This window comes from Hyphomonas sp. GM-8P, assembly GCF_003263315.1.
Taxonomy (GTDB): domain Bacteria; phylum Pseudomonadota; class Alphaproteobacteria; order Caulobacterales; family Hyphomonadaceae; genus Hyphomonas.
Window position 1 is genome coordinate 1 of record NZ_AWFE01000070.1, and the last position, 51,211, is coordinate 51,211.

A 51,211-nucleotide genomic window follows, 5' to 3' on the forward strand; every position below is an offset into this window, starting at 1 on the left:
AGGCAGCCAAGGCCGGCCTCGACCCGGGCCGTCGGCATCCCGCAGGCGCGCGGCGGCGGGCCGTCGAACATGGAGGCGTCGAGCTCCCGCGGGTCGCGATTGAGGTCGGCGACCGAGCGGCCGTACCGCGCAGCCAGCAGGCTCGCCCCTGCATCCGGCGCAGACCCGAACAATTCTTCGATGAAGGCATCTTCGGTGCGGCGCAGATCCATCACCGGAACCCTCAGCACTTCCAGCATGCTTTCAGGATATAGAGAGCCGGAATGCGGGGAGGCGAACAGGAAAGGCGCCTGCGGTCCGGCCGGCCGGGTCAGCGTGTAGGGCGGCTCGAAACTCTCCGCCCCAAACGGGCCGGTCCTGACCGGTAAAGGGGAAAGGGGCGGGGTCGGGCGCATCGCACCTATCGTTTGCCTGTTCGTGGCAAGGTCAAGCCCCTCACGGCGTCTTGGGCAGCGGCAAGGTAAAAAAGACAGGCCAAATTTCGCAAAATTCACCCATGATTTACCCGGATCACTGTTTATGCTTAGGCTTGTAGGACGGACGAAGGGGGCCCCGGGTGACCAAGATCCTGTTGGCTGAAGATGATGATTCCATGCGCGCCTTCCTGGCCGCGGCGCTGCGCCGTGCCAGCCATGAGGTGCAGGACTATGCGGACGGCGAAACGGCGCTGGCCGCGCTGGAGCGTGAAGTCTTCGACCTTTTGCTGACCGACATTGTGATGCCGGGCCTCGATGGCATTGAACTCGCCCGCCGCGGCGCGGAGCTCGACCCGGCCATGAAGATCGTCTTCATCACAGGTTTTGCCGCTGTGGCACTGTCGTCCGGCTCGCCAACGCCGGCGGGGGCAAAAGTGCTGTCGAAGCCGTTCCACCTCCGCGAAATCGTCGAGGAAGTCGACAAGGTGATGGCCGCCTGAGGGCCGGCGTTTCCGGAAATCGGCCCTGAAAACGACTTGGCCCGGTCTTGAAACCGGGCATTTTCATACCCATCGTTACAATATTGGTGAGGCCAATATCGTAACGCATGGAGAAAATGCCCCATGGCCGAGACTATCCCCACACCCCGCCGCGGGCGCCCTCGCAGTTTCGATGCGCACGAAGTGCTGCAGCAGGTTCAGGACGCCTTCTGGAAAGGCGGCTTCGAGGGCACGTCCATCGACGACCTGACCGGCGCGACGGGCCTCAACCGACCGAGCCTCTATGGCGCCTTCGGCGACAAGCATGCGCTCTACCTTCAGGCCCTGCGGCAATACCGTGAGTCCACGCTGGACGCAGGCCGGCAGATCCTGGAAGACGCGCCGACCCTGCGCACCGCGCTGGAGGATATCTACCGCGCCGCCATCCGTATTTACATGGGAGATGATGACGGCCGTGGCTGTTTCGTTTCCAGCACGGCGCCGCCTGAAGCGGTGCACGATACGTCCGTCCGGCGGGAACTCTCTGCCATGAATGACGGCTTGGATGGCCATTTCGAAGCCCGCATTGCCCGCGCCCAGGCGGAAGGGGAGGTGTGCACCGCCCTGCCGCCGGACGAGGCGGCACGCATCGCGTCTGCCGTGCTGCATTCCCTGTCTGTCCGTGCGCGGGCAGGGGCCTCGAAACGGGCACTGCACGCGCTTGCGCAAAGCGCCGTGGACCTGCTGGCGAAGGCGCCGGAAACAGGGAGTGAATCCGGGAGCGAACCCGGCAACAGCACAGGTGGCTGAAGACGCTTGACGCAGGCGCGCCGATTGTCCATTACCCACGCTTCCTGACGGGGCAAACAGCTCCCGGACGGGCGGTTAGCTCAGTGGTAGAGCACTACGTTGACATCGTAGGGGTCACAAGTTCGAACCTTGTACCGCCCACCATTCTCTCTGAAAATCTGGTTTGATAGCCCGGCAGGGGCTGCATCCGTATTTCGCGTTGACGCCCTGGCGATCAGCGCTTCTGCAATTCCCAGATCCCGGACAATAAAAAACCCTGCCGAAGCAGGGTTTGGTGCAGAAGAGGACTCGAACCTCCACGCCTTGCGGCACACGGACCTGAACCGTGCGCGTCTACCAATTCCGCCATCTGGGCACAGGATTGGAAGGCGCGGATGTATAAGCCCGCGGCGCTGTCGTCAACGGGGAATCCCAGCCTTCATCAGCTTTGTTTCCGTCATGGGGCTTGTCGCGGGGCCGTTGCCCGCGGGGGCGGGGTAACCGCACGTCTTCGGCCTGACTCTATTATATGGTGCAGGACCTTCCGGGGTGCGGCGCCGGGCGAAGGCGTGACCCGCATGGAAAGCGGCGCAATGGCTGTCATATTTATGGGCGAAGCAGCTTTTCGGTCAAGAATCCGCCATGTGGAGGTTGGGTCCGGGGCCGGAGCGGCCTAAATGAGACTCAACAGGAAAGAACCGATGACAAGCGCCAACGCAGACACATCGGCCAAGCCTTCCGGGCGTCTGGTCGCCATATCCAACCGCACGGCTGCGGGCAGCGAGAGCAAGGCAGGCGGGCTCGCCGTAGCCCTCTGGGAAACTCTGGTTGAGACCAAGGGGCTGTGGATCGGCTGGTCGGGCCGGGTGCTGGATTTTGAAACCGCGCGGGTCAACTATGTCGAGGAGGAGGGGGTCCAGTTCGCGCTGAGCGACCTCTCACGCCGGCAGTATGACGGGTTCTATCTGGCCTATGCGAACTCGGTGTTGTGGCCGGTCATGCACAACCGGATCGACCTGGCGGTGTTCGAAGCAGACACGTATCGCAGCTACCGGTCCGTCAATGAGAAGTTTGCCCGGATCACGGTTCAGGAAGCCCGGCCGGAAGATTTCGTCTGGGTACATGATTATCATTTCTTCCTGCTCGGCCGGATGATGCGCCAGCGCGGCTGGCAGGGGCGCCTTGGCTGGTTCCTTCACATTCCATTCCCCGCGCCGGAGGCCTTCCGGGCCATCCCGCAGCACAGGGAACTGGGCGAGGCCATGTGCGCCTATGATGTGGTGGGTGTGCAGACCGGCAAGGACTTCTACAATCTGGCACGTTATCTCGAAGAGGAGTTCGGTGCAGAGGAATTGCCCGATGGCCGTTTCCAGGTCGGCGAACGAACCGTCCGCCTGCTGCATTGTCCGATCGGGATTGATGTCGATGCCTTTGTCGAAGCGTCGACATGCGAAGACGCGCAGCTCGCTGCGTCAAAGCTCGACAGGTTCCTGGGCAACCGGCAGCTGGTGCTCGGCGTTGACCGGATGGATTATTCCAAGGGCCTGATCCAGCGCTTCGAAGGCATGGCGGAACTGTTTGACCGGCATCCGGATGTACACGGGCATATTTCCTTCACCCAGATTGCGCCACCTTCGCGCTCGGTTGTCGAAGGTTACCAGCAATTGCGCCAGCAGCTGGATGAATTGTCAGGCCGGATCAATGGCGATTATGGCGACCTCGACTGGATTCCCATTCGCTATCTCGCGCGGGGCTATGACCGCGATGAGATCGCAGGGCTTTATCGGGCGGCGAAAGTGTGCCTCGTCACGCCGCTGCAGGACGGCATGAACCTGGTAGCCAAGGAATTCATCGCGGCGCAGGACCCAGAGGATCCCGGTGTGCTGGTCCTGTCCCAGTTTGCCGGCGCGGCCGAGCAGATGGGGGAAGCCCTGATCGTCAATCCCTATGATTCCGGTGCGATTGCTGAAGCCGTCTACAAGGCCATCCATATGCCGCTGGAGGAGCGTCAGGCCCGCTGGCGGACCCTGATGGATGGCATCCAGGCGCAGGATCTGATCTGGTGGCGGGAGCGGTTCCTGAACGCTGTTCCGGCCGATGCTGAGGTGCCGGTACTTTCATGACAGAACAGATCATCGCGCCGCCGCCGCTGACCGCGGGCGATGCGCTATTTCTAGATTTTGACGGAACGCTGGCCGGGCTACAGGACGATCCCGATACGGTGTTTCTGGCGGCCGGCATGGATAACGTCCTGGAGGCGATTGGCCGCCGGCTGGAAGGGGCGTTGGCGATCCTGTCCGGCCGTGATGCAGGTGACCTCGCGCGCCGGGTGCCGGGCGGGCTGTGGCGGATCGGCAATCATGGCCTGATCCCGCTGGCGCCGAATGCAGACCCGCCGGAAGACCGCGTTGCAGCGCCGGATGCGGTGCGCGGCGTGATCGAAAAGATCAGCGCGATGTTTCATGGCACACGTGTCGAGACCAAAGGCCCGGTGCTGGCCCTGCATTACCGGCAGGCGCCGGGAGCGGTGGACGACCTTGGCAATGCGCTGGCCGAGGCCGGCCTGTCAGGCGCGGGATACCGGATCCAGCATGGCAAGTTCGTCTTCGAGGCAAAGCCTGAAGATGCCAACAAGGGCCGCGCTCTGGCCCGAATGATGCAGGAAGTGCCCTTTTCCGGGCGGCGCCCGGTCATGATTGGTGACGACACGACCGACGAAGATGCTTTCCGGGCTGCGAACAGCCTGGGCGGGTTGACGGTCAAGGTCGGCGCGGGCGACACCGTCGCCAGGTACCGGCTGAAAGATGTCGATGCCGTGCATGCGTATCTGAAGGAGCTGGCTGGGACATGAGCGGACTGGACCTTGGCATTGTGGGCAATGGCACGATTGCCGCCCTGATCAATTCACGTGGCGATTATCAATGGTCCTGCCTGCCGCGGTTCGATGGCCAGCCGGTGTTCAACCAGCTTCTGGGCGGCGGCGGTGCCTTTTCCGTCTGGATGGAAGACCTCGTCTCGCGCACCCAGGCCTACGACCACAACAGCGCCATCCTGCGGACGCGCCTCGAATCCCGTGATGGCGCCATCGTGGAAATCGTCGATTTTGCCCCGCGGTTCGAGAATCAGGGGCGGATGTTCCGACCGGCGGCGCTGGTGCGCCGGTTCCGGGTTCTGGCGGGCACGCCGCGGATGCGGATCACGCTGATCCCGGAAACCGACTGGGGCGGGCGCAAGCTGAAGCCGGTCAGGGGCGTCAACCATGTCCGCTTCGTGGATGAGGAACTTGCCTTCCGCGTCACCACGGATGCGCCGGTCTCCTATATCCTGTCGGGGACCAGCTTCATTCTGGACCGGGAGGCCGCTTTCATTCTGGGAGCGGACGAATCCCTGTCCGATCATCCGGAGGTCATTGCGCGCGACTGGGAAGAGAGGACCCGCCTCTACTGGAAGCGTTGGGCCCGCAGCCTGGCAGTGCCGTTTGAATGGCAGCAGGCCGTGATCCGTGCCGCGATTACGCTGAAGCTCTGCGTCTACGAGGAAACCGGCGGCATCGTCGCGGCCCTCACGACCTCCGTCCCGGAACATGAAGGCTCGGAGCGGAACTGGGACTACCGCTATTGCTGGATCCGGGACGCGTATTTCACGGTCACCGCGCTGAACCGGCTGTCCGGCATGGGGACGCTGGAGCACTATATGCGCTGGGTACGGAACATCGTGGCTCAGTCGAAAGGCGGCCATATCCAGCCGGTTTACGGGATTGGGCTGGAAGCGGACCTGACAGAGGATTTTGCCAGGGAGCTTCCCGGCTATCGCGGCATGGGGCCAGTCCGTGTCGGCAACCAGGCGGCTGAGCACGTCCAGCATGATGTCTATGGTCAGGTTGTCCTGGGCGTTGCGCAGAGTTTCTTCGATACGCGCCTCATGAAACGGCCCGGCCTGAGGGAATTCGAGCAGCTGGAGCCGGTAGGCGAGCGCGCCTTCGCCGTGCATGACACGCCGGATGCCGGCATCTGGGAATTCCGTACGATTGCTCATGTGCACACGTCTTCCGCGATCATGTGCTGGGCGGCCTGTGACCGGCTGGCGAAGATCGCCGCGCATCTGGGGCTGCCCGCGCGGGCGGATTACTGGCGCGAGCGGGCCGACATCATTCACGGGACCATCCTGGAGAAGGCCTGGAATGAGGACATTGGTGCGTTCACCGCGGCCTTTGGCGGGGAAGACCTTGATGCGTCTGTCCTGCTGATGGCGGAGATCGGTTTCATCGCGGCAGACGACCCGCGCTATGTGTCTACCGTGCAGGTGATCAACCGGGACCTGCGCGAAGGCGACCATGTCTATCGCTACAAGGTGACCGACGATTTCGGGAAGCCGAAAACCGCCTTTACCGCCTGTACTTTCTGGCTGGTGGATGCCCTGCACCGGATCGGCGAGACCGAGGAAGCGCGGCGCGTCTTCGAAGCGCTGCTGGCGGCCCGCAACCATCTGGGCCTCTTGTCAGAGGATGTCGATACCGACACCGGAGAGCTGTGGGGGAACTTCCCGCAGACCTATTGCATGGTCGGCATCATCAATTCGGCAGCCTTGCTTTCACGGCCCTGGAGCCAGGCGATGTAGGCCGTCTGCCCAATTTTTGGGCAGCGCTGGTGCGGCTTTCTTCAATGCGGGGCGACCTCAGCAGGGCACAGCTATGCCTGATAGCACGCCTTGACCGGGCACAGCCTTGCGTGCGTTGTTGTGATTATGGGAGAGGCACCTCAATTCTTTGATGAAATGGACGGGTTCGACGGAATCGTGCGCGAACCTTATTCGGCATATTCGGACTGGCTGCAGGAGATGAGCCGTCCGGCCCTTCTCAAGAAGTCCGCTGAAGCGCAGGCCTTCTTCCGGCGTACCGGCATCACGTTCAATGTCTATGGCGAAGCCGAAGCGGACGAGCGCCTGATCCCGTTTGACCTGATCCCGCGCATCATCGGAGCGGGGGAGTGGGCGAACCTGGTTCGCGGGATCGAGCAGCGGGTGAAGGCCATCAATGCCTTCCTGCACGACATCTATCACCGGCAGGAGATTATCCGCGCGGGCCGGGTGCCCGAACGCCTGATCCGTGAGAACGACGCCTTCCTGCCGCGCATGATCGGCATGGACCCGCCTGGCGGCATCTACACACACATTGTGGGAGTGGATCTGGTGCGGACCGGGCCGAACGAATTCTTCGTGCTGGAGGACAATGCCCGCACGCCGAGCGGTGTTTCCTACATGCTGGAAAACCGCGAGACGATGCTGAAGATGTTCCCGGAACTCTTCTCGCACATCCGGGTGCAGCCGGTTCAGCAATACCCGACCATGTTGCGCCGGTCCCTGGAGCGGTGCGGGCCGCCTGCGGCAGATGGCAACCGGCCGACTGTGGCTGTGCTGACGCCGGGCATCCATAACTCGGCCTATTTCGAACACGCCTTCCTCGCAGACCAGATGGGGGTCGAACTGGTGGAAGGGCACGACCTGCGGGTCACCGATGGGCGTATCGCGATGCGGACGACCCGGGGGTATGAACCTGTGGACGTCATCTATCGCCGGATCGATGATGACTTCCTCGACCCATTGAATTTCCGCTCGGACTCCTTGCTGGGAGTCGCGGGCATCTTCGATATTTACCGTTCAGGCGGGATCACGATCGCCAATGCTCCGGGCACGGGCATCGCCGACGACAAGGCGATTTACTCCTACATGCCGGAGATCGTCGAATTCTACACGGGCCAGAAGCCGATCCTGCAGAACGTGCCGACCTGGCGATGTGCAGAAAAGGATGCGCTGGCTTACGTTCTGGACAATCTGGAAGAACTGGTCGTGAAGGAAGTCCACGGGTCAGGCGGATATGGCATGCTGGTCGGTCCCGCAGCCAGCAAGGCGGAGCTCAGGGCCTTCCGCGCCAAGCTGACCGCGAAGCCGGAAAACTATATCGCCCAGCCGACGCTGGCCCTGTCAACCGTCCCTGTGCTGACAAAATCAGGTCTTGCCCCGCGTCACGTTGATCTGCGCCCATTCGTGCTCGTCTCCCCGGAAGGAGTGGAGGTGACGCCCGGCGGGCTGACGCGCGTGGCCATGAAGAAAGGCTCCCTGGTGGTGAACTCCAGCCAGGGGGGCGGAACCAAGGACACCTGGGTCCTGAAGGGGGATTAGAGGTGATGCTGGGTCGCACAGCCGCTGGCCTCTTCTGGCTGGCCCGTTATCTGGAGAGGGCGGAGAATACCTCGCGCCTGGCCGAGGCAGGGTTTCGCCTCGCGCTCACCCGGGCCGAGTCCGATACGGAAGAATGGCGGTCCGTCATTACGACGGCTGGTTGCCAGCAGAGCTATCTGGAAAAGCACGAGACGATCCGGTCGGACAAGATTTTGGACTTCATCCTGCGCGACAAGGAAAATCCCAACAGCGTGTTGTGTGCCTTCCATACCGCGCGCGAGAATGCGCGGATGACACGGACAGCGCTGACGCGGGAAGTGTGGGAAGCGATCAATGATGCCTGGATGAGCGTACGCGATGCCCTGCGCCGTCCGATCCCGGAACGCGACTTGCCGGAAATCCTGTCACTGGTGCGCCGGCAGGGGGCACAGGTCCGCGGCGCGATCACCGGCACGATGCTGCGCAATGATATCTACAATTTCATCCAGATCGGCACATTGGTGGAGCGGGCTGACAACACGTCCCGTATTCTGGATACGAAGTATTATGTGCTGTTGCCGTCCAGCGCATCGATCGGGTCCTCGCTCGACAATGTGCAGTGGGAAATGATCCTCCGCTCAGCCTCCGCAGAGCGCAGCTTCTACTGGCTGCATGGTGGAACCGTCAGCCCGCCAGCCATCGCAGATTTTCTGATCTTTGATGCGCGTCTGCCGCGGTCTCTGGCATTCTGCTATGATATGATCACGGAATATCTCGGCAGGCTTGCCGAGGAGTATGGCGAAAGCACGCCGGCACATGAGTTGGCGATTCGGCAGGAAAACCGGCTGACAGCCTTGAACATTGCGCGGGTCTTTGAGGAGGGGCTCCACGAATTCCTTACCAGCTTCATGGCGCAGAATGCGGCGTTCTCCGCCCAGATCGAAACCGATTACAGGTTCAATGAATAGGCCATGAGACTCCGCATCGATCATACTACCGTCTACAATTACGAGACAGCGTCGAGCTACGCGCTGCAGCAGGTGCGCAAACGTCCTCATGATACGGATGCGCAGACGGTCATTTCCTGGGATCTCGTCCTGGAAGGGGCCAAGAGCGAGGCGAGATATATGGACCATCATGGCAACCATGTCGAACTCGTCTCCATGGAACCGGGAGCAAAGCGCGTCTCGATCTCCTGCCAGGGTGAAGTGGAAACACGGGACACGGCGGGCATACTGACTAGCAACCGGATGGTGCCGCCCCTCTGGCTCTATCGCCGGTTCACCCCGTTGACAAAGGTGGGGAAGGGCGTGCGTGGACTCGTTGCCGAACTTGGCAAGGATCCGGAACTCAATCTCGAAACCCTACATGCCCTGATGAACCTGATCGCAGACTCGGTCGTCTATGACATTGAACCGACAGGGCCGAACACTTCAGCCGAGGAAGCCCTCGAACTTGGTCATGGCGTTTGCCAGGACCATGCGCACATTTTTGCGGCAGCTGCGCGGCTGATGGGTTTCCCGGCCCGGTATGTCGGCGGATACATGATGATGCTGGACCGAGTGGATCAGGAAGCAGGCCATGCCTGGGCGGAAGCCTGGGTCGAGGGGCTCGGCTGGGTCGGATTTGATGCAGCCAACAGGGTTTGTCCCGACGAACGGTACATTCAGGTTGCAACCGGCCTCGACTACCGCGAAGCTGGCCCACTGACAGGGGTGATGTATGGCGGCGAGCAGGAGGTGCTGTCCGTCAATGTCCAGGTCCAACAACAATAAACGGGTCCGAAGAGGTTCGAAGTGACATATTGCGTGGCGATGCGGCTCAACGCGGGGCTCATCTTCATGTCAGACACGCGCACGAATGCGGGTGTCGACAACATTTCCAGGTTCCGGAAGATGTTCACCTGGGAGGAGCCGGGCGAGCGGGTGATTACCGTTCTGACAGCCGGGAACCTTGCGACATCCCAGGCTGTGATCAGTCTTCTCGACGAGCGGACCAAGGCGCCGCATGAACGCCGGCCCAGCCTGCTGGAAGCGCCGACCATGTTCCAGGTCGCCAACATCATCGGTGACACGCTCAAGGAAGTGATCAAGACCCAGAAGATGACCGGCCCGGAATCGGAGGCCGACTATGGCGCAACGATGATCGTGGGCGGGCAGATCACCGGCATCGAGCCGCGCCTGTTCATGATCTATCCGGAAGGCAATTTTATCGAGGCGAGCGAGGAGACACCCTTCTTCCAGATTGGTGAAACCAAATATGGCCGGCCAATCCTGCTGCGCGCCTATGACGCCGGCATGAGTTTCGAGGAAGCGATCAAGCTTCTGTACGTCTCCTTCGACTCGACCCTGAAGGCGAACCTGTCGGTCGGTATGCCGCTTGACCTTCAGGTCGTGGAGCAGGGCGCCCTGAAGGTGACGCATCGCCGCCGTATCGAAGAGGATGATCCTTACTTCCAGACCGTTTCGAACAGCTGGGGAGACGCGCTGAAGCTGGCCTTCAAGTCTTTGCCGGATTTCTCGTTTACAGACTGACGGATCAGACCAGCACGTGGTCCGGTACGTGCTCCCGGTAGAGCTTCTTGCCGAGCTCGACGCGCTGTTCTGCATTGAGCCCTTCGGTGTCGGCCTTCATGCAGGCCTCGATGAGCGGACGCACACCCATTCTGTTTGCCACCTGAATGGCGAGGCCGGGACGGGCGTTCAGCTCCAGGAGCATCGGGCCCTTTCCCTTGTCGAGCACAATGTCGGCACCGAGATAACCAAGGCCGGTCACGTCATAGGCTTTGGCGGCCATCAGCAGCATCTCATCCCAATGCGGCACTGAGATATTGCTGAGCGGGTTGGCCGTATCCGGATGGATGTCGGTCGTCTTGCCTTTTTGCATGCCATAGAGGGTCCGGCCGGTGACGAGGTCCAGGCCGACGCCGACTCCACCCTTGTGAAGGTTTGCCTTGCCGTCCGACTCCGCTGTCGGCAGCCGTACCATTGCGACAAAGGGAATGCCACGCAGCACGATGATGCGAATGTCCGGCACCCCACCGAAACTGATCGGGTCGAACACATCGTCGAACTTCACCCGGTATTCGATCATGGCGATGTCGGGCTGGCCCGACAGGGAATACATGCCTGACAGGATATTGTTGACGTGGAATTTCAGGTCTTCGAGCAATGCACGCTGGCCATTGGAGCGCCGCCAGCCACCGCGCATCGGCCCGAGGATCACCTGGATGCCATTGCCCTGCGACCCATTGGCCGGCTTGATGACGCAGCCGTCTGGATGATTGAGCAGGGTTTCGAGTTTGCGCATTTCCGCCGGGCTGCGGATGAGGCCGTAGAGTTCGGGCGTCTGGATGCCGGCGGCATTGGCCAGGCGCTTGGTTTCCGTCTTGTCGTCGACCAGGCGCATCAGGCGCCGCGGATTATAGTCGTTGATGAGACGGAGGTTCCGCTCATTGATGCCGAGCACGCCGGCCCGGCGAAGGCCAAGCCACGTCTTGATCATTTCGGTTCGGCTTCCTTGGCGAGCTCCCGGAAGCGCCGGATCTCACTCAGCCTCAGGCCGGTATACTTGCCCATCAGCAGGCAGGCCGCCATCAGGACGAGAAGAAGTTCAGGGAAATTGAACAGCAGGAACTCAATATGCTTGTTCGTCATCACCAGGTAGGAGAGCGAGGCCACAAGCATCGAGCCTGCGCCGGCCTTGATGGCATCTTCCGGTGAATACTCTTCCCACATGATCGACATGCGTTCGATCGTCATGGTCAGGATGACCATCGGGAACAGCGAGATCGAAAGTCCCATCCGCATGTTGGCGCTGTTGAACATCTGCGCGATCACCGCCATGCAGATCACAATGAAGATCAGCACCACAGCCAGCCTCGGAACAAGCAATAATCGGAGCTTCTCAAGATAGAAGCGCATGGCCAGGCCAAGCGCGACGAGCAGGGTGAACAGGATCAGGCCGTTCAGCAGGGCTGTCTCACGGAACGCGATGCCGATCAGGATCGGCATGAAGGTTCCGAGCGTTTCGATGCCGATGAACTGGCGCATGAAGACGAGCAGCACGATGCCGGCCGGAATGGTGATCAGCACCTGATAGACGAGCTGTGTGGTGACGGGCAGCCGGTCGAAGCTGAACAGTTCGACCGGTGTGCGGTCAGCCCGCGCCGCCTTGCGCATAACGTCAGAGGCCGAGGAGTCGATCGGCTGGATCGAGACCTGCGGTTCGAAGTCGAACACACCGTCGGCGCGGATCATTTCCTCGGTGCCATACCAGATGGTGAAGAACTCTTTCGGATCGGAACCGATGAAGTAGCGCTTGTCGCGCCCGTCGACATGGTACTCCAGCCAGTGCTGCACTTCCGTGCGGCGACGGGCTTCGTCGAGGTAAACGCCATTGGCGACCCGCGCGCGGATCCCCTGGCTCTGAAGCGCCTCTGCGGCAAGTGTCAGACGGTCGAGCGGCGGCGGCAGGACGGGCAGAAGCGCCTCGATCTCGTCGGCGTCCTTCTGGACGAAGATTTCCTGCAGGATCAGCTCAGCGAGCGAGTCATCATCGGCAGAGCGGCGGCGCATGTCGGAAGACCAGACGAGAAAGGCCTGCCGCTCGAGGTCATTGAGGGATTCCGGTGGGGCGCGGTCAGCCGGTCGGTGCATTTCAGCGGGCAGGGGAGAGCGCTGGGTTTCCCCTTCGAGACGCGCGCGGTAGCGCAGCACCTTGCGGTCGTTGGGATAGCGATAGGTCCAGATCGCCTTGCGGCCATTGTCGTCGTCGGTTTCCAGGCGCAGCCCGAAGGCGCCGTTGTAATACTGTTCCTGCGAAACCCTGCGCGTATCGCTGTTGGACGGGACAAAGGTCTCGATCCGCACCGGCTGGTTGGCGGTATCAAAGTCGAGATAGATTTCGAAATCCCAGGTTGTCGTCTGGGTGCCCGGCGTGAGCGGGTAGTTGTACTGGAACACCTTGATGCCGAAGATCGTCAGCGCGATCGCGGTCAGCACAAAGGCCAGAAGACGGGTGTGAAAAGTGCTAGTCACGCTCAGGTACGTTACATTCGTCGTCGGCAATGAAAGTCGATGCGGAATCGACAAGAACGCGGGACGCGAGGAATTCGCGGCCGATCAGGATGTCGTATTCAAAGTCCTCCCGGTCGGCAAGATTGACTTCAGCCAGACCGCGAACGCCGCCCACACAGATGGGAAGGTGAATCACGGGCCGCCGGATGGTGCCGCCTGTCTTCAGTTTGATCAGGGCGAAACGGCGGACGTCCTGATCGTAGCGAACGGTGCGGCCGTTCTTGCCGCGCAGCCGGAAAGTCACCCAGTCATCCTTACCGGATTTCTTGTACACCTTCACATCGCGACCATAGACCGAGGAGGAGTCAGCGCCGGTATCAAGTTTCCCTTTCATTTCAAGGCCTAACTTGCCGACGTGAACGTCTTCGACATAGCCCAGAACTGTCATGTCATCGCGCCCTTCGCGTTCGGCCATGGCAGGTGCAGGCACCAGCGCCATAACGAGTGCGGCACAGATTGGCAGTCTCAACAGTTTCACGGGGGACCCCCTCCTTCCTGAGCTGTCGCGCGGCAGTCGGCTTAGCATGTGGATGCGTGGTGCGATAGACACTCCACTCGGCGCGCAGGGGCGGCACAAACACCAGATTCGTGGCGAAAAATGGACGAGGGAAGATGATCAGCAGTCCGCTGCGCCTGCCGTTCCGCTTCTCGCGCGACAAAGAGGCTCTGCAGGCCTTATCCGCGCTCAGGCGGAAACGGGGAAAACCGGCCAGGTGTCGAGGATCGCGCCGTCTTCATAGACGGCAATGTCTCCGAATTGCAGGAAGACCGCTTCGCTCTGTTGCGGGCGGAGGAAAACGAACTCGTCCGTCTGGATGGACAGTTCAGGCCCGCCATTCAGCATTTCCTGGTTCGAGGAACGTCCGAACGTCTTGTTGTACTCCAAACCGGGCGGATCGACCGGGTCGGCAAGCCAATGACCGCCATGGATGAAGACGGTCTTCTTCGAATTGGGATTCCACGCAGAGGCAGTTCCGCTCGCAAACTCAAGGCCCGGCAGGCGGGTCTTGTCGAACGATTTGATGACCGGTGTCGCGATAAAGCTGGCTGGTTGGTGCGGTTCCAGAAGTTCCGTGTCGAAATGCGTCGGTTTCACCAGGCAGGACCCTGCGGACACCTCATTCGCGATATCGGTGGACTGGTAGTAGCGATAGGTCGGGCTACCGGCTGCGTTCCGGGTCAGGCCCGCCATTTGGTCACCGCCGATCAGCGTGGCCGCCTGTTCCAGGGCGGAGGTGTAGGTGTTCCACGCGCCTTTCAGCGCCTTGTCCCGCCAGCCAAGCGCGGTCGGCAGGGAAGGGATGTGCGGCTCATAGCCCATGAAACCCTTGAATTCGAGATTTGGGTCCGCCTTGATCGCTTCGATGGTGGCACCAAGGGCAGGCCCCGGCTCAAAGCCGCCGCGGTGCAGGCCGACGTCGAGCTCGAGGACAATCTTCAGGGGCCGGCCGATGTCCGACGCGAGCGCGGCATATTGCTGAAGCCGCTCCGGCGTATCGATCAGCCATTCGATATTGTCCGCTGCTGCGCTGGCATGTGCGGGAAGCGTCTCGAAATAGTGACGGGCGGCGCGCACCGGAAGAGGCTTGCCCACCAGTTGGCTTGCATCCGGCATGTCGACGGAGAGCTGGGACAACATGGGCTGGTTGAACGTCATCAACCGGTTGGTGCCGGAAAGATCGCGGATATGAGACAGCAGTCCGATGGAGGGAAGGGATTTCGCAACGATGCGGTAGCCCATGCCCGCGGGCAGGTGCGTCTTCAGGGTTCTGACATTATCCGAGAGACGCTTCCTGTCGATCACGAGCGTTGGCCAGGCGATGCCGGCGCCGATCAGGGCAGCCTGAACGCTGAGAAAGTACGGATCGCGCGGCCCACTATGGTCGTGAGGCTTGTTCATCAGGACGGCTCCTCCGGCAGCGACGGCGGCGCCGCCAAGAAACAGGGTACGGCGCGAAAGTTCAGGCATCGAAGTCCACTCCGAACAGGTGTGCAAGGTGCGGGTTCAGAAATTTCCCTTCCGGATCGAGGGCGGCGCGCAGGTCAAGGAAGTTCTGGAATTCCGGATAGAGCGCGATCAGGTCTTCCTTTCCGAGGGAATGCAGCTTGCCCCAGTGCGGACGTCCGCCATGGGCACGGTGAATGGGTTCCAGCGTGGAGAAGAAATAGTCGTAGGGCTCGTCCACAGCGGCATGCGTGGCAATCGACATGCGTGGACCGTCATTGAACGGGCTGAGCCACGCATTGTCAGGTGCCGTGATCCGGATTTCCATCGGGAAGAAAGTGTCGTTGCGGGATTCCAGCGCCGCGATGATCTCCCGCAGGCAGGCGAGGCCGTTCTCAAGCGGAATGTGGTATTCCATCTCGTTGAACTTGGTTGGCCGCGCGGTGGCAAGCAGCTTCCAGTAAGCGTCTGAACTTTCCTCGATCTGGCCCTTCGGCAGGCTTCCGGCGGCGATGCGCCGGCGCAGCCAGGATGACCAGCCGAACACGTCGCGCAGTTCCTTGAGACCTGCCAGCGTGTCTTCGTCTTCGTCGGAAACCCGGCCGGTTACCTCGCCATCGAAAATATCGTGCGAGATCCCGGCAGCATACCCTGTGAACGGGAAGTAGTAGAATTCGAAATTCCGGTGTTGTTCCGAAAGATCCATCACGCGGTCGAGCAGCGTGTCCAGCTGTTCCACCCAGACCCGGCGTTTCAGATTGTAGGACGGCACGCATTTCAGCGTGTACTGAGTGATGACCCCCAATGCGCCGAGCGAAACCTGGCCGGCGGAGAACAAATCCGGGTCCGAAGCGGCGGTTACATCGCGGGCGGTGCCGTCTGCCGTGACGATCCGGAAGCCTTCGATGTGTGCGTGCAGGGGCTTGAGCATCCGGCCTGTGCCATGGGTGGAGGTCGAAAATGATCCCGCGAGGGTTTGCACATCGACATCTGGCAGGTTCAGAAGCGCGAGACCGGCGGCGTCCAGTTCACGCGCTGCCTGGCGAATTCGTGTGCCAGCCCCGAACGTGGCCATTCCAGTTGCTGTGTCAGACGAAACCAGTCCTGAAAAGCGGCTGGCATCCACGATCAAATGTTCTGAGGGGACGAGACCGGTGAAGGAGTGTCCGCTGCCGACAGGGCGCACGCGGCGTGCTTCGGCGAGTGCGCTTGCAAGGTCAGCTTCGGTGGCTGGTACTGCGATTTGACTTGGTGTGGATCGCTGTATGCCGGACCAGTTGGACCAGGCCACTTCACCTTCCGGGGCAGGGGGCAGGTCCGGGCTGTATCCGTCGCGCTTGAAATCCTTCATGCTCCAGCTTGCATACTGGACGCCGGGAATGGCGACGGCGGCAGCGAGCCCGGCCGATCCGAGCAGAATGGCGCGCCGGGTGGTGCTCATGACTGGCCCTCCGTTGCCATGAATTCGATGAGTGACTTGAAATCGTCGTCTGTGCAGTCCGGGCAGTACCCCATGGCGGGCATCGTACCGCGGCCGGAGTGAATCGAGGTCAGCAAACCGTCCATTCCACGCTGCTCGAACCGCATTTCCCACGCCGCCGAGTGGCCGGTCAGCGGGGCGCCCAGTCCATTCAGGGCATGGCAGGCCCGGCAGGACCGGTCATAGATGGCGGCGAGACCGGCATCTGCTGGGACCATGGTTTCGGCGAGGGCGATGTGAGCGGCGTCGGGTTCGACGATTTCCGGCGCGGCGATCTCTTCCGCCCCCCGGGAACAGGCACACATACATGCCAGCACCAGCGTCGCTGTGAAAGTCCTCACCATTTGTCTCCCCCGTCCGTTGCCCGGATCGTGTTTTAGATAGCTAATGCTATCATTACAGGACACATCAAAATGAGTCTATCGTGGAAAGAACAGACAATCGAATCTATTCGTTTCTGGAGGAATTCCGGACGTCTTCATTCATGGCAGCAAGGCGGAGACTGACCTCGTAGGCCTTCTTGGTCTCCATGCCAGCGAGAATCATGCCGGCCTGTTCGGAGCGCATGAGACGCAGGAAGCCGGCTGCAAAGTCGGAATCCATCTGGTTGAAGATCGACGCCGCCTGGTCCGGTTTCATCGTGCCGTACATGCGCGCCAGATGATCCATATCATCATTCGAGGCGTCCTGGAGCTGGCCCCACCGGTCCTGAAGCGTTGCTTCGACTGCCTGAAGATCGGACGCACGGCGGTCCAGTTCCTGCTGGCGTGCGAGCAGTTCCAGCTCGAGCTCCTGCAAGGCAGCCTGTTGTTCTTTCAGTTTTTTCTGGTCATCCGCCAGAAGCGCAGCGGTCTCGGCGGTAAAACAGACCTGGTCGATCTGTTTGGTCCCTGCCACAATCGGCGCGGGCGCCGGAGTGTGGTCCCCGGCTTCCGTGGGATGGGCCGTCTTCTGCGGGCTCTCTGCAATCGCCAGATTGCTGGGCAGGAACCTGACGGCGGCACCCAGTGTGAACAGGAATCCCAGGGTAAGCAGGACATAGGATCGGCTGTTGTTGAGAGACTTCATGGCAGGCTACCCGTTTCGTCTTCTGCGAGGTCAGCGCCCGGTGGTCTGGGCGAGGGGGCGATAGTCTTCGTCGGCGTCTTCAGTCATTTCACGCATGTCCTGCATGACGCGGTTCATTTCCATGATGCGGGTCTTGGACTGGTCGAGGATGATCCGCATCATCGTGCTGAGTTCGGCCTGAGAGGCCGTCACCTGGTCGACGGCGTCCTTCTGTGTCGCTTCAAGGGACGCTTTCAGCTTTTCCAGCCGGGCGCAGGTCTGTTTTGCGTCCTCCAACTGCATTGCGAGGCGCGCAGCCATTTCGCCGACATGGGAACGTGTTTCCTTGGTCGAGCTGGACATGGCTGCAATCGATTTGGACATGGCCATGATGGTTGCGCCGAGTCCGTCGCGCGTATCCTGCAGGGCTTTCAGCCGGCGGTTCAGCACGAAACAATACACACAGGCGGCGAAGGACACGAGGATGATGGCGATGTCGGTGGCTTCAATCGGCATGGGGCTCACCTCAGCAGGAATTCTGTGATCAGGACGCCTTCGGAAACACCGCCGCCCAGCACCAGTTCAGAGCGGCGGCTGAGCTGTTCGCGCATGTGGGCGTAGAAATCGGGGTTTTCGAAATCGCTGAGTTCGACGGAACGCAGATAGTTGGTAAATGCATCGATCAGCACGGGTTCGGCTTTGGTAACCATACCCGCACCGCTGTTATCGGTGACAATGGAGACCTTCATCTTCAGATAGCGTGTTGCCGGCTCGCTTCCGATCGTGATCAGGATGTCCTGCAGTTCCACATAGGTCTGGTCTTGTTGCGCGATGGGTTCGAGCGCTGGGCCGGTATCGACCACCGGACAGGCTGGGCCCGTCGGTGGATCGGAGGCCAGGACATAGACGGTTGCGAAAGAGCTGGTCATGGCGCCCACAGCAAGGATCGCCATGCCGACGAACCCGCCACCCGACTTCTTCCCGCTGGTCTGCGCACCGCCGTCCGCGGCTTGGTCGCCAGCTTTCGCAGCATCTTTTTTTGCCATCAACTTCCCGGCTATCCCAAGACTCCCGATGCTCCTTAAACAAGGCTTCGGGTAAAGGAACCGTTAATGATTTTCGGCCAGATATTAACCATTCCAACGATCCGCCCCGATACGGGAAGACCTGATTCATGAATTTCATTGCCAATCTTCGCGCCCTGCCTGTCAGCCGGCAAATCATGCTCGCTGTCGCCATGCTGGGCGTCATCGGAATCATGAGTTTCATGGTGCAAGGGGCGATGAAACAGCCGATGGGACTGCTATATTCCGGACTCGACGCTTCCGTCACGGGTGAGATCATCGATGAGCTCGACAAGCGCGGCACGCGCTACGAAATCAAGGGCGATGCGATCCTGGTGCCGCAGAAAGACCGCGATTCGGTCCGGTTCGCGCTCGCCCGGGACGGGCTGCCGAAACAGTCGGTTCAGGGTTACGAACTTCTGGACAACGTAAACGGGTTTTCCGTCACGTCGGAGATGTACAATGCTGCGTATTGGCGTGCCAAGGAAGGCGAACTGACGCGCACCATCCTTGCCGTTCCGGGAATCCAGTCGGCACGGGTCCATATCGGCGCAAGCCTGCGTTCGGGGTTCGCACGGTCTGATCCGGCGCAGACGGCTTCGGTAACGCTGTCGTCTGCACATAACCTGACGAGCAGTCAGGCACAGGGCATCCAGTACCTGGTTGCTCTGGCAGTCTCCGGACTGAGCCCGGACGAGGTCGCCGTGATCGATCTCAACAAAGGTATTCTGGCCGGGCCAGGCGTTGCATCCGCAGAGCAATCGGGCGTTCAGGCGGAAACCGAGGAATCGCAGCTGGAGCAGAAAATCCTGCGCCTGCTTGAGGCGCGTGTCGGCGCCGGTAATGCGCGGGTGTCTGTGTCTGTCGATGTCAGTCACGAACGCCAGCGGACTTCCGCGGTGACGTATGATCCTGACTCTCGGGTCGTCCGGTCACGCACAACAGGCGATGTGGCGGAGACCAGCGGCGGCACCTCCGGCGCGCTTACTGTATCCAGTAATCTCCCGCAGGGGAGCGCACCGGCCGGTAGCCAGAGCAACAGCACGGTCAAGAATTCCTCTGAGTCTGTCTCCTATGAGATCAACGAAACCCGCACGGAAACCGAACGCCTGCCGGGGCAGGTGGAGCGGATTTCGGTCGCGGTTCTCGTGAATGACCAGGTGCTCGGACTGGATCCTGCCGCACCGGACGCCGCGACGGTCAATGACCAGATGGTTGCCAATTTCCGCCAGCTCGTGACATCCGCCGTGGGGCTCGATGTGGGCCGGGGAGATAACCTGACCGTGGAATTCATGCCTTTCCAGGCCGCGCCCGTTGAGGAACTCGCCACCGCGCCGAGCATGATGGACCAGTTGATGGAGCGCTACCTCTGGTCCGGCATCCAGATCCTCGTTCTGGGACTTGTGGTCATCGTCCTGGCCCTCGGCGTGATCCGGCCGATGATGAAGCAGCCGAAGACGAATGCTTTGTCTTTGGATGATCATGAGCCAGGTAGCCTGGATGCGATTGCGGCCGACCCGTTCGTCTCCCTGAAAGACTATGCATCCGAACGCCAGGACGATGCTGCGGCTATCCTGCAGGAATGGCTCGATGAAGACCGGAAGTTTGCTGTGAATGAGTAACGCGCTTCTCTCCAACCTGCCGCGTTTCGACAGGGATGATCAGACGCATCCTGCCGAGCAGTTGAAACGCATGCTGGGCCAGATGCAGGCAGCTGCCGCACGGCCTGCGGCTGCACCGCCGCAACAGGACGTGTCGGAAGCGGAAGAGGAATTGACGCCTCCCGAAGACCTGGGGCCATCGCTCGCGGAAGTCGAAAGTCTCGTCGCGCAGCTTTCCTCTGCACTGACCCGGATTGAGGGCGAGGCGCGGGATCAGTCCATGCAGGTCACGCAGGCACTCGCAGCACGCCTTTTCCCGGAATTGTCGCGGCAGTTTCTGGCCGACGAGATTGCCCGGCACCTTCCGGTTCTTGTGCCGGCTTCGGTGCCGTCACTTGAGATCCGTGCCCGGCAGGCCATGCTGGACAAGCTTGAACCCATCATCGCGAGCGAGTCGTCTCTGGCTGGCCGCTGCAAGTTGGCGCCTGCAACGTCGCAGGATGAGACGCGTGTGCTTGTCTCGTGGAAGACCGGCGGCGTGACATTTGATTTCGAGGGTCTGCTGGCTGCGTGCCTCGCCCATCTGGACCCCTCCCACACAATGATCGAGGAGTAGACCCATGGCCGTCCCTATGGAAGCCGAACCCAAATCGCCTGAGGTCGAGCGTCGTGACCCGTCTTCAGCAAACCAGCATCGCCGGACGATTTTCAGTGTTCCGGTCACTGTAACCGTTTCGATCGGGCAGGCACGTCTCAGCGTGTCGGAAATCCTTGATTTGCAGCCGGAATCAATTGTTCCGCTTACGTCTCGTATCGAGGACCCGGTGGACCTCACGATCGACAACAAGGTCATCGCGAAAGGTGAGCTTGTGGAAACGGAAGATGGTTCGCTCGGCGTGAAAATTACGGAGATACCGGAGCAATCCTACGATGATCTGGGCTAGGGCAGGGGGCATTTTCCTCCGCTTCAGCATTCTGATGATGCTTGCCGTGGTGGGCGTTTCGCTCGCCGCGCATGCGCAAGGTGCGCCGCAGCTGGACCCGGTTCCCAGCCTGAATGATGTCCTGAACGGAAATGGCCAGGGCGGGCTCAGCCGCTCTGTGATCCAGCTCTTCCTGCTGGTGTCGGTACTCAGCCTGGTGCCGGCGATCGCCATGATGGTGACCTGCCTGCCATTCATGGTGATCGTCTTTTCGTTCATGCGTCAGGCTGTCGGTGTCCAGCAGGCGCCGCCCAACATGATGATCATGGCGCTGGCCATGTTCCTGACCTTTTTCGTCATGGAACCGGTTTTCACCAATGCGTGGGACAATGGCATTTCCCCTTACATGGATGGCGTACTGACCGAAGAGCAGGCCTGGGTAATGACCACGGACCCGTTCCGGACCTTCATGACCAACCGGACCGAACCGGAAACCCTTTACGTGCTGAGCGATGCCCTGAACCGGCCGCTCGCCGAGGGTGAAGCGCCGTCTTTTCCTCTGCTCGCGACCGGTTTCATGCTGTCGGAGGTCAAACATGCCTTCCAGATCGGCTTTGTCATATTCCTGCCATTCATGGTGATCGACCTCGTTGTAGCCTCGGTGCTGATGGCGGTCGGCATGATGATGGTGCCACCCACTGTGGTTTCGTTGCCGTTCAAGCTCGGATTTTTTGTTCTGGCAGACGGCTGGCTTAAGATTACAGAAGCCATTTTGCGCGGATATGCAGGATGAGCTCTGCCCGAACTGCCTCCAACGTGGAAAGCCTTCCAGCGCGCCGCGCGCAAAAAATGGGTGTGGCGCCGCCTCAGCCGGCACCGATCAGTTCTGCCCAGCGCGCTGCGGTGATCATCGCCTTGCTGGGGGAGAGCGCCGCCAAGCCGATTGTTGAAAAGCTGGACGATGCCGCGCTGGCCAAGGTCGCTTCCGCGCTTGAAAACCTGTCCATGCTGACCCGCGATGAACTGGTCGACATCGTCATGGATTTCATAGCCCATCTTCGCAAGACAAATGGCGCGATGCGCGGAGGCCGGACACGTGCCAAGGAAGTCTTGTCCAGCGTGGTCGACTCCAATCGCCTGAGCCTGATCTACAAGGACGACACTTCAGAAGCGGCTGATGACGAGGATGAGGAACAGCTCAGCGTATGGGAACGCCTGGAGCGCAAGGATCCGAAACAGGTTGCAACTTACCTTTCGCGCCTGTCGCCCAATTTGATCGCTCTGATTCTGCAGAAGCTCGACGTGTCCGTCTCGTCAGAAGTTCTGGGCCATATGGAAGGCGATAAGCTGGGACCGATGATCGGCCACATGGTCGAGCCGCGAAAGACCGATCCGGGCGTCGACCAGGTGCTTGGCCGCATGGTCGAGATGGAATTTCTCAACGCCGTTCAGGAAGAAACCGAGGAAGCGGGCAACAATCTGGCCTCTGTCGGGGAGCTGCTGAGCCTCATCTCGACGGAAAAGCGTGACAGCCTTGTCGCGTTTCTCCGCTCCAAGCATCAGGACAAGCTGGAAGGCATCGAGAAATCGATCTTCACGATCGAAGGTCTGCCGGACCTGCTGCCGAAGAATGCCGTGCCGGTCGTGTTCCGCGAAGTGGATCAGTCATTCCTGCTGAAGCTCCTCAGCACGCTTCAGGGCAGCAACAGTGCCGTCTCGGATTACCTGCTCGGGAATATTTCGTCGCGGATGGCAGATCAGTATCGTGACGACCTTGGCGGCATGAAGCCTCTGGAACCAGCAGCCGCCGAGACGGTCCAGCGGGAATTCCTCAATGCCCTGATGGGCCTCAAGCGGCGTGGCCTGATCGTGCTTGAGCGCAGCGCAGAACAGGACGCCTGACGCGTCCTGTTCTCAACCGGCCCTAGTCACACCTTTATCGGATCACCAGTTCAGCGTGGATGGCGCCTGCCGTCTTCATGGAGCGGATGATATCTGCCATTTCCTGCGGTGTGACGCCGAGGGCGTTCAGACCAGAGATCAGTTCCGACAGCGTCACATTCGGCTGGAGCAGGGCAATATTGCCGCTACCCGTCTGACCGATGGAGATTTCGGATCGCGGAAGCACCTGCGTTTCTCCGCGGGAGAATGGCCCGGGCTGAGACGCGACCGGCGTCTCTGATATCTTGATCGAGATATTGCCCTGCGCAATCGCAACGCGGGAGATGGTGACATCGTCGCCCATCACGATCGTTCCGGATTTCTCGTCAATGACGATACGGGCCGGGGCGTTGACCGGCACGGTCAGGTTCTCGATTTCTGCCAGCAGACGGGCAGGGGAGACCTGGAGTGAAGCAAAGTTGAGTTCCACGGTTCCGGGGTCGCGCATGAAGGCGATCGGACTGCCGACCCGGCCATTGATGACATCCTCGATCCGCGCCGCCGTGGTAAAATCCGGGCTGCGGAGCGCCAGGGTCAGGTGGTCGCGCTGGTTGAAGTCATAAGCGAGTTCCCGTTCCACGCGGGCACCGTTGGGAACTGCGCCGGTCGTCGGAGTGCCGCGCGTTTCGCGCGCGCCCGCTGCCTGGACATCGATGCCGCTGACGATGATCGCGCCCTGCGCCACGGCGTAGACTTCATTGTCCGCGCCCTTGAGCGGCGTAAGGATCAGCGTCCCGCCCTCGAGGCTTTTCGCATCACCGATGGAGGCGACAGTGACATCGACGCTGGATCCGGACCGGGAGAAGGAGGGCAACGTGGCCGTAACGAGCACGGCAGCAACGTTCTTCGGCTTGATCTCTTCACCCTGAACGTTCACGCCCAGGCGCTCCAGCATGTAGGAGAGGGAGTCTTCGGTGAAAGGGGAGTTCTTCACCGTATCGCCGGTGCCATTGAGTCCGACAACGATACCATAGCCGACCAGATCGTTCTGGCGAATCCCTTCTACATCCACGATATCGCGGATGCGGGTTTCAGCACTGGCGGAGAAAGCCAGGGTTACTGCTGAAAAAGCTGCGAGGATCAGGGCGGTCCATTTCATGGCACTACCTCATAAAGTTCAGCAGGCTGAGATTGGCCAGCCGTGCAGTAAGTGTGTAGGAGGCTTCGAGACCGGTTTCGAGCTGCTTCAGTTCCGAAGCCGCTTCATATTGGTCCCTTGCCGTCATCTGATTGAAAGCGTGCGTGAGGACGGTTTCCTCAACATCGAGCGCGCTTTTCGAAGACTCGATCTGCGCCTGAAGAATGCCGCGCTCTGCGCGGGCAATCGTCAGAGCTGCCTGACCGTCCGCCAGCGTATCGGTTGCCTGAATGAGGGCATCACTGTTGCCGTCGAAAAGGGCAAGTGTTTCGTCGGCCCCGGACAGCGCGAGAACGGCCAGCCCCCAGACAGTCTTGGTGATCTCAGGGTCGGTGCCTGTCACACTTGCCGGATCGGAGGCTGTCGCAGTGCCGGAATAGATATCGGCCTGCCAGCCGCTGCCTGGCGTGTTGAAATAGGCATCCATCTGCGTCGCGAAGTCCGCGGCATCGGTCGCGGAGGCCGCCATGGCACGGACATCGTCCAGAAATGCGTCCACGTCACTCATCGGCTTGGTGTTGGTGGCGTCGCCAGAAAACAGATAGCGTTCGCCATGACGCGTATTGAGGATGGAGAATGTTGAGGCAATGGCCGCTTTCGCGTCGCGTACAACCGCTTCCCTTGCGGTAAAATCCTCAGAGCCGAGCGCGGCTTTCATGCGAACGCCGAGTTGACCGATATTGTCATCGATTGCTGTCAGAGACTGCTGGATGATGTCCAGCCTGGTCTCCTTGAGGGTCAGCTGGGTCCGCTCGTTCGTGACATCGTCGATTGCTTTCTGTCCGAGCATGGCCTTGCCAATACGACCGGACAGATGCGCGGTCATGTCCTTGTAGCGGCCTGTGACGGCTTCCTCGGATGTCGTGTCGATGCGTTCGCGCAGGCGAACAACCGTCTCACTGAGACCGGATGAGATGTTGTGGATGGGAAGGCTCAGGCGCATGTTATCAGATCTCCATCAGCCGGTCGATCATGTTGCTGGCAATTTCAATCACCCGTGCATTGGCGGCATAGGCCTGCTCGATGATCAGAAGATCCTGCATCTGCTGGTCGACATCGACGCCCGTCTCGGAAATTTCTGCTTCCGCCATGATGCTGTACTGCGATGATGTCGACGAGAGGACTGCTTCATGGCTTACTCGCTTCTGTCCGGTCGTGGATGCAAACTGGGCAAGAAGCTCGCTGGAAGAATAACTACCTTGAAACCCTCCCATATTCATTGGGCGGACGGTTGTGACTGCGTCCAGCATGTTCTGCAGGATGGTCGCATTCCCTGAAGCGCCCTCGCTGATTGCCCCGATACCGTCCCGCAAACGCCACATGCTGCCGCCCTGGCTAGGGTCGATGGCCGGGTTCAGTGCCAGGCGCCCTGCAAGACCTGGATCGCCGGAGCCGTCGGAGTCCACGAACAATCCTTGCGCACCCGGCGTTTTCGTCGGATCGATTGCATCGTCCGAAAGGCGGGCAATCAGATCGCCCGCAAGAGTGTCCAGCTGGTCACTGAACGCGGGAAGGTCGGTATCGCGCAGCGTGAACAGCGCGCCAAACATGCCGCTTGAAACAGCGCCATACGAAGACGTGCCGGGCGTGATGGATATGCCCCCGACGCTCAACCCGGAGAGGCCGCCACTTGCCAGTGTCTGCGAAGGGCCAAACACGGTCGATGGCGTGAATTCAATCTCTTTGGCGGTCGTTTGCAGAAGGTAGACACCTTCCTGCGTGACGATATCGATGCCGCCACTCTGGCGCGGTACGGTTTGTATCGGCAAGTAGTCGGAAATCTGGTCGAGCAGGCGTCCCCGTTCGTCGATCAGCGCGGCCGCCTGGCTGCTGGTGCGGTCAATCCGGGCGATCTTTCCGTTGAGTTCCTCAATGCCCTTCAAGGCGGCATTCACTGTGTCTACGCCGATTGCGATTTCGTGGTCAGTTTCCGCGCGAAGGGACGTGGCGAAATCGGAAAGGGCATTGAATTCCTTGACGAGGGAACTGGCCGCCTGAAGCGTCGCGGTCATATCCGAGCCGGACTCGGGCGATATGGCGAGATTGGACAGGGCGCTCTCGAAGTTCGAAAACAGGCCGAAAAGTCCGGATCCGTCGGCCGTATTTCCGACGCGGGCAGAGATGGTGCTCCAGGTCGATGCGAACAGGTCCGCCTGTGAAAGGTCGCTTCCGAGAGACCTGCGTTCGGCAGACAAGGCCTCGTCACCGGCCCGGGTGATGCCAACGGAGCGGACCCCTGCGCTGTTCCCGCCGAGGATGTTCTCCGCCACAACGAGCGAACGGCGGACATAGCCCGCCGTCGTCGAATTCGAGACGTTCGTGGCGACGACGTCGGCCTTCAGACTTGTGATCCGAAGGCCCGATTGTGCCGCCTGGATAGCGCTGGATATGGTCACTTACGTGCCGTCCCGTTCAAGCGTGAATTAGCGCTTCAGGTTTGTGGTTTCCTGCAGCATCTCGTCGACGGTCTGGACGATCTTCGCGTTGGAAGAATAGGCCCGTTGCGTTTCGATGAGATCGGTCAGCTCGGCCGCGATGTCCGTGGTCGACTCCATAAGAGAGTAACCGGAAACAGTTCCGACCGGCCCAGTGCCGGCATCCCAAAGGTAGAGGCTGCCGGATGAGGACGAAATCGAAAATGCCTGCCCGTCGAGCGCGGTGAGGCCGTTCATGTTCGGGACGTCTCCCACCGGGATCTGGTAGAGCGTGCGGCGCAGGCCCGTATCATAGACGGCCTGAAGGTAACCGTTCTCATCGATCTCGACCTCTGCGAGGTCGCCCAGCGGGGCGCCATCCTTGGTCACAGCGGTCGGGGAGTAGGGACCCGCCAGCTGGGTGATGCCGGCGCTGTCGTCCGGGCGGCCTATGAAAATTTCGACTGGGCCGTGCGCCAGGGTCATCGACAGGCGGCCGGTAGATGCATCGTAAGCGACGCCGCCACCAGCCGTTGCCGTGTCGATCCGCCCGCCATTGGCAGCCGTGTCGTCAAATACGAGATTGAGATCGCCGATCGATGTAAGCGGGTCACCTGCGCTGTCGAAGAACTGGACATCCCATTCGTTTGAGGAACCACTGCCCGGCACCGATGGTGTAAACTCAAGAGTCAAAGTCTGGGCGCGACCAAGATTGTCGAAATACTCGATCGGAAGCAGGTAAGGCTCACCGGAACCGCCGGTATTGGTTGCGTCGGCTGGCAGGTTGATGCCGAGTTCCATGCTGGTGGTCGGCGAAGCAGTGAACTGTGAGGTTGCGATGTTCACAGGCTCAAGGTTCAGGCCGCTGTTACGGCTGACATTGCCGATGTCGCCCGAGGAATCTGCAGGCCAGCCCAGAAGGAACATGCCGCTCTGGGTGCGGAGATAACCGTTCTGGTCGGTGTAGAATGAACCAGTCGGCAGGAGCATGAGCGAACGTTCCGATGGTACGGCGCCGACGCCGCCCTCATTCGTAACCGGGATCAAGCCGCGGCCTCCGACAGCAATATCGGTGGCATTACCTGTCCCTGTCAGCGACCCTGTTGCTGCGATATCCTTGTAGGAACTCACCCGGACACCGCCTGCCGCATAGGCAGAGCTGCGTTGCTGGAGAACCATACTCGAAAAATCGACCTGGCTGCGTTTGTAACCGTAGGTCGACGAGTTGGCGATGTTGTCGGAAATCGTGGAGAGGCGGGCGGAGTTTACATTCAAACCCATCACCCCTGCATTCAGGGACGAAGAAATGCTCATGTCGGTTGCTCCTGCAAAGTGACGCAACCATGAGTAATTATTGTTGGTTAATGACGAGATAACCTCGCTTAACCCTGTAAATTTATTGGGTCAGGATGGTAATCGAAATCCGGCGGTTCTGCGGAGCAGCCGGGTTTTCCGGAACCAGGGGTTCAGAATCGGCCTTTCCTGAAACTTCCCGTATACGGTCAGCCGGCATGCCGGAGCGGACCAGGAGGCGGCGGGCCGTGTTGGCTCGGTCGGCAGACAGGTTCCAGTTGTCGTAGACGGCGGCATTCCTGTAGCTGCGATTGTCCGTGTGACCGACAATCTTGACCTGGTTTTCGAAGCTTTCGAACGATCCGGCGACCTGTCCCATCAGGTCTGCCAGCAATTCGGACGGATGACTGGAACCGACAGGGAAGAGGGGGGTCTGAGCCGAGTCCGTGATCTCCACCACGATCCCTTCCGGCGACATCTTGATCAGCATGTGCTCGGAAATCTGGTGCCCGTCTTCGGTAAGACCCTTCTTAAGGTCCTCAAGCTGCGCGGCGATCGCGCGTTCATCGGTTTTGTCTTTCGTCCCGTGCGAGTCGATGGATTTCGACCGCGATGCGCCAGTCCCCATTTTTGCGTAGGTTTCTTCCGTGAAGATGGACGAGCCATTGAGGCCGTCCGATCCGCCACCGGAGATACGGCTGATCGGAATGGTCGGGTTGAAATAGTCGGCAATACCTTTGCGCTGTTCTTCCGTTGTGGCGTTCAGAAGCCACATCAGAAGGAAGAACGCCATCATCGCGGTCACGAAGTCCGCGTAGGCGACTTTCCAGGCACCGCCATGGTGCCCTTCGCCTTTAACGACCTTCTTCCGCTTGATGATCGTCGTGTGAACGACAGGTTGTTGCTTAGTACCCATTAACCCTAACCACTTGAGCCAGTAGGCACTTTCTAACAGACAGCCGTGAAGGAACGCTGCGGAGTCGATGGTTAACTTGCTCCGGGCTGTTAATGGTTTTTCAACCGGTCACCCACCATCACTGGTTAACGGGACGGTACGTTTTTTTAATAGGTGGCAAACTGTGTCTGCAGTTCTGCGGAAAAAGATCGACGCTGGGGCGGGTATTCCTCCCAGCATCATGCGGTTGCAGCAATTCTGGCTGCAATTGCAGGCCTGCACCCGGGACTGGGCCGCGGACACTTATGGTATTCTTCCAGATATCACACTGAGCAGCCGCCGTGTTATCAACGGCCAGGAGGCTCAGCAGAAGCTTGACGCGGAAACCGGCTTCTATTTTTCAGCCAAGACCTCACCGGGGCTTGCGGGTGTCGCGATGGACGCAGTCGGCGCCATCCGCAATGCATCGGTTCGCATGGACCAGGATGCCGAAAGCCTTGGCGACGCGTCACCATTATTTCTGAAGCTTCTGGCAGAGCAGGCAGGCCTGGAGCTTGGCGGGCAGGTCGCCGCCACCGTGATCAAGACGGGGGAAGGTGTCACCTCCTCAGCTGATCCGGCGGGTGCTATCGGCCGCTTCGATGCGTCCAGCCGTTACCTGCTGGTAGAATTCCAGCTCAAGCTGGGGGAGGAGGTCTCCTGCATCTGGTTGGCCTTCGCCTTTGAATTCATGCAGCAATTCGCTGTTTCCAGCCAGCGGGCAGCCGCCGAGCAGAAAGCGAATGCCCGCGGCAACAGTCAGAGGTCACTTAGTAATAGCATCCTTGCATCGACAACGATGCTGGATGCCGTGCTGGATCGTTTGCCCCTGACAATCGGCGAGTGCGCCAAGCTTGAAGTCGGCACGGTCCTGCCGCTCGCTGGCGCGGATGCCGGCAGGCTCTCCCTGTCGGCGAACACGATCAACGGCAGCGTCGACATCGGGACTGGGGAACTTGGCGTCTGGAAGCGCCAGAGGGCGTTGAAACTCAGAACGCCAATTTCAGAGAATTTTGCACAGGAAATCGTGGATTCATAGCAATCATCCGTATCGGGATTGCTAGATGGGAGTTGAGCAGTGAATGCAGTTATAGGAATGTTGGTGACGGTTGCCATGGTGTTTGGCGGCTACCTTCTGGCCGGCGGCAAGATGGAAATCATCACACATGCCCTTCCGTTCGAAGGCATGATGATCGGCGGTGCGGCGCTCGGGGCGTTTCTGGCCGGCAACGATCTGACAACGATCAAACATACGGTCGGTGACATTGTGTCGGTTTTCAAAGGACCGAAGTGGAAAAAGCAGGATTATCAGGACCTTCTTTGCCTGATGCATGAGCTGCTGAACGTGCTCAAGCAGAATCCGGTCGATATCGAACCGCACATTGAGGCGCCGAATGAGTCCGAGATTTTTGCGAAGTACCCGAAGATCCTGAAGGACCACTCAGCCGTCGAGATGATCTGCGATACGATCCGTTCCATGATCATGAACTTCGATAATGTTCATCAGGTCGAGGAATTGCTGGAAGCTCAGCTAGAAGGCCTGCAGGAGGACAGTCTGCACGGCGCCCACGCGCTGCAGAACATGGCAGATGCGCTGCCAGCACTCGGGATCGTTGCGGCTGTTCTTGGTGTGATCAAGACAATGGCCGCCATCGACAAGCCGCCGGAAATTCTCGGCGGTATGATTGGCGGTGCGCTTGTCGGGACGTTCCTCGGCGTTTTCCTTGCCTACGGGATCGTCGGGCCGTTCGCCAACAAGGTGAAGCACAACCGCACAGAAGAGCATTTCTTCTATGCCACGATTGGCGGACTTCTCGTGTCCAACCTCCATCACAATCCGGTCAACATTTCGGTAGAGGTGGCTCGCCGTCACGCGCCGGCGCGGGTTCGCCCGACGTTTGATGATGTCGAGCAGGCAATCCGGGAGCTGAAAAAGGCGGCATGAAGCGGCTTTGCCTTCTCCTTCTGCTCAGCAGCTGTCTCGCGCCGGTCTCCCTGGCGTTTGAGGACACTGGTGGCGTATCCGGAGTGGAGGAGGGGCAGCCAACTCAGCTGACCAGCGAACTGGACCAGTTCGTTCGTGACGCCATTGATGAGGGCCTGTTGACCCCGAAAGGGGAGGCGGAGACGGAGGTTGAGCCTGCACTGGAAGAGGTGCTGCCGGCCGGCGTACGTCGGCGCCAGGCGGCGCCCTTTCCGGTCGAGGTTGATTGCGACGGACCATACCCGCTGGATTTCGGCGAGTTCGTGCGGTTTGACCGGTATCAGCAGATTTACACGTTCCAGGAAAACGCCTCCGGCATGTCCGGTGACGCCGCAGGACTGGACGGTATCCAGCTCGCCAAAGCCTATCTGGCGCTCGGGCTCTATTCTGAAGCGGGCATGGTGCTGAAGTCGACTCCGGGGCCCGTTGCGGCAGCGTACCGCAAAGTCGCCAGCCTGATGGAGAACCGGGCCGAGGCTGATGTGGACTATTTCCGCAAACTGTCGGAATGCCGCGAAGAAGCGGGCGTCTGGCTTGGAGCAGCGCTGTTGGCAAGCGATCAGGACGAAGGTGTCCAAACCTTCAATGAGAACCTGAACGGCTTCCGCAAATTGCCTTTCCGGCTGCGCGCTGATCTGACCGCAATGGTTGTCCCGCAACTGGATAAGCGCGGCGAGCGGATCCTGCCCGTGAAGCTTCTCGCAGATTTTACGCCGGACCAGGTCGGTGAGGCATCCCAACTGCAGTTCGTCAAAGCGATCATCGATCTCGGTGAAAACCGTCCGGATGCAGACAAGACGGTGAGAGCGTTTCTGAGTGAACCTTTGTTTCAGGAGCAGGCGCTGGCGGTGCTTATGCGGCACGACAAGCCACTGAGCGATGTGCATGAAGAGATTCTGCTGGGCGAACTGATGAAAAAATTCGGTCAGACCGGCAATGACCGGGAGCTCGCAGCCAGCCTTCAATATGCATTGCAAGAATTGAGTGGCAGTTCGCATTACCAGCCAATCATGGAACTAGCCGGCATGCCGGCTTTGCAAAACGACGCAGCGCAGACGGAAATCCGCCGCCAGTTCGTCAATGGATTGGAGCGCGATCTCGCCAGCGACAATCGGCTGCGTAATCTGGCGGCTATCAACGCACTGGTTTCTGATCCGGGGATTCTCGAAGTCGCCCCGGAACGCACAACACTTTACCTATCAGGCGCCACGCTGGCGGTCCGCTTTGGTCTTGTCTCGCTGACGCGCGTTCTGATGAAGCGGGAAGACGCGGATGACGCCGTGATTGCCGAGCTCGCGAACCTCGAGTTCCGGCGCGGGGACTATGACGCTGTGGCGAACTGGGCGCAGGCCTATCCGAAAAATGCCCCGCTGAACCTTCTGGCTGCCGAAAGTGCGATCCGGAAGGGAGATGCGGCGGCCTTGCGTGTTTATGAGCAGCGCATCGACCTGGAGCCGGAAACCGTTCTGGCACTCATAGAACTGGATGCGGCGTCCAATCGCTGGCTGGTCTCTGATGCGATCTACGATGTGGCGGCGAACTTAGCCGACCCGGTTCAAAAACAGCGCTCAGAAAGAGTGTTCGCCATGCGTCAGGCTGCCAGGGATTTGTCGAAGCCGGCACGGGCAAGGCTGGCGATGTCCAAAGTTGCGTCTGTCCTCGGCAAGCCGGATCCATCCTCAGAACAAGTCACCGGAGGCGCGCACTAATGTCAAACGCCATCTACGCTATGCTCGGACGTCAGCAGGGATTGATGCAGGAAATGCAGGTTGTCGCGAACAATCTCGCAAACTCAAGCACCACTGGTTATAAGTCCGACCGCGCCCTGTTCGGAGAGTTTCTTGTTGCTACAGGATCCCAGTCATCCTCACTCTCCATGGGTGGCCTGGCCGGGCACAGTTTTGCAATGGCGCAAGGGGCGCTCAAGATCACCGGCGGAGAAATGGATCTTGCGATCCAGGGCGATGGCTTCTTTCTGGTCAACACGGAGCAGGGGCAACGCCTGACCCGGGCCGGCCATTTCCAACTGTCTACGGATGGTCAACTGGTTGACATGAACGGCAGCGCCGTTCTGAGTTCCGGTGGGACACCCATCAATATTCCTCAAAATGCGAGCGAGATACGCGTTGCTGCAGATGGGACCGTGACAATCAGCGCGGGTGATGGCCTGCCGCCACAAGAAGTCGGTCAGATTGGCGTGGTCACCGTCGACGAGGAAGCCACGCTGGTGCGCGACTCAAACTCCTATTTCTCCGCGCCGGACGGTCACAGACCGGCGGAAAACAATGAAATTGTCCAGGGTGCATTGGAGCAATCCAATGTGTCTCCTGTCCTTGAGGTCGCGCGCATGATCGAAGTGCAGCGCGCCTACGAAGCCGGGCAAGCCCTGTTCGAGCGCGAGGATCAGCGCGTTAGCCAGATCATCAGTGCAATTCGTAATGGATAAGAAGAAGAGCAGCAGGTAAGAGAAGGAGCAGGACGTGAAATCTCTACAAATCGCCGCGACAGGGATGGCCGCACAGCAAATGCGGGTCGACGTCATCTCGAACAATATCGCAAACATGAGTACCGCAGCCTACCGGCCGCGGTCCGCCGAGTTTTCCGATCTCGTCTATCAGCAATATCTGACGCCGGGCACATCGACCTCCCAGGTCGGAACGCTTGTCCCAGCAGGGATCCAGATCGGCACCGGGGTTCGTCCGTCCACGGTCTCGATGGAACTGACCCAAGGGGCGTTGAACCCCACGGACGCAGAACTGGATCTCGCCATCGACGGTTCGGGATATTTCGAGATCACGCTTCCCTCCGGGGAATCTGCCTACACGCGAGACGGCAAGTTCAATCGCGGGCAGGACGGACAGATCGTCACCATGGACGGTTTCCCGCTGACGGACGGCATCATCATTCCGGATGACGCCCAGAAGATTTCCATCAGTAGGGATGGTGAAGTTGTCGCTTACTTCGCTGGCGTCACGGAAGGGCAGGCGATCGGAAACATCCAACTGGTCCGCTTTGTCAACGAGAAAGGCCTGGAAGCCATGGGGGACAATCTGTTCCGCGAAACGCAGGCTTCGGGCACACCAACACAGCTCGTTCCGGGAACGGAAGGCGCAGGCTTTATCCGGCAGGGTTTCCTCGAAGGATCTGGGGTTGACGTTGTGAAAGAGATTTCAGAACTGATCGAAGCCCAGCGTGGATACGAACTGAATTCCAAAGTGATCACCGCCTCGGACGAGATGCTCGCGGCGACGACGAGGGTGAAATAATCGCCATGTCCATTCTCGCTCTCAGTCTTGCAATGATGACCGCCTTTGCGGGGTCATCTTCTCTCGTGGCGGCGGAAGTGATCCGCGCAGGCGATCCTGTGACTGCATACAACGCAACTACCGAAGATGGCGGGAATGCATCCGGCGATCCCCTGGTCGGTCGCGAAGTGCTCCGCACGGTTTATACTGGCAAGCCGATCACTTTCGAAAATACGCGGGCGCCTGTGGTGGTGCGGCGCAATCAGGTCGTTTCAGTCAAGTATATCAAAGGCGGACTGGAGATCACGGCCTCCGGTCGGGCCCTCGGTGATGCGGGCATAAATGACCCTGTGACCGTGTTGAATCAACAATCGAAGCAAATGGTGCAGGGCATCGTTCAGGAAAGCGGATGGGTGCTGGCACAATGAAAAACTTCATCTCAACGGCAATTCTCGCGACAGCTGCCACAGCCTGCGCAAGCTCGCCTCTCTCTGATCCTACCCCAGAGCCGGTTCCGCTCTATGCCGGGCCCTGGGCCGGGGCAGGGGTCGATATGGATGCGGTCACAGAGCCTAATCCGTCCCTTTGGGCAACGTCGCCGAATGCGCTGCTCAGCATGCGACGGGCCAAGGCTGTCGGGGACCTCCTGACCGTCGTGGTGGAAATGAATGATCAGGCCAATCTGAAAAGTTCGCTGTCCCGCAGTCATGGATCCAGCGAAGACATGAGCATCGATGCACTGCTTGGCTTGCCGGATGTGCTGAACAATGCGCTGCCGGGGTCGGCCAGCGTGTCGCCTGCGATCGATTTCCAGCGCAATTCGAATATGGCGGGTAACGGCGCGGTGAATCGGGCCGAACAGGTCACGTTTACACTCGCCGCGCGTGTTGTCGGGGTTGAGCCGAACGGGAACTTAATCATTCAGGGGTATCAGCAGACACGGGTCAGTAACGAGATCCGCTATCTGAGCGTCTCAGGCGTCATTCGCGCCCAGGACATTACCCGGACCAACACTGTAACGTATGACAAGATCGCCGATGCCCAGCTTTCCTATGTCAATCAGGGTGACACAACCGGTCCAAACGGGCGCAAAGCGGTGCCGAAGCTTCTGGACAAGGTGCTGCCATTCTAGGGGTGGGAGACCGGCATGAAGCATGTCATTTCTGCGGTCGTTGCAGTTGTTTGTATTCTTATTGGCGGCATTACCGGCCATTTCGTAAAGACGGGTCTGACGGCGGCGGCGGGTACGAGCGCACACGAGTCAGCAGACAAGCCGGCAGACTCCCATGGCGCAAAAGACAGCCATGGCGACGAGAAAAAGAAAGACTCCCACGGGGCCAAAAAGGCGTCTTCCGGTCATGGCGGCGGTGGCCATGATGGTGGGGCGGCAACCGGGGACGTTGTCTACTTCAAATTCACCCGCGAATTCATTGTCCCGATCATGCATGATCGCAAGGTTGAGAGCCTCGTGATTCTGAACATCAATCTGGAAGCAGATTCCAGCGTTTCCCAGAAACTGTTCTCAATGGAACCGAAGATCCGGGACAACATCATGACCACGCTGATCGAGCTCAGCAATGATGGGCGGACGTTCGAGAATCTCACGGATGTCGAAAGCTATGAAACCCTGCGGGCCATGGTCTTGCTGAATTTGCAAAAAGTTGTGCCGGCAGGGATCCAGAATGTTCTCATCGTGGATATTGCCCAGCAAGACCTCTGACCATGTGAAGAGGTAGGGGCGTAGCGCGCTCTTACCGATTGTATTTCTCGACGTTCGCCATTTCCGTCGTCAGGTTCAGAGATGTTTCCAGCAGCATGGTCCCGTTCTCATCGGCTGTGACGCCGGTCACCGTGCCGATCAGGCGGGGTGAGGTCGTGCGCTGAAGTTCACCATCCTTGTACATCTGGATTTCCAACTGGTAGACGCCGTCTTCGGCGAGCTGGTCTCCGGTGGAAGTTTCGCCATTCCAGGTATACCGGCCGGCTTCAGGGGCCAGCGTTTTCGACCAGATTTCATTACCGTTTGAATCCCTTACCTTCAGGACGGTTTCGTCCGTCGACTCAGGTATGTCGACGACAAAGTCCACACCCTCGCCAGCATAGGGGGCCCAGGACGTATCCACCGCGACTGTTTCACCGAGCCATTGGCCGGCAAGAATGCTGGAGTGCAGTCCGCCAATCATGCCGGCGATGCTTTCCAGATGGGTGTTCGAGGCGACCTGCTGCTCCAGGGTCGAGAAAGTTGCCAGCTGATCGACAAACTGTGTCGAGTCCATTGGTGATAGTGGATCCTGATTCCGGATCTGAGCTGTCAGCAGCTTGATAAAGGCATTGAACTCACTGCCGATTGTTTGGGTCGTTGCGCCAGATACGTCGGACATGGGGGGGAATCCTTACAGTCTGATGTCGAGACCGCCACTTGCCGTTCGGGCAGGGCGGATCGAGTCTGCGGTGATATTTGCAGCGGTGAGAATGGCTGGTTCGGCGACAGGGTCGCTATCGCCCAACAAACGCCCGTCTGCAGGCGTATGGGATTGTTGCTGACCGGACTGGTGCTGTTGGAACGTCATGTTCTCACTTGATAGCCCGTTCCGCTCCAGCGCTTGCGTGAGTTCGAAGTGCATAAGGCGAAGTTGCCTCAGAGCCTCCGGGGAATCGCCGGTCACCGTGATATGCTGAATGCCATGTGCGTCGAATTTGAAATCAATGGACACGCGGCCAAGTTCTGGCGGATCGAGTTGTACCGTAATCCGGTCCGGTGGGTCGTTTGGTGACGAAACGGTATCCGTGATGATCTTTACCGTCTCGGCCGGGCTCGCCGTCACAATCGCGTTGGCAGTCGTCATCTGGATCTGAGACTGTGCCGGCTGGACGGCCGGTTGAGAAACAGGTGACGCACCAAAGCTGGCTGCGGCCAGCTGGCCATTACTATCGGGGGTATGAGCCGTTTGCGTGAGGGTGCCTGTCTTTCCGGTATCTGTACCCGCCTCCGATGAGACTTCCGAAAGCTCAGCCTGGAACGCGTCACTTGCTTTTCCGCTCGCAGGCTCGTCCGCAGGGACCATGCCCTTTTTGCTTTCTGATGCTGCCACCGATTGTTGGGGCAAGGTCTCCGTCGCGGGCTCAGCCGAGCCTTTCACCTGGACCGTGGAATCCAGGCGAGCATCATCGTTTGAAGCGCCAATTATATTCTGTCTGGCTTCTCCTGAACTGGCCGCCTGCACGGTCATGGCCTGAACATCGGAAGGCGGCGGCGAATCCTGTGATTGTGCGTTCGCGAGTTCTTGTGGAACGGCATCAGAATCAGATTTCACGTTTTCCGCAGATTCAGTTTCAACGATTGCCTGAGCGGCATCACTGGGAGCCGGTACTACGTTCGCCAGAAATACTTCCTTACCATCCATGGTTTCTTCAGGCGCTTCGGCTGGTTCCAGTTCGGGCTCGCTTTCTTGAGCGAGAACTTCCTCGGCATTGTTCGGTACAATTGCCGCGTCACCAGAAGCGTCCGGATCGTCTGTTTCGGTCAGGACGTCATCCTTCAGCGCGACATCACTGTCATCGCCCTGCAGAAGAGAGAGCGTGGATTGGGGGTGCTCTGAATCCGGCTTTTTGTCTTTGGCGGATGCCGAGGTGTCGGCACTCTCTTCGGTCGCGCTGCGATCCGCTTGAAGAGAATGGGCGAAGGCGTCTCCAGATCCGGTCTGGGACGGTTTGGGCTCCGCGCGCTCGAAACTGGAATTTGCTTGCGAGGCCGCCAGGCCCGGTTCAATCAAAAATGTCATGATGGGTTACGATTCCCCGTCCCAATGTTAACCAAGTTACAACGAAAGGACATGAAAACAGCGTTAACGAAAATAGGTTTGCGGCAATTAATTCTGCAGCAATCCGGACCCGGAGGATCAGATGCCCCAGCCTGTCTCATTCCAGGCATACAATGTGACGGTTCCGGACACTTCGGAACGTGCTGCGGCGGGGCAGGGGACATCTGAAGCGTCCGAACTGGGAAAGAAGTTCGAGCAGATGCTGTGGACCGAAATGTTGTCCTATGCCGGGCTGGACAAGGCGTTTGCTCAGGATGGCGGTCAGGCCGCCGAGACGTTCTCCAGATATTTGATCGAATCTATCGCCTCAGACCTTGCCGAGTCTCATCCCATGGGACTGGGGGAGGCCGTGGATCGCACTGTGGCGGCTAGCCAATCACTACAACAGGATGCAGCAGAATGAGTCAGCCTTCGATCCAGAGCGAAATTGACGGCCTGAAAGAAACACTGGCCCTGGAGCAGCAATACCTTCTTGCAGGGCGCGCGCGTGAAACCCTTGCTCTGGCGGAGGCAAAACTGTCGGCCATGGACGCACTGGAAACGGCGTTCGGTTCTCTCGAGCCCGGCTCTGCACCTCGTGCCTTTCAGAACGACATGGTGAAGATCGTGTCTTTGGCGAAAGAGAACGCTGTCCACTTCGAGGCGATCCAGAATGGTTTGCGGCGCGCCATTGGACGGATGGAGTCTCAGCATGCGAACGCTTATGTCGGCTCCTATACGCAAACAGGTAGCCAGGTGGCGTTTACGGAAGTGACCGGACAATTCCTCAAAAAGGCCTGACTGGTTAACTGCTTGTACACTCTCCGATTGTATCCAATTCATGAAACCTGGAGGGGTTGGCGGATTTCCGCAGTCAGGACGACACGCAAATTAATCAGGCCGCGATCCGTTCGCTGGCCTCGTTCCTTAGGGATGGGTATAATATGTCCAGTATTCTGACTAATAATAGCGCAATGGTTGCGCTTGACACGCTGCGCAACATCAACAAAGACCTCGCATCGGTTCAAAACCAGATTTCGACGGGTAAATCCGTCTCAAGTGCCAAAGACAACGCCGCTATTTGGGCGATCTCGACCGTCATGTCGACCGACGTCGAAAGCTTCAAGCAAATCTCCGACTCTCTGAACCTCGGTTCTTCGACGGTTGGTGTTGCTCGCGTTGCTTCCGAGAAAGTCACCGAGCTTCTGCAGGACATGAAAGAGCTGATCGTTACGGCTCAGGGCGCAAACGTTGACCGCACCAAGATCCAGACCGAAATCGGTGAGATCCGCGAAAACATCGCTTCGGTTGTGGGCGCTGCTCAGTTCAACGGTCTGAACCTGGTTGACGGTTCTTCCTCTGCCGACATGCAGATCCTGTCGTCGCTCGACCGTAGCTCGTCCGGCACTGTCACGGCTGCGTTCATCGACGTTGCGCGGCATGACCTTTCGATCAGCAACACTGCAACGGGCGCGACCTTTGGCGGAACGGCTGTTACCGATACTTCGATCATCAACAACGGTGGCACGAACGCCGGTACGGCTGCGACCGTGGCTGACGCCGCAACGCAGAATATCACGATCGCTGCAGTCGCAGATGGTAACTCCTACCGCATCGTTCTCGACGATTCGGCGACAACCAACAGCCTTGGTCAGCGCACTTTCGAATACGTTGCTGGCACGGATGACAGTGTGAACTCTGTTGCTGCCAACCTGGCCAACCAGATCAGCACGTTCTTCGCTGCGACCGGCGAGACCAACTATTCGGTTTCGCGTTCCGATGACGTGATCTCCATCACCAACAGCTCGGGCGCAAACCTTTCGGTGACTGCTGCTTCGGCAACGGGCGGTACGGCTGGTACGAGCGCCGGTGGCCTCGGAAACGTCTCTTCTATCGACGTGACCACGGATGCTGGTGCAACGGCTGCCCTGACCTCGATCGAATCGCTGCTCCAGACGTCCATCGACGCCGCAGCCGGTTTCGGTTCTTCTCAGACCCGTATCGAAAACCAGACTGACTTCGTCAGCTCCCTGATCGACTCCATGACTTCCGGCATCGGTGGCCTCGTGGACGCAGATATGGAAGCTGCTTCGGCCAAGCTTCAGGCGCTTCAGGTTCAGCAACAGCTGGGCGTGCAGTCGCTGTCCATCGCTAACCAGGCACCGCAGACACTTCTGTCGCTGTTCCGCTAATAAGATGGATAGCCCGGGGACCAATGGCGGTTCCCGGGCTGTCTCTTCTACAAACCCGGGGAGGGTGCTTTGCAATCACTGGCTTTCAAGGCTTATGGGGAGGTCAAGCAACGCACCGCTGGGGAGAAAGAAATTGAATTCGCGTTGTTCCGTCAGATCACGGACGCGCTCAAACAGGTTTCTGAGACGGAAGATGTTCAGCCGTCCGAATGGGCAGACGCCATTCACCGGAACCAGCAATTGTGGACCACGATTGCAATCGATCTGCTTCACCCTGGCAATGCGCTGCCGGACGAGATGAAGCGGAGCCTTCTCTATCTCGCAGAATTTGTTCGCCAGACCAGCATGAAAATCATGGCCGGTGAAGGTGAGATCGCTGACCTGATCGAAGTCAACCAGACCATCATGAACGGTCTTGGGGGTGCAATCGCCGGAGATGCAGCCGGGGAGGGTGCCTAATGTCGGGACTTGTCTTCAAAGTCGCGCCTGGTGAGCGGTTCATCATCAATGGTGCAACCCTTGAAAATGGCGACAAACCTGCCCGTATTCGAGTCGTCGAAGGGGATGCCCGTGTCCTACGTTGCCGGGATGCCATGCATCCGACGGAAGTCGATACGCCGGTCAAGCAGGTCTATTATGCTATTCAGCTCCTGGTGACAGGGGATCTCAAGGAAGACACGACGGTTCCGGCGATTGATGCCGAATGCGCCCGCCTTGAAGATGTGTTCGATCACATCGATCCTGAACTCATTCCCGTGCTCCGGTCCATGATCAGCCGGGGAAACTATTACTCAGCTATGTGCCATCTGCGTCAGATCATGCCGATTGAAGCAGAACTTCTGGCTCTGTCTGGTCGGAGTGCCGAGCCTTTGCTTCAGGCAAAGGTCGCCTGACCCAATGTTCCAGCCTGCCATTCCGCTCTCCGGTATAGGTGGATGGAAATTCCTGCAGGCGACATATTCGCGCCAGCTGGAATCCTTCAGTGATTCTCCGCAGATCCGGAATGACCGGGACTACATGCTGGACAAGCTGTCCCAGACAATGACCGTCGACGATTTCATGGCGGACAGGCGCTTGCTGCGCGTGACCATGACGGCGTTCGGTCTGGGCGGTGAGGAGTGGAAGGGCGGATTTATCCGAAAGGCGCTGGAAGAGGTCGGAGACCCAGAAAGCACATTCCTGGCCCGCCTGAACAACACCAAATACACCAAGTTCGCTGAGGCACTGTCCCCGATTGACGGCAAGATCATAATGTCTTCGGGAGAGCGGGCGAAGATAGCAGTCAATTTCGAGGCGCAGTCGTTCCGTACCGCGGTCGGCGATGTCGACGACTCGATGCGCCTGGCGCTTAACTACCAGTCCGAGATTGCAGGAATGGTCGGAACTGACTCTAGCGATAAGGCCATTCTTTACCGGATCCTCGGAGATGTGCCGGTTCGTACCGTGATGCAGACCGCCTTCAATCTCCCGGATGGGATCAGCAGTCTCGATCTCGACCGGCAGGCAGAGGTGTTCAAGGAACAGATTAAATCCGTGCTCGGAATCAGCGATATGTCTGAGCTGAGTTCACCAGAAATGACCGAGAAGATGATCCATCGGTATCTGGCTATGGAGTCAATCGAAAACGGATCGGCTTCCTATTCGTCCGCATCGGCGGCGCTGACCCTGCTCGGCAATGGTGTGGGCAGCCAGGCGAGTCAGAACCTGTTCCTCAGCCTTCTGTCGTAGGCGTGTTTTCTGCCGGGGGCATTTTGTCATCCGGGCCGAGGATGATCAGCAATTTTTCAAATGCCGAAGCAATTCCGTCCGGGCTTTTTGTACCCATGAATGCGTCCAGCAACGGGAAAAGTGCGATGGCGTTGTCGCTGTCCATGTCTTTGCCGAACTCATAGAGGTTCGCTCGCAGCATGGGTTCAAGTTCTTCGTAGAGCGCCAGTGTCCGCCGGCACCGGCGGATGAGGGCGTTCTCGTCATCGGTGGCAGCGTGGGGCAGGGCCCGAGACACGGATCGCAACACGTCAATGGCCGGGTAGCGCTGCCGCTCAGCAATCTGGCGGGACAGGATGAAGTGACCGTCCAGGATCCCGCGGATCATGTCGGCGACGGGTTCTTCCATGTCAGATCCGGCGACGAGGACGGAGTAAATAGCTGTGATGTCACCTTTGTTGCCAAGGCCGGGGCCAGCCCGTTCAGCGAGTTCCGAAATAACCCTGACCGTCGAGGGTGGGAAAGCATTCAGGGCCGGAGTTTCACCCGCCATGAGGGCCGTTTCGCGGTGCGCCTCGGCAAAGCGTGTGATCGAGTCGAACAGGAAGAGGACGTTGTGCCCTTCATCCCGGAAATGTTCGGCGGCCGTAATGGCGCAGTAAGCCGCGCGCTTCTTGGCGCCTGGCGGTTCGCTCGCAGTTGCGGCGACAACGACCGTCTTGGACATAATGGATTGCGGCAGGGTGTTGCGGACAAACTCGTTTACTTCGCGTGAGCGTTCACCGATCAGGGCGATGACGACCCGGTCAGCTTCCAGTCCGGCGGCGAGTGAGCCAAGAAAAGTGGACTTGCCGACGCCGGAGCCTGCGAACAGGCCAAGCCGCTGGCCCTGGCAGATCGGCAGCAACGTGTCGGTCACCATCCAGCCGGTCGCAACACGGCTGCCGATGCCACGGCGGGCATGAGCGGGCAGGGGTGCGGTGTTCAGCCGGCGATTCGTGGCCCGCATGGGTACGGCCGGTGATGTGGCGCCGGTGATGTCCCCGCGATAGTTGATAATCTGCCCCAGCCAGTGATCGCCAGGTTCGATGCGTGGTTCTTGTTGGATCTGGACAGCATCTCCGATCCGGATCGCGTCGCAGGGGGAATAAAGGAGCGCGGTGACGCAATCGCCGGAAATGGACAGGATTTCCCCGAGAATGCTTGTGTCCTGTTTTTCGATGATGATTTCATTGCCGACACCGGCCAGTTCGCTGATCCCCGCGATCTTGACCATGCCGGGGGCGACCTCAGTGATGGTGCCCCAGAGGCTGTAAAGTGTGAACGAGGGCGAGGCGGCACCCATCGGCATGGTGTAAATCCTAACAAAACGGGTCGATCGGTTAACCCTTTCTTCAACTTATCGCCTGAAGTCTTGTTAACGAGTTAACCAAGACGAGTCTGTCATGATTTCCCAGCTTCCGCTTTTCGAAATCTACGGCGCGATGGCCCGTTACGCCGCGGAGAGCCAGAAGGTCAGCGCGACCAATATCGCGCATGCCGATGAGCCTGGTTACAAGGCCAAGCAACTCGAGTCTTTCGAGTCCTACCTCGCACGTGCTGCCAACAGCGCATCACACACAGGGCTGAACACCTCTTTCAAGGTGGTCGAGTCGGATGGACCTGTCTCGCCGAGTGGCAACTCGGTCAGCATCGAAATGGAAATGTTCAAATCTGCCGAGGCGGCCGGGCAGCACGAGCAGGCCATGACGGTTTATTCCAAATCGCTAGACCTGCTTCGCACCGCGCTCGGCAAGTATTGAGGGAGGTCTGATTGAACCCGCTCAAGCAAATCATGATGCAGGCGGTCTCCGGCATGTCGCTGGAGCAGCAGCGTGTCACGCTCGCATCTGAGAATATCTCGAACGTCGACACACCGGGATACCGCCGCAAGCTGCTGCTGCAGGAAGCACTGCCCGGCAAGGGCGCTGATTTTGCGGCAACCAAGGTCATGCTGGATGAGACACCGGGTCAGAGGGAGTATGACCCGTCCCATCCCATGTCCGATGAAGACGGTTACGTCACCATGTCCAACGTTTCCCTGATCACGGAAATGGCGGACCTGCGCGATGCCAACCGCACTTACGAGGCCAACCTGAATTCGTTTCAGCAGGCCCGCACAATGTATCAGTCGTTACTGGATGTTCTACGCCGCTGACGCGGTAAGAGGGGAGATGGGTCATGTCGATAGTGGGGTTCAACGCCTATACGGCGCTTAATACCACGCGGCCTGCAGATGCCGCCGGTTCTGCTGGGGCCGCCGCGAAGACGGGTGATGACAAGAATGTTGTTGCCGAAGGAATTTCAGACTTCAGGGCGGCCCTTCAGCAAGCGGAAGGTTCGGCCATGGACACGGCCGTGTCCGGCGCTGATCCACATGCCATGGTCGCTGCGCTCGCGAATGCCGAGATGATGCTCGATGCCGCGGTGACGATCCGCGACAAGGTCGTCGAAGCTTATCAGGAACTGCTGCGGATGCCGGTCTGAGGCCGGAGGGTACGGCATGTCTGAGGCAGAAATCTTCGAGGTTCTGAGAGCGCATATCTGGGGCGCGGCCATGATGGCTATGCCGATCCTGATTACAACGCTCATCCTGGGCTTCGTCATTGGCCTCCTGCAGGCACTCACCTCTATCCAGGAGATGACGCTGACCTTCATCCCGAAGATCTTCGCCGTTGTCGTCGTGTTCTTCCTGTCGCTTGGCTACATGACCCGTATCGCTCTCGACCTTTTCAATAATTACGTCCTGCCGCTCATTTCAGAATAGGCCTCGCCGTGGAAACTCAGAAACTTTTCGGGCTTTCTAACCCAACCGCGCTTCTGGCGATCGGTTTGATGATGGTCATCCTGGTCATGATCCTGCCGGTTCCGGCCTGGGTCATGGACATTGGTTTGACCTGTTCGTTTGCCTTTGCGATTCTGATCTTCACTACGTCGATCTTCATCGAGAAGCCGCTGGATTTCTCGTCCTTTCCGAGCGTGCTGCTCGCGTCTCTGATCCTGCGCCTCGCCTTGAACGTATCGTCGACCAAGCTGATCATCGGCGATGGTCATACGGGTACGGACGCTGCGGGCGGCGTGATCCAGGGTTTCGCCATGTTCATCATGGGCGGCAACCTTTTCGTCGGACTCGTCGTGTTTGGCGTTCTGGTGATCGTGAACTTCATGGTGATCACAAAGGGTGCGGGACGCATGGCGGAAGTTGGGGCCCGCTTTGCTCTCGACGCCATGCCGGGCAAGCAGCTCGCCATCGACTCCGACCTCGCGGTCGGCGCAATTTCTCACGAAGAAGCCAAGAAGCGCCGCCAGAAGGAACAGGAAGAAGCCGCCTTCCTCGGCTCCCTCGACGGTGCGTCGAAATTCGTGAAGGGTGATGCGATCGCGGGCCTGCTGATCACCGCGCTGAACCTGCTGGCAGGAATCGGTATCGGCCTGACGGTGCATCACCTCAGCTTCTCCGAAGCGCTGAGCAATTATTCGATCCTGACAGTTGGTGACGGTCTCGTCTCCCAGATCCCGGCCGTGATCGTGTCCGTCGCTGCCGCGCTCCTGCTGTCGAAGGGCAGGGAAGACGGAGCAATCGACCTCGCACTGGTGGCCCAACTGGGTGCCAACGCAACTGCGCTGTTCATCGTCGCAGGCATTCTCGGCGTGTTTGCCCTTTTCCCGGGCCTGCCATTCCTCCCGTTCATGGTGGCCGCAGTCGGTTTTGCGACGGCTGCCTGGTTCATCCACCAGCAGCATCAGAAAGCTGAAGCCGACAAGGAGCTGGCGCTTGAGGAAGAAGTTCCGGAACCGGTCAAGTTTGGCGACTCCATCCATTCGGACGAGATCCACCTCGAAGTCGCGCCAGACCTCGTGAACCTTGTCCTGCTTGGAGATAACGGGTTCGAAAGCCGTATCCAGAAGATCCGAAGGTACATCGCGGAGGAGTACGGGTTCGTCCTTCCGCCGATCCGGATGACGGACAATCCGATCCTGAAGAAGAATGAATACCGTATCCGCATTCAGGGTGTGCGGATCGATTCCGGCTTCCTGCGGCCGGGCTCAGTCCTTGCGCTGCTCGAAGACGACCAGCTGCCGCATCTCGATGGCGAGAAGGTCAAGGAGCCGGTCTACAAGGCTGCTGCGCGCTGGCTCGCCTCGGGCAAGAAGCAGGAACTGGCTGCTTCTGGCATCCCGGCAGTCGAGCCGATCGAAGTTCTGGCGACCCACATGCTGGAAGTCATCCAGTCAAACTTCTCGCTCATCTTCACGCGCATGGTGATGCTCGACACGCTGGATGCCCTGACCAAAGTGTCCGATTCAGACCGGGCTGCCTCGAATCGGCGATTCCTCGACGAGTATATTCCGGGTAAAGTCACGCCGGAACTGCTCCTGTCGGTCATCCGTCTTCTGCTGGAAGAGCGCGTATCAATCCGCAACCTGTTTCTCATCATCGAAACACTGGCAGAGGCCAAGCAAGCTGGGGCCAATATTCAGCGGTCTGTGGAAATGGTGCGGCAGCGGCTTGCCTTCCAGATTGTTGATCGCCTTCAGGATGAGCAGGGGCGCCTGCCGCTGGTCCAGCTTTCCACGAACTGGGAACAGAAGTTTGCCCAGTACGAAATCACCAATGAAAACGGCAACAGCGATATTGCGCTGCCGCCGGAACTGTTTGGTGAGCTGACGAACCTGGTCCAGACGAAACTGAACGAAGCGGCGCGCAAAGGCGTGATCGCCTCTGTTGCAACCACATCACGCCGGCGCCGTTTCCTGCAGACCGTGCTCGTCAGCAAGGGCATTCGCAATGCCGTGCTGGCTTATGAGGAAATCAACGCCAAGACCAAGCCGTATATTATCGGCGTTGTCTGATGCTGGGGGACGTACCCGTCCCCGACGCGCTGTCCGCCTGGATCGCGCTGGTCATGGTGATTGTTGCCCGGCTGAGCTTCATTATCTTCTTCATGCCCGGCATTGGTGAGCAGACCGTACCGCTCCAGATGCGGGTGATGATCCTGCTGGCCCTCTCGGCAATGTTCTCCATCTCCGGATTTATCACGCCGCCGCCCACAGACTCTTTCGCGTCCTATGCGGGTGTGCTGGCGACAGAAGTGGCCATTGGCTTCTCGCTCGGCGTTGTGTTGCGCGCGACGATCTGGATGCTCAGCATTGCCGGTACCGTGATCTCTCAATCCATCGGCCTGTCGCAATTGCTGGGGATCGCGCTGGAGCATGAACAGCAGACCATGACGGCCAACCTGCTGTCGATGGCCGGGGCGGCGCTGTTGCTTTCCGCAGACTTCCACATCAAGGCGATTGCCAGCCTGCTGCGTCTCTATACGGATGTGCCGATCGGCGCGCTGGAGGCGATGAACCAGGACATGCTGATTCAGGCGCTGCTCTCAGCCTTCGGGCTCGCCATCATGCTGGCCTGGCCCTTTGTCGCAGTGAACCTGTTGTACAATATTTGCCTCGGCTTCATCAACAAGGCGCTGCCCTCGCTGATGGTGGCCTTTGTCGGTGCCCCGCTGATGATCGGTGCGGGCATTATCCTTCTGGCATTGTCGATCATGGGCATGCTGGTGGTGTGGGAAGGCCGTATTCCTGATATCGTGGTCTGGCAGTGAGGTAGACCATGGCGGAGCAGGATACAGACAGCGGCGAAAAGGAGTTCGAGGCTACCGAGCAGCGCCGCCAGCAGGCGCGCGAGGAAGGTAATGTTCCGCAGTCCAAGGAAGCCAACACGTTGGCGCTGATCGTCGCCACAATGGTGGCGGCTGTCGTGCTCCAGACGGCGATTGGCAGCTCGGTGTTCCAGGACTTTTCGTCCATGTTGTATCATGCTGATGCCTTCTCTGAGGACATCTTCGATTCCGGCGGGGCGGAGACACGCAGCTGGCTCTCGACCACGTTGATCAAGTTCGCCCCGGTCCTGCTGATCCTCGGCGCGATTGTCATGCTGGCGCTCGTTGCCCAGCGTTCCATCTCCTTTTCGGCCAAGAAGGTGCAGGCTGATCCTAAAAAGCTGTCGCCGATCGAGAACCTCAAGAAGAAGTATGGCGCAAAGGGCCTCCTCGACTTCTTGAAAGATACGGTGAAGCTGACATTTGCAGCCACGATTGCCGTGGTCTTCCTCGTCCAACTCGCGCAGGACTATTACGCCTCCAGCTCTATCCAGCAGGGCCAGTTCGCTGAGTTCACTTTCGCACAGGTGCTGAAGCTGATTTTCTGGTTCCTCCTGTTCCAGGCCGTGCTGGCGGCGATCGATTTGCCGCTCCAGCGCCGTCTCCACGCCAATCAGTTGAAGATGACGCGTGAGGAGATGAAGAAGGAACTGAAGCAGTCTGAAGGCGACCCGCAGCTGAAGCAGCAGCGCCGGCAGAAGGCGCAGAAAATCACCCGCGGCCAGATGCTGACCAATGTGAAGGACGCAACCGTCGTCATGGTGAACCCGGAGCACTATGCCGTTGCCCTGAAATGGGACCCGGACTCCAGCAAGGCACCGGTGTGTGTCGCGAAGGGTGTAGACCATCTGGCCGCCCGTATTCGCGAAGTCGCGACTGCGAATAATGTACCCATCTATCGCGATCCGCCGGCGGCGCGGTCGATGTACAGCCTGGTCGAGGTGGATGAGGAGATCCGTCCCGAACACTTCGCCGCCGTGGCCGCCGCGATCAATTTCGTCGAGCGCGTGAAAAAGCACATGGAGTAGGGCATGGCGCAGAAAGGCCCACCCCTTCAGAAGCTCGTCGCGCTCAAACGCCAGCGGGCCGAACAGGATTTGCTGAGCGTTCAGCAGGAGCTGACCGCTCTCAAGACAGACCTTCAGCGCCTCGAAGCCGACCTTGCAGCGCTCAATGGAGAAGCTGGGGGGATCGAGTCGCACATCCTGTCCTATGAGCATGGCTATGCCCAGCGGCAGACTTTCGCGATTCAGGCCTGCCGGGCAAAGATCGCCGAGAAGGAAGCCGAGTTTGTCGCGGCCCGGGAGGCGCTGAAACGAGCATTCGATTCCGAACAGCGCCTTCGCCGGGAGTCCGGCAGGCCCTGACCGGGATGCTTGATCTTTGAAGGCAGCCTCGCCACAAGTCCGCGCATGCTAGACTATCGTTTCTCCGTGGCCCCCATGATGGACTGGAGTAAAAGATTATAAATATCAAATACTTATGGGCCTTCGTGTGCGCTCCGTGTGCAGTGAAATGCTGTGGAATATCTATTCGACCGCAATGCGCTTCCAAGATGTAGAGAAGGTGCGATTGGTCCATTAACTGACCACTGACTCACACGCCTAACTCCTGACGCACGCGATGGACCACGCGCTCGCGGTTTGCTCGCGACCTGTGGCTGCTTGCGATTTCGGCAAACGCGGCTGCGAGCTTTGGGTGGGAGGTCGACCAGGCGGTCGCAAGTGCATCAAATCGATCTGCTTTTTCGTCGTAGAATACGCCATCGCCTTTAACCCAGCGTACGCCTCCAGACAGGTTCATCACACCGATACTGAAACCGCTCCATAGACGATCTTCATCTGTGTCTTCGATGAAGTCCGCGACGGCCGGTGGGAACCAGTTCGAGGATTCGTCCGGAGTGTGGGCCAGAAGCTCGCCGAATTTGGAGAGGAACGCATTCCACCTCCCGCATTTCCCCGAGAGATCCAGGGCTGTGTCAGCAAAGTTCTGAAACTGCGCCGGCTCGAAGGAGCTATCATCAAGATAGCCCGGAATCCGTCTGAGGCCGGTCAATATTTGATAGGCATTGCTTGCAGTGGCCTTCTCGGCGTCAGTCGGTGGTTTCGAGCGATCATCGCCTTCGGCGCTGTATATAGCGCTCACGAGATCAACGTAGAGTGAAGGCGAACTCGCGACTTCGCGTTGAAGGGTCGCGAGAAGTCTGATGTCGCCGTAAGCGAAAGCCTTGATATAGCCGAACTCAAGTTGCGCAAGCCGCAGGCGATCGAATGAACCATCGTCTTCCATCGCTTTGAACAGGTTCTGAAGCCCATGCCTGCCTGGCATTTGTCCTTCAGGCTCTTCTCCTTGCAGGATGCCTTCAAGCAGATCGGCGATCAGGGGGCTCGGTGCGCGTCCAGAGTCATGCTCGATCAGCAGAAGAGCGGTTCGCGGACGACCTGCGCTTTGCAGCGAAGTCAACGCGTACAGAAGATCCTCTTCTCCCTCCATGAAGTGCCCGGGACGCGCGGCCTTCCAGTATGCGGCTGCATATGTCTCAGGAAGCTGTTCTACCAGATCCCAGGTCTCGCGCGTCACCGGGAAACAGGCGAGGATCGCCGCTGCATCTTGCGGTGTACGATCCGGTAGGGTTTTGAAGACCGCAAGTCTGGCAGCGTCCCCATTGTGTGTAGATGCCACCCTCATGAGACCTGCAAGAAACTGCGTGGATTTTGCGCCCCACTGAAATTCGGGGCCCGCTGTTTCAATCCAAGTCAGGATGTCAGGTGGCGGCGTGGCCAGACGGATGGCGAGTTCTCCCACTCGCCACGGCTCTTCGACGGACAGTGCAAAATCTGCAAGGCGCTCAAATCCGCCGTGGCCCAGCAGTTCTCGTACAGTTGCTTCCTGCCAGTTTGTGATCTGCTCATCATTTGCCCGCCAATCTGCCTTTTGTCCGAGCGTCGGTGCGGCGCGGCGGTTCTGCTGGAACAACCAGGCGTCTCGGTCTTCCACTTTTACCGGAGCCAGTCGGTCATGGTAGGCAATCATCCGCTTTAGGTGAGCGTTCAACGCGGCACCTGAGAGAGGGCCGTATTTGGCATGTTCCACGTAACCCCTCAGCAAGTCGCGGAGAGTCTGCCGCTCTTCGACGGATGGGTCCGAGGCGATGAATGTTTCAATTGCTGCATATATGCGGTGCTGCTCATCTCGTCCGAGCAGGTCAAGTTTATTCAGGCATTTCCCGAGGCGTTCGGCATTGCCTTCGGCAAGCCGGATCATAAGATCGGCTGCATGGCGGAGTGCACCGAAGTACTCATCGTCTGTGACATCCGCCCGGCCACTGTCATCATCGCGCCAATGCGGCCGCTCGGCAGGCGAAGCGCTGTCACGCCGATGCAAAAGATCCACGGCCACCCGGAATGCCTCGTCGGGGCTGCGCTTCGCAAGCGTCTCCAGTGCGGCCATCCTCTGGTCGAGCCGGGCATTCGTCTGCGGCAGCCAGGCCCGAAAAAGCTGCAGCAGCGTGGCATAGGCGTCGCTGCCGAACTTGCCGTCATAGGGAATCCGGGACAATTCTGCGAGAACAAGTGCAACGCGCGTCAAGCGATGCGGCGCCCAGGCAATGCGCTCAAAGGCATGCATCAAAGCCCAGAAGTAATTCACCATCGTTACGCCGCCGCCGCGCGTCTCAGTAAACAGCGCAGCGACCGGCCTGTCGGACAGGCGGAGGCTGCCTTCCAGGGCTTTCAGGAATGTTTCGGGCGCGGCTTCAGCCAGATCCGGCAGGTAAGGTGAGACAGACAGCCATCGATCGGAGCTGGCTCCCTTGAGCGTTCGCTCGACCAGATTCGCGATGCGCCGGTCTGGTCTGCATCCCGAAAAGTGGTCCGGTATT

General features: G+C 59.3%; 55 protein-coding genes and 2 tRNA genes. 37 read left to right on the plus strand and 20 right to left on the minus strand.

Features of this window, described 5'->3' with window-relative positions:
* Window positions 1–395, minus strand: a 395-nt coding sequence (locus HY26_RS09765; RefSeq protein WP_146740205.1) for an N-formylglutamate amidohydrolase, incomplete at its 3' end; no start/stop codon positions are given.
* A gap of 161 nt (window positions 396–556) precedes the next feature.
* On the opposite strand from HY26_RS09765, the gene cpdR reads away from it, so the two are divergent.
* The 3 genes from cpdR (at window position 557) to HY26_RS09780 (ending at window position 1,849) form a co-directional block, all read left to right on the plus strand.
* On the plus strand, window positions 557–916 hold the full coding sequence (gene cpdR / locus HY26_RS09770) for a cell cycle two-component system response regulator CpdR (protein ID WP_034762043.1): 360 nt from the start codon (window positions 557–559) through the stop codon (window positions 914–916).
* Between the two features lie 123 nt (window positions 917–1,039).
* Window positions 1,040–1,705, plus strand: coding sequence for a TetR/AcrR family transcriptional regulator (locus tag HY26_RS09775; RefSeq protein ID WP_051599573.1), 666 nt, complete (start codon window positions 1,040–1,042; stop codon window positions 1,703–1,705).
* A gap of 69 nt (window positions 1,706–1,774) precedes the next feature.
* Window positions 1,775–1,849, plus strand: a tRNA-Val gene (locus HY26_RS09780).
* Between the two features lie 128 nt (window positions 1,850–1,977).
* Here the strand turns inward: HY26_RS09780 and HY26_RS09785 are convergent.
* Window positions 1,978–2,060: transfer RNA gene (locus HY26_RS09785), tRNA-Leu, on the minus strand.
* A 325-nt stretch (window positions 2,061–2,385) separates the two neighbouring features.
* Between HY26_RS09785 and HY26_RS09790 the strand changes: the two genes are divergently transcribed.
* The 7 genes from HY26_RS09790 (at window position 2,386) to HY26_RS09820 (ending at window position 10,374) form a co-directional block, all read left to right on the plus strand.
* The gene (locus HY26_RS09790) at window positions 2,386–3,807 is read left to right on the plus strand and encodes a trehalose-6-phosphate synthase (protein ID WP_051599575.1); all 1,422 of its coding nucleotides are present in this window, start codon (window positions 2,386–2,388) and stop codon (window positions 3,805–3,807) included.
* Entirely contained in the window at window positions 3,804–4,535 is a 732-nt protein-coding gene (gene otsB, locus HY26_RS09795) for a trehalose-phosphatase (protein WP_112073503.1), read from the plus strand. Before HY26_RS09790 ends, otsB begins: the two co-directional genes overlap by 4 nt.
* The gene (locus HY26_RS09800) at window positions 4,532–6,301 is read left to right on the plus strand and encodes a glycoside hydrolase family 15 protein (RefSeq protein WP_112073504.1); all 1,770 of its coding nucleotides are present in this window, start codon (window positions 4,532–4,534) and stop codon (window positions 6,299–6,301) included. The genes otsB and HY26_RS09800 overlap by 4 nt, the downstream gene beginning before the upstream one ends.
* A gap of 126 nt (window positions 6,302–6,427) precedes the next feature.
* Window positions 6,428–7,861 (plus strand): circularly permuted type 2 ATP-grasp protein, encoded by a 1,434-nt coding sequence (locus HY26_RS09805; protein ID WP_034762049.1) that lies wholly within the window; start codon window positions 6,428–6,430, stop codon window positions 7,859–7,861.
* A gap of 5 nt (window positions 7,862–7,866) precedes the next feature.
* Window positions 7,867–8,808 carry an alpha-E domain-containing protein gene (locus HY26_RS09810; protein WP_034762051.1) on the plus strand — a complete coding sequence of 314 codons (942 nt, stop codon included), beginning with the start codon at window positions 7,867–7,869 and terminating at the stop codon, window positions 8,806–8,808.
* A gap of 3 nt (window positions 8,809–8,811) precedes the next feature.
* Entirely contained in the window at window positions 8,812–9,615 is an 804-nt protein-coding gene (locus HY26_RS09815; RefSeq protein ID WP_034762054.1) for a transglutaminase family protein, read from the plus strand.
* Between the two features lie 21 nt (window positions 9,616–9,636).
* Window positions 9,637–10,374 (plus strand): proteasome-type protease, encoded by a 738-nt coding sequence (locus HY26_RS09820; RefSeq protein ID WP_034762056.1) that lies wholly within the window; start codon window positions 9,637–9,639, stop codon window positions 10,372–10,374.
* Between the two features lie 4 nt (window positions 10,375–10,378).
* Here the strand turns inward: HY26_RS09820 and HY26_RS09825 are convergent, their stop codons facing one another.
* The 9 genes from HY26_RS09825 to fliL form a co-directional block, all read right to left on the minus strand.
* Window positions 10,379–11,344, minus strand: a complete 966-nt coding sequence (locus HY26_RS09825; protein ID WP_034762059.1) for an alpha-L-glutamate ligase-like protein — start codon at window positions 11,342–11,344, stop codon at window positions 10,379–10,381.
* Window positions 11,341–12,879, minus strand: a complete 1,539-nt coding sequence (locus HY26_RS09830; protein ID WP_051599577.1) for a UUP1 family membrane protein — start codon at window positions 12,877–12,879, stop codon at window positions 11,341–11,343. The genes HY26_RS09825 and HY26_RS09830 overlap by 4 nt, the downstream gene beginning before the upstream one ends.
* Window positions 12,872–13,396 (minus strand): RimK/LysX family protein, encoded by a 525-nt coding sequence (locus HY26_RS09835; protein ID WP_158531464.1) that lies wholly within the window; start codon window positions 13,394–13,396, stop codon window positions 12,872–12,874. The genes HY26_RS09830 and HY26_RS09835 overlap by 8 nt, the downstream gene beginning before the upstream one ends.
* A gap of 207 nt (window positions 13,397–13,603) precedes the next feature.
* On the minus strand, window positions 13,604–14,887 hold the full coding sequence (locus HY26_RS09840) for an alanine racemase (protein ID WP_034762063.1): 1,284 nt from the start codon (window positions 14,885–14,887) through the stop codon (window positions 13,604–13,606).
* Entirely contained in the window at window positions 14,880–16,304 is a 1,425-nt protein-coding gene (locus tag HY26_RS09845) for a D-arabinono-1,4-lactone oxidase (RefSeq protein ID WP_034762066.1), read from the minus strand. The genes HY26_RS09840 and HY26_RS09845 overlap by 8 nt, the downstream gene beginning before the upstream one ends.
* A complete protein-coding gene (locus HY26_RS09850) occupies window positions 16,301–16,687 on the minus strand; it encodes a cytochrome c5 family protein (protein ID WP_081812936.1) in 387 nt (128 codons plus the stop codon). Before HY26_RS09850 ends, HY26_RS09845 begins: the two co-directional genes overlap by 4 nt.
* Window positions 16,688–16,790: 103 nt before the next feature.
* Window positions 16,791–17,411, minus strand: a complete 621-nt coding sequence (locus HY26_RS09855) for a MotE family protein (protein ID WP_051599580.1) — start codon at window positions 17,409–17,411, stop codon at window positions 16,791–16,793.
* 30 nt (window positions 17,412–17,441) lie between these two features.
* Window positions 17,442–17,906, minus strand: coding sequence for a hypothetical protein (locus HY26_RS09860; RefSeq protein WP_034762069.1), 465 nt, complete (start codon window positions 17,904–17,906; stop codon window positions 17,442–17,444).
* 5 nt (window positions 17,907–17,911) lie between these two features.
* Window positions 17,912–18,436, minus strand: a complete 525-nt coding sequence (gene fliL / locus HY26_RS09865) for a flagellar basal body-associated protein FliL (RefSeq protein WP_051599582.1) — start codon at window positions 18,434–18,436, stop codon at window positions 17,912–17,914.
* 128 nt (window positions 18,437–18,564) lie between these two features.
* Here fliL and fliF point away from each other — a divergent pair, with 128 nt between their 5' ends.
* From fliF to HY26_RS09890, 5 genes are read left to right on the plus strand one after another with little or no spacing between them, the layout of a single operon-like run.
* Window positions 18,565–20,076, plus strand: coding sequence for a flagellar basal-body MS-ring/collar protein FliF (gene fliF / locus HY26_RS09870; RefSeq protein ID WP_034762072.1), 1,512 nt, complete (start codon window positions 18,565–18,567; stop codon window positions 20,074–20,076).
* The gene (locus HY26_RS09875; protein WP_034762090.1) at window positions 20,069–20,671 is read left to right on the plus strand and encodes a hypothetical protein; all 603 of its coding nucleotides are present in this window, start codon (window positions 20,069–20,071) and stop codon (window positions 20,669–20,671) included. The genes fliF and HY26_RS09875 overlap by 8 nt, the downstream gene beginning before the upstream one ends.
* Before the next feature lie 4 nt (window positions 20,672–20,675).
* On the plus strand, window positions 20,676–20,999 hold the full coding sequence (locus HY26_RS09880) for a FliM/FliN family flagellar motor switch protein (protein ID WP_051599584.1): 324 nt from the start codon (window positions 20,676–20,678) through the stop codon (window positions 20,997–20,999).
* Window positions 20,986–21,771: a flagellar type III secretion system pore protein FliP gene (locus HY26_RS09885; RefSeq protein ID WP_034762093.1), complete on the plus strand. Its 786-nt coding sequence runs from the start codon at window positions 20,986–20,988 to the stop codon at window positions 21,769–21,771. Before HY26_RS09880 ends, HY26_RS09885 begins: the two co-directional genes overlap by 14 nt.
* Window positions 21,768–22,880: a FliG C-terminal domain-containing protein gene (locus tag HY26_RS09890; RefSeq protein ID WP_081812937.1), complete on the plus strand. Its 1,113-nt coding sequence runs from the start codon at window positions 21,768–21,770 to the stop codon at window positions 22,878–22,880. Before HY26_RS09885 ends, HY26_RS09890 begins: the two co-directional genes overlap by 4 nt.
* Window positions 22,881–22,914: 34 nt before the next feature.
* Here HY26_RS09890 and HY26_RS09895 read toward each other — a convergent pair whose 3' ends face one another.
* The 5 genes from HY26_RS09895 to HY26_RS09915 all read right to left on the minus strand — a co-directional run bounded on the left by HY26_RS09895 (window position 22,915) and on the right by HY26_RS09915 (window position 28,680).
* Window positions 22,915–24,018: a flagellar basal body P-ring protein FlgI gene (locus tag HY26_RS09895; protein WP_034762098.1), complete on the minus strand. Its 1,104-nt coding sequence runs from the start codon at window positions 24,016–24,018 to the stop codon at window positions 22,915–22,917.
* 4 nt (window positions 24,019–24,022) lie between these two features.
* Window positions 24,023–25,000 (minus strand): flagellin, encoded by a 978-nt coding sequence (locus HY26_RS09900; RefSeq protein WP_034762101.1) that lies wholly within the window; start codon window positions 24,998–25,000, stop codon window positions 24,023–24,025.
* A 4-nt stretch (window positions 25,001–25,004) separates the two neighbouring features.
* A complete protein-coding gene (flgK, locus tag HY26_RS09905) occupies window positions 25,005–26,453 on the minus strand; it encodes a flagellar hook-associated protein FlgK (RefSeq protein WP_034762103.1) in 1,449 nt (482 codons plus the stop codon).
* Window positions 26,454–26,480: 27 nt separating this feature from the next.
* Window positions 26,481–27,785: a flagellar hook protein FlgE gene (locus HY26_RS09910; protein ID WP_034762104.1), complete on the minus strand. Its 1,305-nt coding sequence runs from the start codon at window positions 27,783–27,785 to the stop codon at window positions 26,481–26,483.
* Window positions 27,786–27,867: 82 nt separating this feature from the next.
* Window positions 27,868–28,680 (minus strand): flagellar motor protein MotB, encoded by an 813-nt coding sequence (locus HY26_RS09915; RefSeq protein WP_051599585.1) that lies wholly within the window; start codon window positions 28,678–28,680, stop codon window positions 27,868–27,870.
* Window positions 28,681–28,747: 67 nt separating this feature from the next.
* Here HY26_RS09915 and HY26_RS09920 point away from each other — a divergent pair, with 67 nt between their 5' ends.
* From HY26_RS09920 to HY26_RS09955, 8 genes are read left to right on the plus strand one after another with little or no spacing between them, the layout of a single operon-like run.
* Window positions 28,748–29,737: a FliM/FliN family flagellar motor C-terminal domain-containing protein gene (locus tag HY26_RS09920; RefSeq protein ID WP_081812938.1), complete on the plus strand. Its 990-nt coding sequence runs from the start codon at window positions 28,748–28,750 to the stop codon at window positions 29,735–29,737.
* Between the two features lie 39 nt (window positions 29,738–29,776).
* Window positions 29,777–30,643 (plus strand): flagellar motor stator protein MotA, encoded by an 867-nt coding sequence (motA, locus tag HY26_RS09925; RefSeq protein WP_112073505.1) that lies wholly within the window; start codon window positions 29,777–29,779, stop codon window positions 30,641–30,643.
* A complete protein-coding gene (locus tag HY26_RS09930; RefSeq protein ID WP_034762110.1) occupies window positions 30,640–32,391 on the plus strand; it encodes a lipopolysaccharide assembly protein LapB in 1,752 nt (583 codons plus the stop codon). Before motA ends, HY26_RS09930 begins: the two co-directional genes overlap by 4 nt.
* On the plus strand, window positions 32,391–33,128 hold the full coding sequence (locus tag HY26_RS09935; RefSeq protein ID WP_034762112.1) for a flagellar hook-basal body complex protein: 738 nt from the start codon (window positions 32,391–32,393) through the stop codon (window positions 33,126–33,128). Before HY26_RS09930 ends, HY26_RS09935 begins: the two co-directional genes overlap by 1 nt.
* A gap of 34 nt (window positions 33,129–33,162) precedes the next feature.
* A complete protein-coding gene (gene flgG, locus HY26_RS09940) occupies window positions 33,163–33,948 on the plus strand; it encodes a flagellar basal-body rod protein FlgG (protein WP_034762114.1) in 786 nt (261 codons plus the stop codon).
* Between the two features lie 32 nt (window positions 33,949–33,980).
* Window positions 33,981–34,355: a flagellar basal body P-ring formation chaperone FlgA gene (flgA, locus tag HY26_RS09945; protein WP_233348596.1), complete on the plus strand. Its 375-nt coding sequence runs from the start codon at window positions 33,981–33,983 to the stop codon at window positions 34,353–34,355.
* Entirely contained in the window at window positions 34,352–35,059 is a 708-nt protein-coding gene (locus HY26_RS09950; RefSeq protein ID WP_233348597.1) for a flagellar basal body L-ring protein FlgH, read from the plus strand. Before flgA ends, HY26_RS09950 begins: the two co-directional genes overlap by 4 nt.
* Window positions 35,060–35,074: 15 nt before the next feature.
* On the plus strand, window positions 35,075–35,647 hold the full coding sequence (locus tag HY26_RS09955) for a flagellar basal body-associated FliL family protein (protein ID WP_051599587.1): 573 nt from the start codon (window positions 35,075–35,077) through the stop codon (window positions 35,645–35,647).
* A gap of 31 nt (window positions 35,648–35,678) precedes the next feature.
* Here the strand turns inward: HY26_RS09955 and HY26_RS09960 are convergent, their stop codons facing one another.
* Together HY26_RS09960 and HY26_RS09965 are read right to left on the minus strand one after the other, a co-directional pair.
* Window positions 35,679–36,308, minus strand: a complete 630-nt coding sequence (locus tag HY26_RS09960; protein ID WP_034762124.1) for a flagellar hook assembly protein FlgD — start codon at window positions 36,306–36,308, stop codon at window positions 35,679–35,681.
* A 12-nt stretch (window positions 36,309–36,320) separates the two neighbouring features.
* Complete coding sequence (locus tag HY26_RS09965) at window positions 36,321–37,709, minus strand: flagellar hook-length control protein FliK (RefSeq protein ID WP_034762126.1); 1,389 nt, start codon at window positions 37,707–37,709, stop codon at window positions 36,321–36,323.
* 121 nt (window positions 37,710–37,830) lie between these two features.
* On the opposite strand from HY26_RS09965, the gene HY26_RS09970 reads away from it, so the two are divergent.
* The 6 genes from HY26_RS09970 to HY26_RS09995 all read left to right on the plus strand — a co-directional run bounded on the left by HY26_RS09970 (window position 37,831) and on the right by HY26_RS09995 (window position 41,647).
* Window positions 37,831–38,151, plus strand: coding sequence for a hypothetical protein (locus tag HY26_RS09970; RefSeq protein ID WP_034762129.1), 321 nt, complete (start codon window positions 37,831–37,833; stop codon window positions 38,149–38,151).
* The gene (locus tag HY26_RS09975) at window positions 38,148–38,528 is read left to right on the plus strand and encodes a hypothetical protein (protein WP_034762132.1); all 381 of its coding nucleotides are present in this window, start codon (window positions 38,148–38,150) and stop codon (window positions 38,526–38,528) included. Before HY26_RS09970 ends, HY26_RS09975 begins: the two co-directional genes overlap by 4 nt.
* Window positions 38,529–38,671: 143 nt before the next feature.
* Complete coding sequence (locus tag HY26_RS09980) at window positions 38,672–39,919, plus strand: flagellin (RefSeq protein ID WP_034762617.1); 1,248 nt, start codon at window positions 38,672–38,674, stop codon at window positions 39,917–39,919.
* A 69-nt stretch (window positions 39,920–39,988) separates the two neighbouring features.
* Window positions 39,989–40,378 carry a flagellar biosynthesis regulator FlaF gene (flaF, locus tag HY26_RS09985; protein WP_034762134.1) on the plus strand — a complete coding sequence of 130 codons (390 nt, stop codon included), beginning with the start codon at window positions 39,989–39,991 and terminating at the stop codon, window positions 40,376–40,378.
* Window positions 40,378–40,812: a flagellar biosynthesis repressor FlbT gene (locus tag HY26_RS09990; protein ID WP_034762136.1), complete on the plus strand. Its 435-nt coding sequence runs from the start codon at window positions 40,378–40,380 to the stop codon at window positions 40,810–40,812. The genes flaF and HY26_RS09990 overlap by 1 nt, the downstream gene beginning before the upstream one ends.
* Window positions 40,813–40,816: 4 nt before the next feature.
* The gene (locus HY26_RS09995) at window positions 40,817–41,647 is read left to right on the plus strand and encodes a DUF1217 domain-containing protein (protein WP_034762137.1); all 831 of its coding nucleotides are present in this window, start codon (window positions 40,817–40,819) and stop codon (window positions 41,645–41,647) included.
* Here the strand turns inward: HY26_RS09995 and HY26_RS10000 are convergent.
* The gene (locus HY26_RS10000) at window positions 41,631–42,977 is read right to left on the minus strand and encodes a FliI/YscN family ATPase (protein WP_051599589.1); all 1,347 of its coding nucleotides are present in this window, start codon (window positions 42,975–42,977) and stop codon (window positions 41,631–41,633) included. The two genes, HY26_RS09995 and HY26_RS10000, sit on opposite strands and share 17 nt — an antisense overlap.
* A 94-nt stretch (window positions 42,978–43,071) precedes the next feature.
* Between HY26_RS10000 and HY26_RS10005 the strand changes: the two genes are divergently transcribed.
* The 8 genes from HY26_RS10005 (at window position 43,072) to HY26_RS10040 (ending at window position 48,698) form a co-directional block, all read left to right on the plus strand.
* A complete protein-coding gene (locus tag HY26_RS10005) occupies window positions 43,072–43,428 on the plus strand; it encodes a flagellar biosynthesis protein FlgB (RefSeq protein WP_034762139.1) in 357 nt (118 codons plus the stop codon).
* Between the two features lie 11 nt (window positions 43,429–43,439).
* The gene (locus HY26_RS10010) at window positions 43,440–43,823 is read left to right on the plus strand and encodes a flagellar basal body rod C-terminal domain-containing protein (RefSeq protein ID WP_112073506.1); all 384 of its coding nucleotides are present in this window, start codon (window positions 43,440–43,442) and stop codon (window positions 43,821–43,823) included.
* Between the two features lie 23 nt (window positions 43,824–43,846).
* Window positions 43,847–44,152 carry a flagellar hook-basal body complex protein FliE gene (locus HY26_RS10015; protein WP_034762141.1) on the plus strand — a complete coding sequence of 102 codons (306 nt, stop codon included), beginning with the start codon at window positions 43,847–43,849 and terminating at the stop codon, window positions 44,150–44,152.
* 16 nt (window positions 44,153–44,168) lie between these two features.
* Window positions 44,169–44,432, plus strand: a complete 264-nt coding sequence (locus HY26_RS10020) for a flagellar biosynthetic protein FliQ (protein WP_034762145.1) — start codon at window positions 44,169–44,171, stop codon at window positions 44,430–44,432.
* Between the two features lie 68 nt (window positions 44,433–44,500).
* A complete protein-coding gene (locus HY26_RS10025; RefSeq protein WP_051599620.1) occupies window positions 44,501–46,519 on the plus strand; it encodes a flagellar biosynthesis protein FlhA in 2,019 nt (672 codons plus the stop codon).
* The gene (locus tag HY26_RS10030; protein WP_081812939.1) at window positions 46,519–47,274 is read left to right on the plus strand and encodes a flagellar biosynthetic protein FliR; all 756 of its coding nucleotides are present in this window, start codon (window positions 46,519–46,521) and stop codon (window positions 47,272–47,274) included. The genes HY26_RS10025 and HY26_RS10030 overlap by 1 nt, the downstream gene beginning before the upstream one ends.
* 8 nt (window positions 47,275–47,282) lie before the next feature.
* Window positions 47,283–48,359 (plus strand): flagellar biosynthesis protein FlhB, encoded by a 1,077-nt coding sequence (locus HY26_RS10035; RefSeq protein ID WP_034762149.1) that lies wholly within the window; start codon window positions 47,283–47,285, stop codon window positions 48,357–48,359.
* A 3-nt stretch (window positions 48,360–48,362) separates the two neighbouring features.
* Window positions 48,363–48,698: a hypothetical protein gene (locus HY26_RS10040; protein ID WP_034762152.1), complete on the plus strand. Its 336-nt coding sequence runs from the start codon at window positions 48,363–48,365 to the stop codon at window positions 48,696–48,698.
* 229 nt (window positions 48,699–48,927) lie between these two features.
* Here HY26_RS10040 and HY26_RS19010 read toward each other — a convergent pair.
* The coding region (locus HY26_RS19010) for a hypothetical protein (protein ID WP_158531465.1) at window positions 48,928–51,211 on the minus strand (2,284 nt) is incomplete at its 5' end.

What these genes read in the sequence shown, in the direction of transcription:
- HY26_RS09810 (WP_034762051.1), top strand. Translation starts at nt 7,867, where the DNA reads ATGCTGGGTCGCACAGCCGCTGGCCTCTTCTGGCTGGCCCGTTATCTG.
- HY26_RS10035 (WP_034762149.1), top strand. Translation starts at nt 47,283, where the DNA reads ATGGCGGAGCAGGATACAGACAGCGGCGAAAAGGAGTTCGAGGCTACC.
- HY26_RS09990 (WP_034762136.1), top strand. Translation starts at nt 40,378, where the DNA reads ATGTCGGGACTTGTCTTCAAAGTCGCGCCTGGTGAGCGGTTCATCATC.
- HY26_RS09895 (WP_034762098.1), bottom strand. Translation starts at nt 24,018, where the DNA reads ATGAAATGGACCGCCCTGATCCTCGCAGCTTTTTCAGCAGTAACCCTG.
- HY26_RS10030 (WP_081812939.1), top strand. Translation starts at nt 46,519, where the DNA reads ATGCTGGGGGACGTACCCGTCCCCGACGCGCTGTCCGCCTGGATCGCG.
- HY26_RS09890 (WP_081812937.1), top strand. Translation starts at nt 21,768, where the DNA reads ATGAGCTCTGCCCGAACTGCCTCCAACGTGGAAAGCCTTCCAGCGCGC.
- flgA (WP_233348596.1), top strand. Translation starts at nt 33,981, where the DNA reads ATGATGACCGCCTTTGCGGGGTCATCTTCTCTCGTGGCGGCGGAAGTG.
- HY26_RS10040 (WP_034762152.1), top strand. Translation starts at nt 48,363, where the DNA reads ATGGCGCAGAAAGGCCCACCCCTTCAGAAGCTCGTCGCGCTCAAACGC.
- HY26_RS09875 (WP_034762090.1), top strand. Translation starts at nt 20,069, where the DNA reads ATGAGTAACGCGCTTCTCTCCAACCTGCCGCGTTTCGACAGGGATGAT.
- HY26_RS09955 (WP_051599587.1), top strand. Translation starts at nt 35,075, where the DNA reads ATGAAGCATGTCATTTCTGCGGTCGTTGCAGTTGTTTGTATTCTTATT.
- HY26_RS09935 (WP_034762112.1), top strand. Translation starts at nt 32,391, where the DNA reads ATGTCAAACGCCATCTACGCTATGCTCGGACGTCAGCAGGGATTGATG.
- HY26_RS09815 (WP_034762054.1), top strand. Translation starts at nt 8,812, where the DNA reads ATGAGACTCCGCATCGATCATACTACCGTCTACAATTACGAGACAGCG.
- HY26_RS09980 (WP_034762617.1), top strand. Translation starts at nt 38,672, where the DNA reads ATGTCCAGTATTCTGACTAATAATAGCGCAATGGTTGCGCTTGACACG.
- HY26_RS09885 (WP_034762093.1), top strand. Translation starts at nt 20,986, where the DNA reads ATGATCTGGGCTAGGGCAGGGGGCATTTTCCTCCGCTTCAGCATTCTG.
- HY26_RS09790 (WP_051599575.1), top strand. Translation starts at nt 2,386, where the DNA reads ATGACAAGCGCCAACGCAGACACATCGGCCAAGCCTTCCGGGCGTCTG.
- fliL (WP_051599582.1), bottom strand. Translation starts at nt 18,436, where the DNA reads ATGGCAAAAAAAGATGCTGCGAAAGCTGGCGACCAAGCCGCGGACGGC.
- fliF (WP_034762072.1), top strand. Translation starts at nt 18,565, where the DNA reads ATGAATTTCATTGCCAATCTTCGCGCCCTGCCTGTCAGCCGGCAAATC.
- HY26_RS09855 (WP_051599580.1), bottom strand. Translation starts at nt 17,411, where the DNA reads ATGAAGTCTCTCAACAACAGCCGATCCTATGTCCTGCTTACCCTGGGA.
- HY26_RS10000 (WP_051599589.1), bottom strand. Translation starts at nt 42,977, where the DNA reads ATGCCGATGGGTGCCGCCTCGCCCTCGTTCACACTTTACAGCCTCTGG.
- HY26_RS09930 (WP_034762110.1), top strand. Translation starts at nt 30,640, where the DNA reads ATGAAGCGGCTTTGCCTTCTCCTTCTGCTCAGCAGCTGTCTCGCGCCG.
- otsB (WP_112073503.1), top strand. Translation starts at nt 3,804, where the DNA reads ATGACAGAACAGATCATCGCGCCGCCGCCGCTGACCGCGGGCGATGCG.
- HY26_RS09880 (WP_051599584.1), top strand. Translation starts at nt 20,676, where the DNA reads ATGGCCGTCCCTATGGAAGCCGAACCCAAATCGCCTGAGGTCGAGCGT.
- HY26_RS09840 (WP_034762063.1), bottom strand. Translation starts at nt 14,887, where the DNA reads ATGCCTGAACTTTCGCGCCGTACCCTGTTTCTTGGCGGCGCCGCCGTC.
- HY26_RS09950 (WP_233348597.1), top strand. Translation starts at nt 34,352, where the DNA reads ATGAAAAACTTCATCTCAACGGCAATTCTCGCGACAGCTGCCACAGCC.
- HY26_RS09900 (WP_034762101.1), bottom strand. Translation starts at nt 25,000, where the DNA reads ATGCGCCTGAGCCTTCCCATCCACAACATCTCATCCGGTCTCAGTGAG.
- HY26_RS09970 (WP_034762129.1), top strand. Translation starts at nt 37,831, where the DNA reads ATGCCCCAGCCTGTCTCATTCCAGGCATACAATGTGACGGTTCCGGAC.
- HY26_RS09960 (WP_034762124.1), bottom strand. Translation starts at nt 36,308, where the DNA reads ATGTCCGACGTATCTGGCGCAACGACCCAAACAATCGGCAGTGAGTTC.
- HY26_RS09920 (WP_081812938.1), top strand. Translation starts at nt 28,748, where the DNA reads ATGGTTAACTTGCTCCGGGCTGTTAATGGTTTTTCAACCGGTCACCCA.
- HY26_RS09995 (WP_034762137.1), top strand. Translation starts at nt 40,817, where the DNA reads ATGTTCCAGCCTGCCATTCCGCTCTCCGGTATAGGTGGATGGAAATTC.
- HY26_RS10005 (WP_034762139.1), top strand. Translation starts at nt 43,072, where the DNA reads ATGATTTCCCAGCTTCCGCTTTTCGAAATCTACGGCGCGATGGCCCGT.
- HY26_RS09825 (WP_034762059.1), bottom strand. Translation starts at nt 11,344, where the DNA reads ATGATCAAGACGTGGCTTGGCCTTCGCCGGGCCGGCGTGCTCGGCATC.
- HY26_RS10015 (WP_034762141.1), top strand. Translation starts at nt 43,847, where the DNA reads ATGTCGATAGTGGGGTTCAACGCCTATACGGCGCTTAATACCACGCGG.
- HY26_RS09965 (WP_034762126.1), bottom strand. Translation starts at nt 37,709, where the DNA reads ATGACATTTTTGATTGAACCGGGCCTGGCGGCCTCGCAAGCAAATTCC.
- HY26_RS09800 (WP_112073504.1), top strand. Translation starts at nt 4,532, where the DNA reads ATGAGCGGACTGGACCTTGGCATTGTGGGCAATGGCACGATTGCCGCC.
- HY26_RS09915 (WP_051599585.1), bottom strand. Translation starts at nt 28,680, where the DNA reads ATGGGTACTAAGCAACAACCTGTCGTTCACACGACGATCATCAAGCGG.
- HY26_RS09805 (WP_034762049.1), top strand. Translation starts at nt 6,428, where the DNA reads ATGGGAGAGGCACCTCAATTCTTTGATGAAATGGACGGGTTCGACGGA.
- HY26_RS09910 (WP_034762104.1), bottom strand. Translation starts at nt 27,785, where the DNA reads ATGAGCATTTCTTCGTCCCTGAATGCAGGGGTGATGGGTTTGAATGTA.
- HY26_RS10020 (WP_034762145.1), top strand. Translation starts at nt 44,169, where the DNA reads ATGTCTGAGGCAGAAATCTTCGAGGTTCTGAGAGCGCATATCTGGGGC.
- HY26_RS09845 (WP_034762066.1), bottom strand. Translation starts at nt 16,304, where the DNA reads ATGAGCACCACCCGGCGCGCCATTCTGCTCGGATCGGCCGGGCTCGCT.
- HY26_RS09860 (WP_034762069.1), bottom strand. Translation starts at nt 17,906, where the DNA reads ATGCCGATTGAAGCCACCGACATCGCCATCATCCTCGTGTCCTTCGCC.
- HY26_RS10025 (WP_051599620.1), top strand. Translation starts at nt 44,501, where the DNA reads ATGATGGTCATCCTGGTCATGATCCTGCCGGTTCCGGCCTGGGTCATG.
- HY26_RS09775 (WP_051599573.1), top strand. Translation starts at nt 1,040, where the DNA reads ATGGCCGAGACTATCCCCACACCCCGCCGCGGGCGCCCTCGCAGTTTC.
- HY26_RS09850 (WP_081812936.1), bottom strand. Translation starts at nt 16,687, where the DNA reads ATGGTGAGGACTTTCACAGCGACGCTGGTGCTGGCATGTATGTGTGCC.
- HY26_RS09975 (WP_034762132.1), top strand. Translation starts at nt 38,148, where the DNA reads ATGAGTCAGCCTTCGATCCAGAGCGAAATTGACGGCCTGAAAGAAACA.